Origin of the sequence: Mycobacterium gordonae (assembly GCF_001417955.2) — a bacterium.
Lineage (GTDB): Bacteria > Actinomycetota > Actinomycetes > Mycobacteriales > Mycobacteriaceae > Mycobacterium > Mycobacterium gordonae_B.
In genome coordinates, this window is sequence record NZ_LKTM01000315.1 from 1 (window position 1) to 49,329 (window position 49,329).

A 49,329-nucleotide genomic window follows, 5' to 3' on the forward strand; every position below is an offset into this window, starting at 1 on the left:
CCGGGGTGGGTGGGTAGTCCGCCGGTGGCGGGTAGTCCACGACCGGGGAACCCGCCGGCGAAGCCCATGGGGCATCGGATATCGGCTGCTCAGCGGCTTGCGTCTGGTCTGCGGAGGGTTGCGGCGCGCGGTCCTTGTCCTCGCCGGGGGAATCGCCGGGAGCTGTCATGTGATGAACGTAGCGCATGGGCCCACGCGGGGTCCTGCGGTGACATCGGCCCACGCGGATCAGGCCCCGGCCAGGCGAAATACGCGGCCGGCAGGGGTGCGGATGGTGCGTCCCGGTTGCCGAGATGGAACGATGGTCTGCGTAAAGGCGGGCAGGAGAAGAATGAGGTACCGATGACTAGCCCATTCCAACCAGGACAACCACCCGCCGGTGGGGCTGCCGGTCGACGTAATGTGCCCGGATTGCCGACGCCGCCCAAAGGCTGGCCGGTCGGCTCCTATCCCACCTACGCCGAGGCGCAACGCGCCGTCGACTACCTGTCCGATCAGGAGTTTCCTGTCCAGCAGGTGACCATCGTCGGCGTCGACCTGATGCAGGTGGAACGCGTCACGGGCCGGCTGACCTGGGGCAAGGTGCTCGGTGGTGGCGTGCTCAGCGGCGCGTGGCTCGGCCTGTTCATCGGCCTGGTGCTCGGTTTCTTCAGCCCGAACCCCTGGGGCGCGCTGATCACCGGCCTGGTCGCAGGTGTCTTTTTCGGGCTGATCACCTCGGCCGTGCCCTACGCCATGGCGCGTGGCACCCGGGATTTCAGCTCCACCATGCAACTGGTCGCCGGGCGCTACGACGTGCTCTGCGACCCGCAGAACGCCGAGAAGGCGCGAGATCTGCTGGCGCGTCTGGCGATCTGACTGGTGAACCGTCGCGTGCGGCGGTGGGGGGCCGCCGCGCTGGCGGCGTTGACCACCGCGTCGGTTCTCTCGGCCTGCGGTTCCGGCGACCGCGGCGTGGTGATCAGCTTCTACACCCCGGCCACCGACGGGGCGACCTTCACCGCGGTCGCGCAACGATGCTCGGAACAAGCCGGTGGCAGGTACCGCGTTGAGCACGTGAGTCTGGCGAGATCGCCGGACCAGCAACGCTTGCAACTTTCCCGGCGGTTGACCGGGCACGACGACACCCTGGACGTGATGGCGCTCGACGTGGTGTGGACTGCCGAGTTCGCCGAGGCGGGATGGGCGTTGGCGCTGTCGGATGATCCGTCGGGACTGACCGAGTCCGACGCCTCCGCCGATACCCTGCCGGGTCCGCTGAAAACCGCGACCTGGAACGGTCGGCTATACGGGGCGCCCGTCACCACGAATACCCAATTGCTCTGGTACCGAGCGGATTTAGTGCGTCAACCGCCACGCGACTGGGGCGCCATGGTGGCCGAGGCGGCCCGCCTGCACGACGCGGGTGCGCCCAGCTGGATCGCCGTGCAGGCCAACGAGGCCGAAGGGCTGGTGGTGTGGTTCAACACGCTGCTGGTCAGCGCGGGCGGGCAGGTGCTCTCCGAGGACGGCAAGCACGTCACCCTGATCGACACCCCCGAACATCGCGCCGCCACGGTGGCGGCGCTGCGGATCCTCAAATCGGTGGCCACCGCGCCCGGGGCCGACCCGTCGATCACCCGCAGTGACGAGGGCGCCGCACGGTTGGCGGTCGAACAGGGCAAGGCGGCGCTGGAGGTCAACTGGCCCTACGTGTTCGCATCCATGCTCGAGAACGCGGCGAAGGGCGGCGTGGCGTTTCTGCCGCTGAACCGCGAGCCGGCGCTGAGCGGCAGCATCAACGGCGTCGGCACCTTCGCCCCGAGTGACGAGCAGTTCGCCATCGCCTACGCGGCCAGCCAGAAGGTGTTCGGATTCGCCCGCTACCCCGCAGTGCTGCCCGGGCAATCGGCCAAGGTGACGATCGGTGGGCTCAATCTGGCGGTGGCCAGCACCAGCAGACACCGAGCCGAAGCGTTCGAAGCCGTCCGCTGCATCCGCAACCTGCGGAACCAGAAGTACGTCGCGATCGAAGGCGGGTTGCCCCCGGTCCGAACCTCGCTCTACTCCGACCCGCAGTTCCAGGCGAAGTACCCGATGTACGGCATCATCCGCCAGCAACTCACCGACGCCGCGGTGCGGCCAGCGACACCGGCGTATCAGGCGGTGTCGATCCGGCTGGCCTCGGTGCTCAGCCCGATCACGGCGATCGACCCGGAACACACGGCCGATGAACTCGCGGTGCAGGTGCAGAAGGCGATCGACGGCAAAGGGTTACTGCCGTGACCGAGCGTCGGCTCGCCTACCTGCTCGTCGCTCCCGCGGTGACGTTGATGCTGGCGGTGACGGCCTACCCGATCGGCTACGCGATGTGGTTGAGCCTGCAGCGCAACAACCTGGCCACCCCCCATGACACCGCGTTCGTCGGACTGGGCAACTACCAGACGATCCTGACCGACCGGTACTGGTGGACTGCGCTGGGTGTGACGCTGGGCATCACCGTCGTCTCGGTGACGGTCGAATTCGTGCTGGGCCTGTCCCTGGCGCTGGTGATGCACCGCACGCTGATCGGGAAGGGACTGGTGCGTACCGCGGTGCTGATCCCGTACGGGATCGTCACGGTGGTCGCGTCCTACAGCTGGTATTACGCCTGGACACCGGGCACCGGCTACCTGGCCAACCTGTTGCCCGACGGGAGTGCCCCACTGACGCAACAGATTCCGTCGCTGGGGGTGGTGGTGATCGCCGAGGTGTGGAAGACGACTCCGTTCATGGCGCTGTTGCTGTTGGCCGGATTGGCGCTGGTGCCCGAGGATCTGCTGAAGGCGGCGCAGGTCGACGGCGCGGATGCCTGGCGGCGGCTGACCAGGATCACGCTGCCGATCATCAAGCCGGCGGTGGTGGTGGCGTTGCTGTTCCGGACCCTGGACGCGTTCCGGATCTTCGACAACATCTACGTGCTGACCGCAGGCGCCAACAACACCGGTTCGGTGTCAATCCTGGGATACGACAACCTGTTCAAGGGCTTCAACATCGGGCTGGGCTCGGCGATCAGCGTGCTGATCTTCCTCTGTGTGGGCATCATCGCACTCATCTTCATCAAACTGTTCGGTGCCGCAGCGCCCGGGAGCGACGCCGATGGCCGTTGATTCGGTGAGGCGCGCGACGTTCTGGGTCGTGATTGACATGCTGGTGGTGGGTTACGCGCTGCTGCCGGTGCTGTGGATACTCAGCCTGTCGCTCAAGCCGACGTCAATGGTCAAGGACGGCAATCTGATTCCGTCGTCGGTGACCCTGGACAACTACCGAGGCATCTTCCGCGGTGACTTCTTCAGTTCGGCGCTGATCAATTCGATCGGGATCGGGCTGACCACCACCGTGATCGCGGTGGTGCTGGGCGCGATGGCGGCCTATGCGGTTGCCCGGCTGAGTTTCCCGGGCAAGCGGCTGCTGATCGGTATGACGCTTTTGATCACCATGTTCCCCGCAATCTCCTTGGTGACGCCGCTGTTCGACATCGAACGCGCCATCGGGTTGTTCGACACCTGGCCGGGTCTGATCCTGCCCTACATCACGTTCGCGCTGCCGCTGGCGATCTATACGCTGTCGGCATTCTTCCGGGAGATCCCGTGGGATTTGGAGAAGGCGGCGAAGATGGACGGCGCCACGCCCGCTCAGGCGTTCGTCAAGGTGATCGTCCCGCTGGCGGCTCCGGGTCTGGTGACGGCGGCGATCCTGGTGTTCATCTTCGCATGGAACGACCTGCTGCTGGCGTTGTCGCTGACCGCCACCAAGGCCGCGATCACCGCGCCGGTGGCGATCGCAAACTTCACCGGTAGTTCGCAATTCGAGGAGCCGACCGGGTCGATCGCCGCCGGCGCGATCGTGATCACGATTCCGATCATTGTCTTCGTTCTGATTTTCCAACGACGCATCGTCGCCGGGTTGACCTCCGGTGCTGTGAAGGGATAGCGCGATGGCCGAGATTGTGCTGGAACACGTCAAGAAGAGCTACCCCGACGGCCACGTCGCGGTGCAGGATCTGAGCATCACCATCGCCGACGGCGAGTTCCTGATCCTGGTCGGCCCGTCCGGCTGCGGGAAGACCACCACGCTGAATATGATTGCCGGACTTGAGAACATCTCGTCGGGAGAGTTGCGGATCGGCGGCGAGCGAGTCAACGAGAAGGCGCCCAAGGATCGCGATATCGCCATGGTGTTCCAGTCCTACGCGCTGTATCCGCACATGACGGTGCGGCAGAACATCGCGTTTCCGCTGACGCTGGCGAAGATGAAGAAGGCCGACGTCGCCCAGAAGGTCGAGGAGACCGCGAGAATCCTGGACCTGACCGAACTGCTGGATCGGCGTCCTTCGCAGTTGTCGGGTGGTCAGCGCCAGCGGGTCGCGATGGGCAGGGCAATCGTGCGTCAGCCCAAGGCTTTTCTGATGGACGAGCCGCTGTCCAACCTGGACGCCAAGCTGCGGGTGCAGATGCGCGGCGAGATCGCACGCCTGCAGAAGAGGCTGGGCACCACCACCGTCTACGTCACCCACGACCAGACCGAGGCCATGACGCTGGGGGACCGGGTGGTGGTGATGCACGGTGGCGTCGCGCAGCAGATCGGCACGCCCACCGAGCTTTACGAGCGACCCGCGAATCTGTTCGTGGCCGGCTTCATCGGCTCGCCGGCGATGAACTTCTTCCCGGCCACGCTGACGTCGGTCGGGTTGGCGCTGTCGTTCGGTGAGGTGACCCTGACGCCGGAGGTGCAGAAGGTGATCGCCGGACACCCGAAACCGGAGAACGTCATCGTGGGGTTGCGGCCCGAGCACATCCAAGACGCGGCGCTGATCGACGGCTATCAGCGGATCAGTTCGCTGATATTCGAGGTGACCGTCGATCTCGTCGAATCGCTGGGCTCCGACAAGTACGTGTACTTCACCACCGCGGGTCCGCAGGCGCACTCGGCCCGGCTGGACGAAGTGGCGGCCGAATCAGAGGTTCATGAAAACCGCTTTGTGGCAAGGGTTCCCACTGAGTCCAAAGCAGCTACCGGACAGCCGATCGAGTTGGCGTTCGACCCCACCAAGCTCGCGGTGTTCGACGCGGACTCCGGCGCAAACCTGACTGTGCCGGTCGCACAATGATTCTCGATGCTGTCCGCACACATCTTCGCAGCCATTTCGGCACCGAGCCCGATTCGGCGAGTGTGACGTTCCTGGGCGCCGAGCCCATCGAGGTGCTGCGGTTCCGGCATCAGCCTGTGGTGCACTTTGTCTCGCTGGGCTGCTCGCGTTACCCGATGACCGACCCGACCGAGATGGTCACCGATCACCTGCGCGGCCCGCGGGCCGAAGTGGTTCTGGCGCTGCGTGATCCCGGTCCGATCAAAGGGCTGGTGCGCACCATGGCGGTGCTGGCGGCCACGCCGGCGGTCGACGGCCTGGTGCTGGTCCCCGATGCGCTGATCGACCTCGGCGCGCCGTTGTGGTCGGGGACGGCTTTCACGGCGGTGTTGTTGGGCCGCAGCGACATTGCCGAGCTACCTTTGGACCCGCCGCGCGAGCCGGTGCGGTTCCTGTCCGCGACTCCCATCACCGCGAACGAGGCGGCCTGGGTGCGGCTCAAGGGCGCTGAGTCGATGCGGGAGGCGTGGCTCAACGACGGTGTGGACGTGCTGGACCCGAATCGGCCGGCGGCGCAACCGAGTTAGAGGTGGCTCAGCGCCGAGTGTGAATTCGGCGACGCGACACGCCGGTGGAGCGTCGGGGACTTCGCACTCGCGGTGTGCGGGGCGGGCCTAGAGCCAGTCGCGGCGACGGAAACTGAAGTAGAGGAACACACAGACCACCACCATCGCGGCGATCACCGACGGGTATCCCCACCTGGAGTCCAACTCCGGCATGAAGTGGAAGTTCATCCCGTAGATCCCCGCCACCATGGTGGGCACCGCGACGATACCGGCCCAGGCCGAGATCTTGCGCATGTCCATGTTCTGCTGCATGCCCACCCGGGCCAGCGCGGCCTGCACCAGTGAGTTGAGCATGTCGTCGTAGCTGGCGATCTGCTCGGCGGCCTGAGTCTGGTGGTCGGCGACGTCCCGCAGATAGCGGCGCACTTCCTTGTTGATCAGGTCCTTGTTCTCGACCTGCATGCGCTGGAAGGCACCCGAGAGCGGCGCCACGCACCGGCGCAACTCCACGACCTCGCGCTTGAGCAGGTAGATCGGTTCGACGTCGATCTTCTTGCCGGGAGCGAACGCGACAACCTCGATGGCGTCCACGTCGTCTTCCATCAGGCTGGTGACGCCGAGGTAGTGGTCCACCACATAGTCGGCGATCGCGTGCATCACCGCGTACGGGCCCAGTCGCAGGTGCTCGGGGTTGCAATCCATCCGCTTGCGGACCTCGTGCAGCCCGCCGTGCTCGCCGTGGCGGACGGTGACGACGAAGTCGGCGCCGACGAAGATCATGATCTCCCCGGTTTCGACGATCTCGCGGGCCAGCACCACCGACTCGTGCGGCACGTAGTTGACGGTCTTCAGCACCAGGAACAGCGAATCGTCATAGCGTTCCAGCTTGGGGCGCTGGTGGGCGACGACGGCGTCCTCGACGGCCAGCGGGTGCAGGCCGTAGGCGTCGGCCACCTCCTGCATCTGCGCTTCGCCGGGTTCGTGCAGACCGATCCAGGCGAATGCCTCCTGGCCGTCCTGCTCGATCTCGCGGACCTTGGCCAGCGCCTCGGCGGGACTGAACTTGCCTGGCAGTCGGTGTCCGTCGACATAGACGCCGCAATCGACCAGGGTCTGTGCCGGCGGATTGGCGACCGGGTGGACGTGCTCGCGGCGCGTTCGTGCGACCGGTCGGAGAGCTTCGGGCAAGGCGTCGAACCCAGGGAACACGTCGCACCTCCAATCGCAGCGCCGGTCTGTGGGCGGTGGTCATCGTACGCGCCCGGACCTAACAGACGGTGCGTCATCAGCCGATTCCCAGCTGCACGATGGACCGGCGATCTCATGACGGCGGCCGTGCGCTAGTTTCGACGCGAACCCGTCTTACCCGAAGGAGCAGAACCGACGTGAGCGCAAGTCCTCTCAAGGTTGCCGTCACCGGTGCCGCCGGCCAGATCGGCTACAGCCTGTTGTTCCGCTTGGCCAGCGGCTCGCTGCTCGGCCCGGACCGTCCGATCGAACTGCGTCTGCTGGAGATCGAGCCGGCCCTCAAGGCGCTCGAGGGCGTGGTGATGGAACTGGACGACTGCGCGTTTCCGCTGCTGGCCGGTGTGGAGATCGGCGCCGACGCCAACAAGATCTTCGACGGCGTGAACCTGGCTTTGCTGGTCGGTGCGCGCCCGCGTGGCCCGGGCATGGAGCGCGGCGACCTGCTGGAGGCCAACGGCGCGATCTTCACCGCCCAGGGCAAGGCGCTGAACTCGGTAGCCGCCGACGACGTCCGCATCGGTGTGACCGGCAACCCGGCCAACACCAACGCGCTGATCGCGCTGAGCAACGCCCCCGACATCCCGAAGGAGCGGTTCTCCGCGCTGACCCGCCTGGACCACAACCGGGCCATCTCGCAGCTGGCCCGCAAGACCGGCGCCAAGGTCACCGACATCAAGAAGATGACGATCTGGGGCAACCACTCGGCCACTCAGTACCCGGACATCTTCCACGCCGAGGTGGGCGGCAAGAACGCCGCGGAGGTGGTCAACGACCAGGACTGGATCGAGAACGACTTCATCCCGACCGTCGCCAAGCGCGGCGCGGCCATCATCGACGCCCGCGGCGCCTCTTCGGCGGCGTCGGCGGCGTCGGCCACCGTCGATGCGGCCCGTTCCTGGTTGCTGGGCAGCCCGGACGGTGACTGGGTGTCGATGGCCGTCTATTCCGACGGTTCCTACGGCGTGCCGGAAGGGATCGTGTCGTCGTTCCCGGTGACCACCAAGGACGGCGACTGGTCGATCGTGCAGGGTCTGGAGATCGACGAGTTCTCCCGCGGCAAGATCGACAAGTCCACCGCGGAACTCGTCGACGAGCGCAACGCAGTCACCGAGCTCAAGCTGATCTGAGCTGGCGCGGACTACCGCGAGCAGACGCAAAATCCCCCTTGAAGCTATTGCTCCGGGGGGATTTTGCGTCTGCTCGCGCAGCTGGCCGCTGGCCGACGAAACGGGCGGGCGGGACGCGAGCGCACTCGTAGTGGCCACCAGAACCAGCGTCCCAGCAGTGCCGCGAGCGCGGGCGTCATGAACGCGCGCACCACCAACGTGTCGAACAGCAGTCCGAGACCGATCGTCGTCCCGACCTGACCGATGGTGCGCAACTCGCTGAACACCATCGAGGCCATGGTGAACGCGAACACCAAGCCGGCATTCGTCACCACCTTGCCGGTTCCGCCCATAGCTCGAATAATGCCCGTGTTGATGCCGGCGGATATTTCCTCTTTGATGCGGGAAACCAGCAACAAATTGTAGTCGGAACCCACTGCTAAAAGGACGATGACGGACATGGCCAATACGGCCCAGTGTATTTGTGTGCCGACGATGTATTGCCAGACGAGAATGGACATGCCGAAAGACGCGCCCAGCGAGAAAACAACGGTACCGATGATGACGAGGGCGGCGACGAGACTTCGCGTGGTGAGCAGCATGACGATGAAAATCAGGCAGAGTGCGGCAACGCCGGCGATGATGAGGTCGTAGGTGGAGCCCTCCACCACGTCCTTCACAGCGGCGGCGGCGCCGGTCAAAGAGATTTTGGCACTTTCCAGCGGGGTGCCTTTGAGTGCCTCTTCGGCCGCTGTCCTGATCGGGTCGATCCGCGAGATCCCCTCGTCGGAGGCGGGGTCACCGCGCTGCGTAATGAGCATACGGACCGCCTTCCCGTCCGCCGACAGGAACACTTTCATGATCCTTTTGAAGTCCGCATTCTCGAAGACCTCGGGCGGCAGGTAGAAGGAATCGTCATTCTTGGCTGCGTCGAAAGCCTTACCCATTGCGGTCGCGTCGTTGCCCTGCTCGTTCAACTGATCAAAGATCCCAGCCGTGGTGCTATGCATGCTCAACAATTCAAGCCGCATGTTCTGCATTGTCTCGATCATCGGCGGGAACTGATTGAGCAACTCGGGCATGATCACATCGATCCGGCCCAGATCTGCTACCAGTTCGTGGAATCTGCCGCTGATTTCATCAACGCCGTCGATCGAATCGTAAACTGATCGAAGTGACCAGCAGAATGGAATATTGTAGCAGTGTTCCTCCCAATAGAAGTAGCTTCGTATCGGCCGCCAGAAGTCGTCGAAATTCGCGATTCTATCTCGCACTTCGTCGATAGTGACCGCTATTTCGGTCGCGTTGGTGATCATTCGATGATTCGTTTCGACGAACCGCTGCATCAGCTCATACATTCGCTGCACCGTATTGATGGTTTTGGCCATTTCATCGGCCTGCACGAGCATGTCGTCGATACGAGCCCGCTGAAACTTCGCTATTTGCAGCGCTATGACTGTTTGCATGCCGAGCTGATACGGGAGCGACGTATGCTCGATCGGGGCTCCTTCTGGCCGAGTCACGGTCTGCACCCGGGAAATTCCCGGAACGGCGAGCACCCCTTTGGCCAGGCGGTTCAATATCAGGAAATCCGCCGGATTGCGTAAATCATGATCTGCCTCGACCAGTAGTACCTCGGGCATCATCACCCGTGACGCCGGGAAATGTCGCGCTACGGCTTCGTAGCCTTGATTGCCGGGGGAATCTCTGGAAATGAACTTCTGGTCGTTATAGCTGGGTTGGTATCCCAGCAGCGTGCACAGTCCGACGAGCGCGACCGCCACTGTGACCAGGAGAACGGGCGCCGGCCATCGAACGGTCACCGTACCGACCCGTCGCCATCGACGAGCCGAGATCTCCCGTTTGGGGTCGAATAACCCAAAGCGGCCGGCAACGGCGATTACGGCCGGAACCATCGTCAGTGCCGTCAGAACCGCGACGAAGATTCCGATCGAGCAAGGAACGCCCAATGGCTGGAAATAAGGCAGCCTGGCGAAGCTCAGACAGAATATTGCCCCGGCGATCGTCAAACCGGAGGCCAAGACCACCCTGGCGACCCCCCGGTAGGCGGTGAAGTATGCCGTCTCTCGATCTGCACCGGCCTGGCGTGCCTCGTGATAACGCCCGATAAAAAATATCCCGTAATCCGTGCCGGCCGCGATTCCGACAGCCATTACCAGATTGACGACGAACGTCGTAAGACCGACGATCCGCTGGTCACCGAGAAATGCGACGACTCCTCGAGCCACTTGCAGTTCGATTCCGACCATGAACAGCAGCAGGAGCACCGTAGTGGCCGAACGGTAGACAAGCAGCAATATCAGGAAGATGACGGCAAGGCTTATCGCCGTCATGACGATGACCGATCTGTCACCGCTGTTCTGCGCATCCGCGGCGAGCGCGGCGGTGCCTGTGACATAAACCGTGATGCCCGGCGGTGGCGTCGTCTGAGCCACGATTCGCCGGACCGCCTCGGTCGACTCGTTCCCCAAAGTCTCGCCTGGGTTGCCGGCAAGGAGCAGTTGAACATATGCGGCCTTACCGTCGGCACTTTGCACAGCCCCGGCCATCAACGGGTCGGCCCAGAAATCCTGGATATGTTGCACATGCTTCCGGTCGTCCGACAGACGACGAACCAGTTCGTCGTAGTACTTGTGTGCGTCTTTACCCAGGGGTTGCTGCCCCTCCACAACGATCATCACGAAGCTGAAGGAGTCGGATTCCTTGAAGTCCACCTTCATGCGCTCTAACGCCTTGAACGACGGCGCGTCCTTGGGAACCAGCGATACCGAATGCTCTTTCTCGACCAACTCCAGCGGGGGGACGCAGAGAGTGACTATGACGGCTATTGCCAACCAAGCCAGAATGATTGGCGCAGAAAAGCGACGGATCGTGCGGGCGACGAGAGGTCTCCCGGTGTCCCCGTTGCTCACGTGCTCGCCGCTCAAGCCTTGCGTGGAATGCACTGGCGTCTCACTTCAGACCGCGTTCCGGCGACCGCGCACACACGGGGTTCACCCATCGCACTCAACCTTCCGCCGTCAACGGATGTCGCCGAGTAAACCACGGGAATGGCAGTTCTACCGGCCATATCGGCCCATGCCGAGCGCTAAGGGGGCAGCGTCGTCACGCTGAATCATGCACCCCCGCCGATGGCGTCCAGTACGGTTTGGACTACTCACTTTGGGTGATGATGGTTCGCAGTGAAGCGGGGCGAGTCGGATGGAACACGATGACCGGGCGCTTCCGCTAACGCCTGGGCAGCTCGACATCTGGCTGGCTCACGAAACGGGTCACCTGGATGTGGAATGGCAGCTCGGGCTGTTCGCCAGGATCGACGGAGCGATCGACCGCGTTGCTGTTGAGCAGGCGATGCGCCGAGTGCTGCATGAGGCTGAACCGCCCAGGGTCACCATCTTCGAGATGGAAGGCCAGGTTTTCCAGAAGGCGATCGATCGGCCGGATGCCGCCGTCATCTTCCATGACCTCAGTGGTCTGCGCCATCCCGTGCAGGAGGCCCGCGCATTGGCGGCATCGATACAGGGCACGCCGATGCCGTTGACCGGCCCACTCTTCAAATTTGCGCTCTTTCAGACCTGGGACGACGAGTACTACTTGTTCGCTTGCGGCCACCACATCGCGATAGACGGCACCGGCATCGCGCTGGTTTTCAATCGGCTGGCGACTGTCTACTCCGCAATTGTTTCCCAAAAGCCCATCCCCCCTGCCTTCTTCGGTTCATTGCAGGATCTGGTCGAGTGCGAGTCGGAGTATGAGACATCCGGCGAGTTTCTGGAAGATCGGGCGTACTGGTCCAGGAACCTGCCGGCGGAAAGCGGACCGCGATACCGGATGCCAAGGTCTTCTGGCGCCGGCGATCCGCGCTCATTTTCAGTGCCGGTTCGATTGGACTCCATGGCTTTGCGCCGCGTGCAACAGTTGGCCCAGGCGTGGGCGATGCCCCAGTCGTCGGTCATTGCGGCGGCATGCGCACTGCTGGTGCATGGCTGGTGCGCCGACGGCTCAGAAGTGGTTCTCGACTTCCCGGTCAGCAGGCGAGTGCGCCCGGAATCGAAGCGAATTCCCGGGATGATGGCCGGGGTGGTGCCGTTGGTGTTGAGTGCCTTCCCGCATTCTTCGGTTGCCGACTTTTGCGCGCACGTCGACGAGCGCATCCGAGAAGCTGTGCGGCATCAGCGGTTTCCGGTATATGCGCTGGGCCGGGAATCCCGCGGCGGGCTGGCGCCGCCGGCAGAGCGAGTGAGCGTCAATTTCGTGCCTGGCAAGACTGCCCTCGACTTCGCTGGTCTCGAAGCATCGGTGCTGCAAGGCAATATCGGACTCTCGAGCAGTTTTGGCCTGTTCTTCGGGGGCGCCGGCGACCAGATCTCGTTCGGCACGGCCGGCGCTGCCGAACCATTTTCGATGTTCGAGGTTTCCGATTTGGCGAGACGACTGGAGCAAGTGCTGCTGGCGATGACCGACGACCCACGCAGACCGCTCTCGTCGCTGACGCTGCTTGAAAGGGGTGACTACCCCCGCCTGGACGAGTGGGGTAACCGGGCGACGCTGACCCAGCCCGCACAGCCGTCGGGGCCGGCGGCCACGATACCCGGTTTGTTCGCCGAGCAGGTGGCCCGCACACCCGAGGCGGCGGCCGTGACCTTCGAGGGTCTGTCGATGACATACCGGGAGCTCGATGCGGCAGCCAACCAGCTTGCGCATCTCCTGGCCCGTCGTGGTGTGGGTCCGGGCGCGGTTGTGGGACTGCTGCTTTCACGATCCGCCCCAGCCGTCGCGGCGATCTTGGCGGTACTCAAGACGGGCGCGGCGTATCTGCCGATCGACCCGTCGCTGCCGGCCGCCCGGATCGGGTTCATTATCGACGACGCCGGGCCGGTTGCCGTGATCACCACCACCGGGTTGCGTCAACGGCTGGACGCGCACCAGCTGCCGGTCATCGATATCGATGAGCTTGGCGATGCGGTCGCGGAAGCCCAAATCGGCACTCAACTTCCGTCCATCGGTGCTGACGATATCGCTTACGTCATCTACACCTCAGGCACCACCGGAGCCCCCAAAGGTGTTGCCATCGCGCACAGCAACGTCGTTCACCTGGTGCATTCGCTGCGGGCGCGCCTTCCGGCGGAGGGCGTGTGGTCGCAGTGGCATTCGCTGGCATTCGACGCCTCCGTGCAGGAGATCTTCGGCGCCCTGCTCTGCGGCGGGCGACTGGTGGTGGTGCCCGAGCAGGTGGCCGCCGCGCCGGACGATCTTCACGCGCTGCTCGTCGCCGAAAGGGTCAGCGTGCTGAGTCAAACTGCCTCGGCAGCAAGCGTTTTGCGCTCCGACGGGCTGGGCTCGGTGTCCCTGCTGGTAGGAGCCGAGCCATGCACCGCCGAGCTGGTGGATCGGTGGGCGCCCGACCGGACGATGATCAATGTCTACGGCCCGACCGAGACCACGGTGGACGTGGCCATCAGCGCCCCGCTGAGTCCCGGGTCGGGTGTTCCGCCCATCGGTTCGCCGGTGACCGGCGCGGCGTTCTTTGTGCTCGACGGGTGGCTGCGGCCGGTGCCGGCCGGGGTGGTGGGGGAACTCTATGTGGCCGGTGCCGCAGTAGGCGTCGGATACGTGCGCCGGGCCGGACTGACCGCGGCGCAGTTCGTCGCGTGCCCATTCGGTGGACCCGGAGGGCGCATGTATCGCACCGGAGACCTGGTGCGGTGGCGTCCGGACGGGCAGCTGGAGTATCACGGGCGTGCCGATCAACAGGTCAAGATCCGTGGGTATCGCATCGAACTCGGTGAGATCGAAGCGGCACTGCGGACCCACCCGCGGGTGGCGCAGGCGGCGGTGATCGTGCGCACCGCGGCTGCCGGTGCCGCGGCCGGAATCGACGACAAACAGCTGGTGGGTTACGTCGTGCTCGATGCGCCGGTTGACGGTCCGCCCGCGAACGCACGGGCTGTCGAGTTGCGCGAGTATGCAGCCGGAAGGCTGCCGCAGTACATGGTGCCGGCGGCGATCATGGTGCTGGAGTCGCTGCCCCTGACTGTCAACGGCAAACTCGATCGGCGGGCTCTGCCGGCTCCGGAGTTCGTCAGTGGTGCGGCGTACCGGGCGCCGCGCGACCCGTGCGAACATGTCCTGGCCGGGCTGTTGGGCGAGGTTCTCGGAGTGAAGACGGTCGGCATCGATGACGGGTTCTTCGATATGGGCGGCCATTCGCTGTCGGCGATGCGGCTCACGGCGCGGATCCGGGCGGAGCTAGGTGTCGAGGTCGGAATCCGGGCATTGTTCGAGGCGCCCACGGTGGCCGGGTTGGCCGAACTGGTGCGGGCGAAAGTCGGTCACGCGGGTGGGACGGCATTGTCCGTGCAACAGCGGCCCCCGGTAGTCCCACTATCGTTCGCGCAGAGTCGTTTGTGGTTTATCGATCAAATCCAAGGTCCTGTTGCGGTTTACAACATGGCGGTAGCGTTGCAGCTGCGTGGTCGACTCGATGCCGGGGCGCTGGGTGCCGCGTTGTCCGACGTGGTGGCGCGGCACGAGAGCCTGCGCACCGTGTTCCCGGCGCCCGGCGGTACGCCCCATCAGCTGGTAATTCCGGCGGCGCAAGCAGATTTCGGCTGGCAGCTCATCGACGCAACCGGGTGGCCGGCGAGTCGACTGAAGGCTGCCATCGACGCCGCGGCGCTTCACCCGTTCCGGTTGTCTGACGAAATACCCTTGCGAGCAACACTTTTCCGTGTTCTCGACAACGAGCATGCGCTAGTGCTCGTGCTGCACCACATCGCCGCCGACGGCTGGTCGCTCACCCCGCTGGCGCACGACATCGGCGTGGCGTATGCCAGCCGGTGCGCCGGGCGGGCCCCCGACTGGCCGCCGCTGCCGGTGCAGTACGCCGACTACACCTTGTGGCAGCGTGCACAACTCGGTGACCTCGGCGATCACGACAGCCGTATCGCCACGCAGTTGCAGTTCTGGGAGAAGACCCTGGCCGGGCTGCCCGAGCCCGTGGCGCTTCCTACCGTTCGGCCATACCCACCGGTCGCCGATTATCGCGGCGCCCGGGTAACGGTGGACTGGCCGTCAGAACTACAGCAGCAGGTTGCCCGGGTGGCCGGCGAGCACAACGCGACCAGCTTCATGGTGATGCAGGCCGCCCTGGTTGTGTTGTTGTCCACACTCAGCGCTGAAAGCGATGTGGTGGTTGGCTTTCCGATCGCAGGGCGGCGCGATCCCGCACTGGATGGCCTGGTCGGGTTCTTCGTCAATACCTTGGTGCTTCGGGTCGACACAGCCGGTGACCCCAGCTTCGCCGAACTGTTGTCCCAAGTGCGACGGCGCAGCCTGGAAGCCTACGAGCATCAAGATGTGCCCTTCGAGGTGTTGGTGGATCGGCTCAACCCGCCCCGCAGCCTGACCAGACACCCGTTGATCCAGGTGGTGTTGGCCTGGCAGAACCTCCCCGGCCAAGAGCATGACCCAGCCGCCGGCCTGAACTTGGGAGATCTGCACGTCACGCCGGAGCTACTGGACACCCACAGCGCCCGCATGGACCTGACATTCTCCCTCGGCGAATCTTGGACCAAGGGTGGCGAACCGGCCGGAATCAGGGGAGGCGTGGAATTTCGCACCGATGTGTTCGACGCGGACGGCATCGAAACACTGGTCGAGTGGTTTCAGCGGGTAGTAGTGGCGATGACCGCAGATCCGGCCCGGCGGTTGTCGTCCGTGGATCTGCTCGACGAGGTTTCCCGTGCCCGGCTGGACAGGTGGGGCAACCGCGCGGTGTTGACCCGGCCCACGAGCCCCGGGGCGTCGATCCCTGCCGTGTGGGCGGCCCAAGTTGCCCGTAGTCCGGCCGCGGTTGCGTTGACCCACGAGGGAGTCTCGTGGACGTATCACGAGGTCGATGAGGCCGCGAATCGTCTGGCGCACTTGATTTCCGGCCATGCTGTCGGCACGGGCGCGCGGGTGGCACTGCTTTTCGAGCGGTCGGCAGAGGCCGTCGTTGCCATACTTGCGGTCCTGAAGGCCGGGGCGGCCTATCTGCCCTTGGATCCCGGGCTGCCGGCGGCGCGACTGAAGTACATTCTCGCCGATGCCACGCCGACGGCCGCCATCACGACCGCTGGTCTGCGCGCCGGGTTCGACGGACACGACCTGTTGGTGATCGACGTCAACGACCCGAACCTTGCTGCCGGACCAAGCCACGCGCCGCCGCCCCCGGCCGGTGATGACATCGCGTACGTCATCTACACATCGGGTACCACCGGCGCTCCCAAGGGTGTGGCGATCACCCACCGCAACGTGACCCAGCAGATCATGTCCCTCGATGGGGGCCTGCCCGCGGCGTCGGAACAGGTTTGGCCGCAATGTCATTCCCTGGCGTTCGATTTCTCGGTGTGGGAGATCTGGGGTGCGTTGCTGCGCGGCGGTCGACTGGTGATTGTGCCCGAGTCAACCGCCGCCTCAGCCACCGACTTTCACGCGTTGCTGGTCTCGGAGGATGTCAACGTGCTGACTCAAACACCCTCTGCGGTCGGGATGCTGCCCGCCGAGGGACTGGATTCGGTTGCGTTGGTGCTGGGCGGCGAGCCCTGCCCGGCCGAGGTGGTGCATCGGTGGGCGCCGGGACGCCTGATGATCAACGCATACGGCCCGACCGAGACGACGATTTACGCGTCTATGAGTGCGCCTCTGACGGCGGAGCAGGCAGGGACCGGGGTGGCGCCGATCGGCTCGCCCGTGCCGGGGGCGGCGTTGTTCGTACTCGATGGCCGGTTGCGGGTGGTACCGGCGGGTGTGGTGGGGGAGTTGTACATCGCGGGTAACGTTGTGGGGGTTGGGTATTGGTGCCGATCGAAGTTGACCGCATCGTGGTTCGTGGCGTGCCCGTTCGGGGCGCCAGGGGGGCGTATGTACCGTACCGGGGATTTGGTGCGCTGGCGGCCCGACGGGCAGCTGGACTATGTGGGCCGCGCCGACGAACAGGTCAAGGTGCGCGGGTATCGCATCGAACCGGGTGAGGTGCGCGCGGCGCTGGCCGAGTTCGACGGCGTGAATCAGGCGGTGGTGATGGTCCGCGAAGACCGTCCCGGCGATAAGCGCCTGGTAGGTTACGTGACCGGTGCGGTAGACCCCGCCGCGGTGCGAGCCGCGGTGGCCGAACGACTTCCGGGCTACCTGGTGCCGGCCGCCGTACTGGTGATTGACGAGCTGCCGATGACGGTCAACGGCAAACTGGACACCCGCGCCCTGCCCCGGCCGCAGTACACGGCTGCCGATCGATACCGCACCCCCGCCACGCCCGTCGAAGAGATCCTGGCCGGCATCTACGCCGAGGTGCTGGGACTCGAGCGGGTGGGTTGCGATGACTCGTTTTTCGATCTGGGCGGGGACTCGTTGTCGGCCATGCGGCTGATCGCCGCGATCAACACCAGCCTGGGGACAGACCTCGCGGTGCGTACGGTCTTCGAAGCGCCGTCGGTGAGCGGTCTGAACCGACGGCTCAGCCGTCATACCGGCTCGCCCAGCTTTGCCTCGGTGCACGGGCGCGACGCGGTACACGCCGACGACCTCACGCTCGATAAGTTCATCGATGCCGCGACGCTGTCCGGCGCACCGACGTTGCCGCGCCCGAGCGCCGTGGCGAGGACGGTGCTGCTGACCGGGGCGACCGGATTTCTCGGGCGTTTTCTGGTTCTGGAACTGCTGGAACGCATGGAGCCGATCGACGGAAGGCTGATTTGCCTGGTGCGGGCCGACTCCGATGAGGACGCGCGGCGCCGGTTGGACCAGACTTTCGCCAGCAGCGACCCGAAAATGTTGCGGCACTTCCACAAACTGGCCGCCGATCGTCTCGAGGTCATCGCCGGGGATAAGGCCGAACCCAATCTCGGTCTGGATGACCAGGTTTGGCGGCGGCTGGCCGACACCGTCGATCTGATCATCGATTCGGCAGCCCTGGTCAACGGCATCCTGCCCTACCGTGAGCTGTTCGGGCCCAACGTGGTAGGCACCGCCGAACTGATCCGCCTTGCGCTCACTACCAAGCTGAAGACCTACGCCTACACCTCGACCGCCAACGTCGGAGACCAGATCGAGGCATCGGCCTTCAGAGAGGACGCCGACATCCGGGTCATCAGCCCTACCCGGGCCAACCACCACGGCTATACCGTTGGCTACGGCAACAGCAAGTGGGCCGGCGAGGTGTTGCTGCGTGAGGTCAACGATCTGTGCGGGGTGCCGGTGGCGGTGTTCCGCTGCGGAATGATTCTGGCGGACACCAGTTATGCGGGCCAGCTCAATGTGTCGGACACCTTCACCAGGGGGTTGCTGAGCATTTTGGCCACCGGCACCGCTCCGCGCTCGTTCTACCAACTGGACGCCGACGGCAACCGGCAACGCTCGCACTTCGACGGCTTGCCGGTCAGCTTCGTCGCCGAGGCTATCGCCACGCTGGGTCTCCAACTGGCCGAGGGGTTCACGACGTTTCATGTGATGAACACCCACGACGACGGCATCGGCCTCGACGAGTATGTCGACTGGCTGATCGAGGCCGGCCACCCGATCCAGCGCATGGACGATTTCGGGGAGTGGTTGCGGCGATGCGAGGCCGGCTTGCGTGCCCTGCCGGATCGTCAGCGGCGACATTCGGCGCTGCCGGCGTTGTCGTTGTACAGGATTACGGATTTGGCGCCCCCGGAGCCGACCCGCGGGTCCGTCGCTGCGACCGAGCGGTTCCGCGCCGCGGTGCGAGCAGCGAATATCGGCCCGGACAAGGACAATCCGGATATCCCGCACGTCTCGGCGCCGATCATCGTCAAATACGCCAACGACTTGCGACTGATCGGGTTGCTCTAGGGAGGTGGCGGCCCTACTCCGCACCCAGCGGCCGCCGCCGGGATCTCATTATCTTGTACTCCAAGATGCCCGCTCGCAGTTGCTCGTAGACCACAGATCCGGGCAGGGCGAGAAAGTTGGCCACCCGGGGACCCGCATCCCCGTAGATCCGTTCCCAGTCACCGACGGCTTGGTTGCGCGAGGCGATCACGTTGGCGGTGATATCCCGCTCGTTCTCGATAGTGAAGTCCAGCGCCTGCAAACGCGTTCTCACCTGGTCCCACTCGTACGAGCCCAGTAGGTCGGTGTGCAGGAACCAGGCTCCGGGACGGCTGATCCGGCGTACTTCACCCAGGAACTTCGCGAGATTACTGTAGGAATGCGATGATTCCACATTCATGACGACATCGCAGGATCCGTTGTCCAGCGGGATATTCAAGGCGTCGCCCACTTCGAAGCGCAGCGAGGGATGGAGATGCGTCGACCGGCAGAAGGCGATCGCCTCGGAGGACCTGTCAATGCCAGTCACGTGCGCGGAGAAGGTCTCCGCGACAAGTGCTGCCGTACCGCCGCGACCGCATCCGATGTCGACGATGGTGCAGTCGTTCAGGTCGAGCGATCCGATCAGCTCGAACACCAGGCGGACCGAATTGGCGTTGAAGGTACCTTCGCGGATGACGGCGGTGGAGTCATTGCGAGAATCCGTCGCCGCGTATCCGTAGTTCAAGAAGTGCGATACCTTGGCCAACCCGACTGCCGCGAAGCGCCGGCTGAGTTGATCGTAGAACTTATGCCATCCGCTGGGGCTCGTCGACATGAGGTCGTCGGCCAGGTGTGCCGAAATGGGTTCGGAGACGGCTTCATTGGAATCGTCCACCTACGTCGTCGCTATCTGCTCGGCCAAGTGCTCGGCGAACGAAGTGATCGTCGGGTAGTCGAACACCGCGGTGGCGGTGATCGTGAATGCGCCACCGAACTGGCCGAGCAACCGGTTGCGGAGTTCCACAGCCATCAGTGAATCCATCCCGAGTTCCAGGAATCGGCTGGACGCGGCCGGCGGTTGGGCGAGTCCGAGGAAGTGTTGCAATTCGGTCTGCAGATGCTCGGTGAGGAAGCCGGCCAGCTGCGGCGTCGGCACCTCCTGCAGTTGTCTCAGCAGTGCACTGTCGACGGGCGTCGCCGAAACCTCGCTGGGTAACACATATTCGAGAACGGGTGGGCGGTGGGCGCTGAGCAGCTTCGCGACGCGTTGCCAGTTGGCCTTGACCACGACCACCTGCGCGATTCCATGCGCGACTATTTCGCTGACCGCGTTCAACGCGGCGTCGGGCGCAAGGGGAATGAGGCCCCGGGCACCGAGATTGGCGCGTGCGGCATCCGAGCTCGCCATACCGCCGTGCGCCCACGGGCCGAAGTTGATGCTGCTCGCGGGCAGACCTTGCGCCCTGCGATACGCAACAAGTCCGTCAAGCAGTGCGTTGGCGGTCGCATAGTTGGCCTGGCCCGCCGCTCCCAGCACGCTGGCGCCCGACGAGTACATGACGAAGAAGTCGAGATCGTCGTTTCTGGTCAACCGATGTAAAAGCCAAGCACCCAACGCCTTTGGCCGCATCGTACTTCGGAACCGCTCCAGGCTCTGCTGGGGCAGCAGAGCGTCATCGAGCACACCCGCGAGGTGCGCCACACCGGCGAGCGGTGGCAACTCGGCCCGGATCCGCTCCAGTAGCGACGCGAGCTGGGACTCGTCGCCGACGTCGGCCGCAAACGTGTGAATTCGGCATCGGTAACGCTCGGTGATGGTGTCGATTTCCCGTTGCGCGTCCGCGTCGGGCGTCCGCCGGCTGGTCAACACGATGTCACCGGCCCCGAGTTGGGCGAGATGGGCTGCCGTGTGCATACCGAGCGCACCCAGGCCGCCGGTGATCAGATAGCTCCGGTCGCCGCGCCCCTGAAGCGGTTTGGGCATCTGCAGCACAATCTTGCCGATGTGGCGCGCCTGCTGCATACGGCGGAATGCGGTCTTCGCATCGGCCAGCGGGTAGATCTCGAGAGCCGGCGGGGCCAGTTCCCCACTGGCCAACCCGTCAGCCAGCACCGACATCAGGCCTCGGATTCGCTGGGGGTCCGTCATCATGAGCATGTCCAGCGCCACGATCTCGTAGTCGAGGTCCGGGCGGGCCGCCGCCATCTGCTCGGCAGTCCAGATGTCCCGTTTGGCGATCTCGACGAACCGGGCGCCCTGGGCAGTCGCTCGCAGCGTCGCTTCGATGAATCCCTCGTTGGTCAGGCTGTTGAGGACGACATCGACGCCTGCTCCGTCGGTGTCCGCGAGGATCTGGTCTGCGAAATCCGTGCTGCGCGAGTCGTAGACGTGCTCCACGCCGATCTTGCGCAGCGTCGCACGCTTGTGCTCGCTGGCGGTTGCGAAGATGGTTGCACCGCGTTGGCGCGCCACCTGGATCGCCGCCAGGCCGACACCACCGCTGGCGGCGTGAATAAGCACCCGGTCGCCGGGTCCCAGCTTCGCCCAGTCGAATGCCAGGAACGCGGTCAGCATGGCAGTCGGTGTGCTCGCCGCGGCCGTCGCGTCGGTACCGTCCGGGACCGCCGCGAGGAACCGAACAGGCACGTTTGCCCGACTGGCCATCGATCCCGCCGTGGCCCCGAAGACCCGCTGCCCGACCTCGAATTCGGTGACGCCAGGACCTACTGCGGTCACGACGCCGCAGATATCGCCGCCGACCGGCCCGGCATAGCCCGGGTAGAGGCCGAGCACATTGAGCACGTCGCGGAAGTTCAGACCGGCGGCCTCGACCCTCACCTGTACATGACCCGCGAGCGGTGCGGCGACTTCCGTCTCGGCGAGACGCAGGTTGTCGATCGCGCCCCGTTGGGTGGGTTCCAGGGCATAGTCAGTCGCGCGGGGCACCGCCAGGTGGGCACCGCGCGCCCATGGCAGCAGCCGCGGCACCAGTAACTTTCCTTGTCGCAGCGCGATTTCGGATTCATCAGGCTGCGTACCGAGGAGGCCGGCCAGCGCGCGCACAGCGTCATCGGAGCCGTCGTGGTCGACCAGTCGGCAACGCAGTTGCGGCTGCTCGGCGACGATGCTGCGCCCGAGCCCCCACAGCGCCGCCTGCACGGGATCGACCGGCTCGCCGGATTCGGTCGCTACCGCCCGTTGTGTGACGATCCACAGACCGCCGGGAAGTCTCGCCGCTTCAGGTGTCAGCAGGGCGTGCACGATGTTGAGCAGCTGGTCGATCTCGCTCTCGAGTCGCGCGTTGAATTCGGAGCTCGACTCTTCTGCGCCGGGGCGCGCGGTGGCGCCCCAAACGATGCCGGACACCGGCACACCGCGCTCCTGGGCCTGCGCCAAGAACTGCGTCCACGATTCCACATCCGTTGTGCGACTTGACCGGAGACAGCCTGGCACGTCTGCTGCCAGCCTGTCGAAGCCTGCGATCAGCCAGGTCGGGAAAGTGCCACCGGCACCCCCACCAGCACCTGCAGAGGCCGCGACCTCGCGCCAGCTGACGCTGTACAGGTTCCGGGTGGCATCCCCGCCTAGCCCGCGCAACAACGCCGCCCGGGGCGCCCGCTTCACCTTGAAATCGCGGATTCCGCCCAGCCGGCGGCCATCCCGGTCCACGAAGTCGAGATCGAAGGCCTGAGTCTCGGCGTCGGGATCGCCGGGTTGCCACCTTGCGCGGCAATAAAAACGCCGCGGCATCCGCTCTTGCAATTCCACCAGCCCGTATTGCAGCGGCAAGAAGAGATCCGTGCCGGTCTGCCCGAGTTCGGCCGCTGCCCGGATCATTGGAGAAGCTGGGGACGAGACACCTGTGCACAGGTCCAGCAGCACCGGATGGACGGGCTCGCTGGCGAGTTGCTCGGCGAGTTCGGCGCCGACTGCGATGTCGCCCACCGACTCTCCCTCGCCGACCCACAGCGATTTCAGGGAAGTGGACCAGGTGGGCCCCAACGCCAGTTCCATGTCCGCGAGGGCCTCGAACAGTTGCTGTGGGCGGGTGCGGGCCAATCGCTCGCACAGGGCGTCGATGGACTCCTCCCGTTCCGCCGTCGGCGCCGTCTCCTGCTTCTGCGCCTCGGCAGCGTCATCGTGAAGTCCTGCCGCCACCTTGCCATCTGCGTTCAACGACCATTCGGCGTCGCGATCACCGTAGGGGCGGCTATCCACCCGGAAGGTCCAACCGCCCTCATCAACCGGATGCAGAGTCAGCTGCACCTCGCGGGATGTCTTCTCGCCCAGAATGACCGGTTCGTAGAAGAAGACTTCGCGTACCTGCGCCGGCGTACCGGCGGCAGCCAACGCCATCGCCGCATACGTCGCACCCGGAACGACAACGTTGCCGTAGATGACGTGATCCGACAGCCATGGCTGTGATTTGAGCGACAGCAAGCTTGTGTAGACGACATCGCCAGATGCGAGATCTTTTCCGCTGCCCAGAATGCCGGAACTGGCGGCGCCGTCGGCGCGGATACCGGAAGTCTTGGGCCAGAACCGGCGGCGCTGGAACGGATAGGTAGGCAGCTCGACCCGGCTTCGTCGCTGATGATGCAGAGCAGCGAAGTCCGGCCGGCATCCGGCCGCATACGCTGCCGCCAGCGCTTCGGTGATCTGGCGCCGGGCGTCAGTGCCCTTGCGCAGTGAAACGATGGCGCGCGGAGCCACTGACGATTCCGGCCAGATCTGCATGGCAGCCCCGGTCAGAATCGGCTGCGGACCAAGCTCCATCAACACCGAGCAGCCCAGTTCCGATGCTGTGCGCACGCTTTCGGCGAACCGCACCGGCTGACGCGAATGCTTCCGCCAGTACTGGGCATCCAGCGGGTTGTCCGCCGTGAGCACCGCACCCGTGCGATTGCAGATGAGCGGAAGCGTCGGCACCCCGAACTCCATTTGCGCCGAACATGTTTCGAATTCGGCCAACGCCGGTTCCATCAGCTCGGAGTGGAAAGCGTGACTGGTCTCCAGCCAGTTACACCGAATGCCGTCGTTGCTGCGGGTGGCGACTATCTGTTCCAGATCCTCGCCCGGACCCGACAGCACCGTGTTGGAGCCGTTGTAGGCGGCCACCGACACCCGCGGGAATTTGTCGGCGATGTCTTCCACCTGCTTGGGGTCGGCGAACATTGCCACCATCCGGCCGCCGTCGGGCAGGTTGCCGAACACCCGCCCCCGTTGGGCGATCAGCCGTGCCCCGTCCTCGAGGCTGAACACCCCGGCCACGCATGCCGCCGCATACTGTCCCACGCTGTGGCCGAGCACCACGTCGGGCTCGATACCCCACGACTGCCAGAGCCGGGCCAGACCCATCTCGATGGCGAACAGCGCCGGCTGTGCGAAAGAGGTGTGGCGCAGCGCATTTTCGGCATCGTCGTCGGTGTTGAACAGCACCTCCAGCAGCGGACGCGCCGTGATGCCCTCGACCGCCTGTGCACACCGGGTCACGGTGTCGGCGAACACCGGTTCGCTGTCGAATAATTCGCGCGCCATCCCCGGATACTGGCTGCCCTGCCCGGTGAAAAACCACGCCGTCTTGGGTGGGTCACCGCACTCGCCACGCACCGCACCGGGTCCCAGCCGATTCTCGGCCAACCCCGTCAACAGGTCATGAGCTTGCTGGACCGAATCCACCACCAGCGCTGCCCGATGCTCGAAATGCGAGCGTCCCACCCCGGCGGTGAAACACACGTCGGCGATGTCGACCTGCGGATGCGCGTGAAGCCAGGTCCCATAACGCTGCGCCAACCCCGCCAATGCCGGCGCAGAACGTGCCGACAGCGCCAGCACGCTAACCGTTTCGTCACTGGTCGCCGGTTTTGCCGCAGCGAGCTCGGCAGGCGGCGGTGCCTCCTCGATCAGCACGTGGGCGTTGGTGCCGGAGAACCCGAAAGAACTTACCCCGGCACGGCGCGGCCTGGCCCCGTTCTTCGTGAGGCCCTGCCACGGGACTGCCTTGCCAAGCACCCGGACCGGCAATGAGTTCCACGGGATGTGCGGCGATGGTGTCCTGAAGTGGAGGTTCTGCGGCAACATTTCGTGCTGTAACGACAACACGACCTTGATCACGCCGGCGACTCCTGCCGCGGACTCCAGGTGGCCGACGTTGGTCTTCACCGATCCGATCAGTAGCGGGTCATTGGCTTCGCGGCCGGCTCCGTAGACGGCCGCTGCGGCCTGGACCTCGATCGGGTCTCCCAGCGAGGTGCCCGTGCCGTGCGCTTCCAGGTAGTCGACGTCACGACCGGCGAGACCGGCCCGGGCCAGCGTGGTGGCGATAAGACGCTGTTGTGCACCGCCGTTAGGCACCGTGAGACCGCTGGAAGCCCCGTCCTGATTGACCGCGCTACCTCGGATGACTGCGCGGATCCGATCACCGTCTCGCTCCGCGTCGCTCAGCCTCTTGAGAACCAGGACCCCGCATCCCTCACTGCGCACGTAGCCGTCCGCAGCAGCGTCGAAGGTCTTGCAACGCCCGTCGGGGGAAAGCATTTTGGCGCGCGAGGTGGCGATGAGCGATGCCGGACTCAACAACACGTTCACTCCACCGGCCAGTGCTAAATCGCAATCGCCGGCGTGCAATGCGTGACAAGCCTGATGGATGGCGACCAACGACGAGCTGCACGCGGTATCCACCGCCATCGCCGGCCCCTCCAGCCCGAGCGCGAACGCAACCCGGCCCGCGATAACGCTGATCGAGTTGCCGGTGCCGAATTGAGCTTCGATGCTCTCGAAGGTACTGGCGGCCAACACATGCGAATATTCGTTGCTGCACACGCCGACGAACACGCCGCTTCGGCTGCCGCGCAACGCCGCGGGCGAATATCCGGCACTCTCCAGACCCTCCCAGGCAATCTCCAGCATCAACCGCTGCTGCGGATCTATCCAGACTGTCTCGCGCGGGGAGATGCCGAAGAATTCCGGATCGAATCCGTCGACCGAGTCGAGGAATCCGCCATAGCGGGTGTAGATCTTGCCCGGTGTGTCTGGATCCGGGTCGTAGTACTCGTCGATGTCGAAGCGATCATCCGGGATCTCGCGGATCGCATCCACACCGTTTGACAGCACTTCCCAGAACGCGTCGGGATCAGGCGCACCCGGAAAGCGGCAGGCTACCCCGACGATCGCAATCGGCTCGTCGGTGCGCACGATTGGTGCCGGGACAGGCTCGGCTGCGACGGATGCCGGCGTACCGAGACCGAGGACGTCTCGAAGCAGGTACTCGGCGGCGTCATTCAGCCGCGGATAATCCATCGCGAGGGTCACCGGCAGTTCTCTGCCCAACCCCTGCTCGAATCGGCGATGCAGGTTGACGGCCATCAGCGAGTCAATGCCGAGATCGAAAAACCCGACGTCATCCCGAATTTGAGTGCGGTCGATCTTTGTCACCTCGGCGACGGCGTCGCGCATGTAGTCCAGCACCAGCGCCCGGCGCTGCTGGACGGGAGCCGCTTTGATCTGGTCGATCAACGGGGTCGTCGCGACGGAGATCCGCCCCACCGGGTTCTCCGGCACCTCAGGCGCAATGCGCGCGTGGAAGTTCCGCTTGCGCAGCATCAGCTGATACGGCAGGAACCGGGGCCAATCGATCTTGGCCAGGATTCCGTACGGTGCGGGTGAGGCGATGAGTTTCGCCATGCCTTCCAACGTCGGGGCTGGTGAAAGCGGCGCCACTCCGAGCGCCGCCCAGGTGTCTCGGGTCCTGTTGTCGGCCATACCCGCCGGCCAGAGGCCGAGAGCGACGGTGGTGCCGGGGATTCCGTGCTGACGCTGCCACCAGGCCAACCCGTCGAGGAACGCATTCGCGCAGGCGTAGTAGATCCAGCCCCTGCTGGGCCACAGCGCACTGATGGACGAGGTGCTGAGGAAGAAATCCAGCTGCAGGTCGAGGGCAGCTTGGCTCAAATACCAACTACCCCAGACTTTTCCCGTGAACACCTGGTGCAGCATGGCGTCGTCCAAAGTATCTACCGGACCCATGTTGAACTCGCCGGCCGCGTGCACGATACCGGCCAGTGGCGGCAATTCGGTGCGCACGGTGGACAGCAGCGCAGTGACGTCATCCCGTTTGGAAACGTCCGCTGCCAGGGTTCGGATCTGGCAACCGAACCCTTCCCGTATCGCGTCGATGCGTTGCTGCGCGGCCTCGCTTGGGTTGCGTCGGCCGGTCAACACCAGGTATCCGGCACCCCGCGCGGCAAGGTATTCGGCAATGTCGAGTCCGATCGCACCAAGTCCGCCTGTCACGAGATACGTTGCGTCAGTGCGGAGCCCGAGTTCGACAGTCGTCGGCTCCTCGGTGCGGCGGGAGACGCGAGCGACGTATGTGGCGTGATCACGCAGTGCGATCTGGTCTTCGGTGGCCGCGCCGTGCAAGATGTGCGCAATCAACCCGGGCCACTCGTTGCCGACACCGGCAGGCAGATCCGCCAGTCCACCCCAGATTTTCGCTACTTCAGTCGCCGCGGTGCGACCCAGCCCCCAGAGGCACGACTGAGTCGGTGACACGGTGTCGGAGGCCGTAACGTGTTGTGCACCAACGGTGATCATCCAGATTCGTAGGTCCAGCTGAGAAGCGATGGCGGCGCGGATGAACCGTTGTGTGCCGCTGAGGATTCGGTGCTGCAGCCGATCCAGCGACCGTGTCGACGCGGCACCGCCCGGGTCGAGGCCTGCGAGGTGGAGGATGCGCAACGTGGGTTGCTCGGCCGCAGCAGCACGGAGTTCCGCTTGCAGGAGCTCTTCCTCGGAGTCTGATTGGGGCAACGCGAGGATCCGGTGCCGGTGGCCGTGCGCTGCGAGTACGTCGAGAAGTGGCCCGACAGTGTCGGCGTCATCGGTGAGCAGGAGCCAGGTAATCCCGCCGGAGTCCCGACTGGGCGTGGGGGCCGGGCCCGCAACTGAGGAAGCTAACTTCTCCCAACAGATCTCGTAGCGGGCGTCCGCGAGGGACTGCACGCTGCGCTCGCGATTGTGTTGAGCCGCAAGTCGTTGCAGCATGCCTACCGTCTTGCTGGTGTCGTCGGCGTCCTGGGAATCGCCGACCAGCGCGGCCAAATCTTCGAGCCGCTCCTCCTCGAGTAGCCGGACCGTCTCGGTGCGTACCGCATCGGTCGGACGGGCTTTGCGTCCTTCGAACCAATACGTCTGACGTTCGAAGGGATAGGTGGGTAGGTCGACCTTGCGGCCCCTGCCGTGCTGGAACGCGGCGAAGTCGGGGTGGTGGCCGGCGATGTAGATGTCTGCGAGTGCATCGGTGATCTGGTTGTGGTCGTTCGCATTTCGGCGCATGGATGCGATCGCCCGGGGTGCGTTTGCCGGGTCGGGCCAGGCCCGCAGGGCTGCGGCGGAGAGCACCGGTTGGGGGCCCACCTCCAGTAACAGCCGGCATCCGAGGTCGGCGAGCGTTCGCACACTCTTGGCGAATTCGACTGGCTGTCGCGCGTGGCGGCGCCAGTACGAACCGTCCAGCGCCGTGTTTCTGGCTACTGCCGCGCCGGTGCGGTTACACACCAATGTCTTCTGCGGCGAACCGAATTCGAAGCGGGCGAGGTATTGCTCGAACTCGTCCAGCACGGGATCGAGCAACGCGGAATGAAAGGCATGGCTGGTGTCGAGCCAGTCGCACCTGACTTCCTCGTCCAGCAGGCCGGCTATTGCGCGCTCCAGAACTTCCGCGGGACCGGAAAGCACGGTATTGGCACCGTTGTAGGCTGCCACTGAAAGGCGCGGGTAGTGGTCGATCAAGCTCTCGACGCGGTCCGCGGCGGCGAACACCGCGACCATCCGGCCACCCGGTGGCAGACTGCCGAACAACCGGCCGCGTTCCGCCATCAACTGTGCCCCGTCCTCGAGAGTGAACACACCGGCGACGCAGGCCGCCGTGTATTGACCCACGCTGTGGCCCACCACCACATCGGGTTCGAGGCCCCATGACTGCCAGAGCCGAGCCAGGCCCATCTCCACGGCGAACAGGGCCGGCTGGGCGTGGGAGGTGTGTCGCAGCGTGTCTTCGGTATCCGGGCCGAAAATTACTTCCAGCAGCGGTCTTTCGAGGATGTCGGCGGCAGCGTCGGCGCACCGGGTCAATGTCTCGGCGAACACGGGCTCGAGGTCGAACAGGTTCCGCGCCATACCGACGTACTGGCTCCCTTGGCCCGGGAACAACCAGGCGGTCTTCGGCGGGTCGGAGCATCCGCCGCGAACCAGTCCCGATGCCGGACGATCGTCGGCGAGCGCATCGAGTAGCTCGGCGGCGGAGGCGGTGGAATTCACCACCAACGCGGCGCGCTGGCCGAAGTGGGAGCGGCCCGCACCCGCGGTCAGGCACACGTCGGCCAGGGCGGCGTCTGGGTGTTCGGCCAACCACTCGCGGTATCGGTGTGCCAGCGCTACCAACGCAGTCGGCGTACGCGCCGAGAGCGGCAGAACGCGGAGGCGTTCGTCGTGCGGCCGCGTGGGCGGGTCGGCTTCCCGATCCACCGCTGATGGGGCTTCCGCGACGACGACGTGGGCGTTGGTGCCGGTGAAGCCGAACGAACTGATCCCCGCGATCCGGGGGCGGCCGTTAGGGGCCCACGGGGTGGTTTCCGCCACGACCCGCACCGGAATGCGGTCCCAGGGAATATGCGGTGATGGATTTTGGAAGTTCAGGTGTTTCGGCAGTTGCTGGTGCTCGAGCGACAGGATGACCTTGATCAGGCCGGCGATCCCGGCGCTGGCTTCCAGATGCCCGATGTTCGTTTTCACCGAACCGACCAACAGCGGCCTGCCGGCGTCGCGTCCGGTGGCGAATGCCGCACCGGCAGCTTGCATTTCGATCGGGTCGCCCAGCGATGTCCCGGTCCCGTGCGCCTCCAGGTAGTCGATGTCGCAGGCCGCCACACCGGCGTTTTGCAGCGCATCCGCGATCACCCGCTGCTGGGCGATGCCATTGGGCACCGTCAGGCCACCCGATGCGCCGTCCTGGTTGACCGCGCTGCCCCGGATCACCGCCCGGATCCGGTCACCGTCGCGGATGGCGTCGTCGAGTCGCTTCACCACGATGACGCCGCAGCCTTCACCCCGGACGTAGCCGTCGGCGGCCGCGTCGAAGGTCTTGCACCGTCCGTCGGGCGCCAGCATGTGCGCCCGGGAGAAATTGATCATGGTCGTCGGGCTCATCAGCAGCCCTACGCCACCGGTCAGTGCGAGATCGCACTCCCGCAGCCGCAACGCCTGGCACGCCTGGTGCACCGCCACCAATGACGAACTGCACGCGGTGTCGACCGAGACGGCGGGTCCCACCAACCCGAGTCGATAACTGATGCGCCCCGCCGCGGCGGCGGATGCATTGCCGATCGCAAGATAGGCGTCGATGTCCTCCACGGTCATCGCGTTGGTCAACAGCGTCAGGTAGTCGGTCGTGGAGATGCCGATGAAGACGCCGGTTTTGGTGCTCGCCAACGACGACGGGGCGGTATTGGAATGCTCGACCGCTTGCCACGCCGTCTCCAGCAACAGGCGGTGCTGCGGATCCATGAACACGGCCTCGCGCGTCGACACTCCGAAGAACGGTGCGTCAAAACTTCCGACATCCTCGATGAGCCCGGCCCTGCGGGTCACCATCTTCCCGGGAGTGTCCGGATCTGGGTCGTAGTAGTCGTCCATATTCCATCGTTCACCGGGAATCTCCGAAATGGCATCGCGTCCCTGCCGCAATACCTCCCAGAAGCCCTCGGCATCGGCTGCGCCGGGAAAACGCGCCGCGTAGCCGACGATCGCGAACCCGGCTCCCCCCTGATCCACGTCCGTTGTCACGAGGGTGTCCTCTCTGTCGAGGTCAGCGTCTGTTGACGTCAGCGAAAATTCGCCGGGTGCCGCGATGCGGTTGACACCGCGAAACGACCGAGCGGTGTCGGCTGGTGCGGCAAAAGAGCGCGCGAAGGGGTTCGTGCCAGCAACGGTTCGCTGTGCAACGCCGCCATCCTGACGCTCCCGCGTGAATCAGCCATCAAACCCCCGGTAAAGCGGTATCGAGTCCGCGCTGCGGGCTCTTCGGGGGACGACGGCATTAGCTCGTGCTGGCAATGTACACGCGTCGGCACTGGGCGGTCACGGAGTTGATGCAAACAGCTGGCGGCTGGCAGTACTTCGTTGGATCTTCCTCCTCAGTGCGCTTGTCCTCATCCCTCCGGGCCGGTTGACACCACCCGTTGAAATGGGGCCCCCGGCCGTCACCTCGGATAGCGATTCTGGATTGATAGCCAGGCTGAGTAGTCTGAGTGCCGTGTCGGAAACCCTCGAGAGCTCCCAAGTTGTTATCACGGACGACGAAATCTTCGCGGCACACGAAGGCGGCAAGCTTTCGGTAAGCCTGACCTCTCCGCTCAACACCCAGCGCGCGTTATCGCTGGCCTACACACCGGGTGTGGCGCAGGTCAGTCGCGCGATCGCCACCGACCGCACCCTGGCCGGCCGCTACACCTGGGCCAGCCGGCTGGTCGCGGTGGTCAGCGACGGCACCGCGGTACTCGGCCTCGGTGACATCGGCCCGGCCGCGTCGCTGCCGGTGATGGAAGGCAAGTGCGCGCTGTTCAAGGAGTACGGCGGCCTGAACGCCATCCCGATCGTGCTGGACACCAAGGATCCCGACGAGATCGTCGAGACCCTGGTGCGGCTGCGTCCGACGTTCGGCGCCGTCAACCTCGAGGACATCTCGGCGCCGCGCTGCTTCGAGATCGAACGGCGCGTGATCGAGGCACTCGACTGCCCGGTGATGCACGACGACCAGCACGGCACTGCGGTGGTTTCCCTGGCGGCGCTGATGGGTGCCGCCAAGGTGCTGGGCCGGGACATGACCGCGCTGCGGGTGGTGGTCTCCGGCGCGGGGGCCGCCGGCGTCGCGTGCACGAATCTGCTGCTGGCCATGGGCGTTTCGGATATCACGGTGCTGGACTCCCGGGGCATCGTGCACAGCGGACGTGACGACATGAACAGCGTCAAGCACGAGCTGGCCCGCCGCACCAACCCGGGCGGTCGTACCGGCGGATCGGTCGAGGCGCTTGACGGCGCCGACGTCTTCCTCGGGGTGTCCGGCGGGCTGGTCCCCGAAGAGTTGATCGCCACCATGGCGCCCGAGGGGATCGTGTTCGCGCTGTCCAATCCGGACCCCGAAATCCATCCCGATATCGCCGCCAAGTACGCGGCGATCGTCGCCACCGGACGCAGCGACTTCCCGAATCAGATCAACAACGTGTTGGCGTTCCCCGGGATCTTCCGTGGCGCCCTTGACGTCGGGGCGCGCCGGATCACCCAGAAGATGATGGTGGCCGCGGCCGAGGCGATCTATTCAGTGGCCAGCGAAGACCTGGCCATCGACCGGATCGTGCCGAGCCCGTTGGACCGCCGCGTCGGGGAAGCAGTGGCCGCCGCCGTGGCGCTGGCCGCAGAAGACTCCGACTGGGTGTGAGCATCAGCAGGCTGGCCGCGCTGCTGCTCGGCCTGGTGCTGATCGTTGCCGGTTGCTCGGGTCACGGGGAACGGCACCCGGATCTGGTCGTCGGATCCACGTCGGACGGCGACTCGAAATTGCTTGCTGCGCTGTATGTTTCGGCGCTGCGATCGTACGGTTTTCCGTCGCACGTCGAGACGGCCTCGGACCCGATGGCCAAGTTGGATGCCGGGGCGTTCACCGTCGTCCCGGGCTATACGGGTCGCGTGCTGCGTCAGTTGCAGCCGGGTGCCTCGGAGTTGTCCGACAAGCAGGTCTATCAGGCCATGAACGCGGCCCTGCCCGAAGGCGTGGCCGCCGGGGATTACGCCACGGCGGCCGAGGACAAACCGACGCTGATCGTCACGCCGGCGACCGCCGCGGCGTGGGGCGGCAACGATCTGAGTCAGTTACCGGGGCACTGTGCGGGGTTGGTGGTTGGTGTGGTGACCGGGCATCCGGTCCCGTCGTCGGTGGGTTCGTGCCGGTTGCCCGAGCCACGCGAATTCCCGGACGACACAACGCTGTTCGCGGCGTTACGGTCCGGCGAGCTGACCGTCGCCTGGGCCGGTAGCGCCGATCCCGGCATTCCGCCGGACCTGATCGCGTTGGCCGACGGCAGCAAGAACTCGCTGATCCAGGCCGAGAACGTGGTGCCGCTGTATCGGCGCAACGCGCTGTCCACCCGACAGTTGTTGGCGGTCAACGAGATTGCCGGCGTCTTGGACACCGCTGCGCTGGCCGACATGCGCCGCCGGGTGGCCGCGGGCGCCGACCCGCAGGTGGTGGCCGACGGGTGGCTGGGGGAGCACCCACTGGGGCGCTGAGCACGAGCCGCGGCTCTGGAACGGCACTATTGCATTACTGAAACATCAGTACTAGCTTTGTGAAATATCACAGGTCGCCGACCGGGAGTTGCCGCCATGACCGGACTGAATGAATCTCGTTATCCCTTCCAGAAGGGACTACTCGATCTCGGCGGCGGGCTCTACACGTTTCAGTCGGGCAGCGACGCCTTCGGTTTGTCCAACGCAGGCCTGGTCACCAGCAAGGACGAGACCCTGGTCATCGACACGCTCTACGACCTCACGCATGCCCAGGAGATGGTCGACTCGATCACCCCGGTCACCGCGTCCGCACCGGTGAGATACGTGTTCAACACGCACAGCGATGGCGACCACATTTTCGGCAACCAGCTGTTTCCCGACGATGCCGAGATCGTGGCGACCGAGGCGGCAAGCGCGTTGATGACCCAAGATCAGGCAGACCTGACCGCCTCGTTGTTCGACGACAGCCAGCACCCTGACTCACCGCTGCATCCGTTGGCGGCGATGGGACTGTCCCAGCCGTTTGACTTCCACCCGATAGTGGTCCGACCGGCAGATGCGACATTCTCCGGCGAACGCTCCCTCCGGGTGGGCGAGCTCGATGTCGAGCTGCACGAATTGGGACCCGCCCACACGGTCGGCGACGCGATCGCGTTCGTCCCCGAGCACGGAGTGCTTTTCGCCGGCGACCTGTTGACGCACAACATCGTCAAGATCGTCTGGTCGGGTTCGATCGCCAACTGGATCACCGCACTCGACAGGATTCGCGCGTTCGATGCAAAGGTCATCGTCGCCGGCCACGGGCCGGTGCTCAGCGGCGATGGCATCAACGCTGCCCTGGACCGAAACAGAGAGTTCTGGTCGTACCTGCACGAAGAGGCCTATGCGCTCTTCGACCGCGGCATACCTGTCGACGAAGCCGCAGCTCATATCGATGTGAACGACTACCCCGACGTCGTCCCCACGCTTCCGACCATCATCGCCGCGATCTACCACGAACGGGACGCGGAGGTCCCCTACCAAACCCTGCCCGAAACGTTCGCGTCGATCGCCACGCAGATCACCGAACTCATGCGGAGGTACTCATGAACAACGACATCGGCACAGTGCTGACCGAGCAGGTCCGGCGCGCTCGATTCGAGCGAGGCGCGGAGGTCCTGGAGAAGATCAGCGGGATCGCGGGAGCGGGCCAGGCCTTCTATGACGGGCTGGCCGACATCGCACCCGCACTGGCGGAGGATGTCGTCGCGCACGGCTGTGGCGACGTGTATTCAACGACATGCTTGGCCCCGCCGCAGCGGCAACTGGTCACGATCGGGATCCTGACCGCGCTGGGTGGATGTGAACCGCAGCTGGAGATGCACCTCAACATCGCCCTCAATGTCGGTTTGACGCCCACCGAGCTCGTCGACGCCATCCGTCATGCAGCGGTCTACTGCGGAATGCCTAAGGCGCTCAACGCGATCAGTGTCGCCAGGAACGTCTTCGCCCACCGCGACCTGATGCCGGTCAGCACAGCGACGTAGACCTCATGCACAGCCCGCCACCGGAGGTCTTATTCGAATCAGGCAATGCGACCTGTCGGCACGTCCCGGTCGCTGCGTCATGACAAACTGGCATGTCCTCACCCTCCGGATCGCTTAAGGACAGAACCACTGTGCCCGAGCCAGCCGACATAGAATTGCCGCTCGGGGAAGCGGCCTATCGGCGACTCCGGGCCGATATCGTGGGCTGCCGACTCGGCCCGGGCGAGCGACTGACCGAGCGGGGCTTGGCGTCCCAACTGGGAATCGGAGTTTCACCGATCCGCGACGCACTGACCCGTCTGGACCACGAGGGATTGGTGCGGACCATCCCGCGCAAGGGCTATCAGGTCATGCCGCTGACCATCCAGTCGGTCAACGAGCTGTTCGAATTCTGGGCCGTGATCGGACCCGAACTCGTCCGGCGCGGTATCGCCGGCGCCAGTGACGACCAGTTCGACCGAGCCCGACTGCTGGCAACGAAGTTTACGCAGGTCAACAGACACGACGACGAGGACACCCGCAAGCTGGCGCTAGGGAATGTGGAGGCCATCAGCCAGTTCTTCGACCTCCTCGCGGAGGCCACCGGCAACAGGTATCTCATGGCCGCCCACCGCCAGCTCATCGGCGAGGTAATGCGGGTCTGGACGCTCGTCATCGAATCCGAATTGCTCGACCTCGGCCGCAGGGTCGACGACCTCGACGACATCGGCGACGCGATGGTCCGCAGGAACGCCGACCGCGCCGCCGAACTCATCCGTCGCCACATCGAGCGATCCCACGCCCGGGTGCTGCAAGTCCTGGCACGTTGGCCGTCGGTGGCCAACGCCGAAGTTGTCTAACTGGGAATGATGCGCCCCGTGACCAGTTCGACGATCCGCTGGTAGTTCGAACCGGTCACCCGCACCATCAGGTCCAGCGCGACCGCGTCCGGCCCGACGAGCACGCGGGCCTTGTTCTTGCGCACCGCGTTCAGGATGATCTTGGCGGCCTTCTTCGGGCTGGTGTTGGCCAGCCGCTTGTCGAACAACTGGGCCAGCTCGTCGCGGTCCAGGCCTTCGGCCACCGTGGCGTTGCGGGCGATCGCGGTCTTGATGCCGCCGGGGTGCACGGTGGTGACGCCGACACGGTGGCCGCTCTGCCGCATTTCCTGGCGCAGCGCCTCGGTGTAGCCGCGGACGGCGAATTTCGCTGCGTTGTAGGCGGAGTAGCCGGGCACCGAGAACAGGCCGAACACGCTGGAGATGTTGATGACATGGCCGTCGCCGGAGGCGATCAGGTGCGGCAGGAACGCCTTGGTGCCGTTGACGACGCCCCAGAAGTCGACGTCCATCACTCGCTCGATGTCCTTGAACTGCTCGACCTCGACGTTGCCGGTGTGGCCGATGCCGGCGTTGTTGTAGATCTGGTTGACCTTGCCGAAGTGCTCTTTGACCTCGTCGGCGTAGAGGAGGAAGCTCTCGCGCTCGGTGACGTTGAGCCGGTCGGCCTTGACCTGGACGCCGATCGCCTTGAGCTGCTCCTCGGTGTCGGCCAGGCCTTCGGTGTCGATGTCGCAGATCGCCAGGCTGGCGCCCGAGCGGCCCAACTCGATCGCCAGCGCTTGGCCGATACCCGAACCCGCGCCGGTCACCACGGCGACCTTGCCGGCGAAACCCTCCATGAGCACCCTCCCTTGTCTGAAGCTCAGCGTCGAGATTAGCCGGTACCGGTGGTCCCTGATATCGGCGGGCCTGCTTCACCAGATTCACCGCACGGGGGTGCGCACACTGCCACTCAACGGTGGTACACCACTATCTGGGTTCGATCACCGACACCGTTCCGTCGCCGTAGTTGGCGACATAGACGGTGTGGGTGCTGCGATCCACCGCCAACCCGAGCGGAAGGTTGCCGACTCGCACGGTCGCGGCGACCCTCCGCTTCGACCCGTCGATCACCGATACCGTGCCGTCGCCGTAGTTGGCGACGTAAACGGTGTGGGTGCCCGGATCCACCGCCACCGCGTCCGGGCCCTTGCCGACTCGCACGGTCGCGGTGACGGTGTGCGTGGACCCGTCGATCACCGACACCGAGTCACCGCCCTCGTGGCCGGCATAGACGGTGTGGGTGCCCGGATCCACCGCCAGCGCGTCCGGGCCGTTGCCGACATGCACCGTGGCGGTGACCGTGCGGGTGGACGCGTCGATCACCGATACCGTGTCCTCGTCCCGGTTAGCGGCGTAGACGGTGTGGGTGATCGGATCCACCGCGACCCCGTACGGGCCCTTACCGACGGGCACGGTCACGCTGACCTTGTGCGTCTTCCCGTCGATGACCCGAATACTGTCGTCGTCGAAGATCGCGACGTAGACGGATTGGCTGTCCGGATCTATCGCCAGCGCGACCGGGATTCCGCCGACGTGCACGGTGGCGATGACCGCACGTGTCGACCCGTCGATCACCGATACCGAGTTCTCGAATTCATTGGCGACGTAGACGGTGTGGGTGTTCGGGTCCACCGCGATCGAGCGCGGATCCTTGCCGGCGGGCACCGTGGCGGTGACCGTGTGTTTCGACCCGTCGATCACCGTCACCGTGTCCTCGTGCCAGTTGGTGCCGTAGACGGTGTGGGTGACCGGATCCACCGCTACATCCTTCACGTTCCTGTCGAGGCGCACGGTCGCGGTGACCAGGTAGGGCGGCGGGACCAGATAAGGGGGGAACTGACGCTGCACCGCGGCAAACACAACGGTCCCGATGACCGCAAGTGCCGCCACAAAGCCCAGGATTCGCGCGAGCGGCGAGCGTTTCCCGGGCCGGCGCGGCTGGTCACGGGCCTGTTGTGCTTGCGGGGCCGGTTCGCGTACGGGCGGACCGGCTAGCTGGGTGGTTGGGTATTCGGTCCGCTGGGTGCCGTAGTGCCACTGCCCTGGCATGTCCCCCGAATTCGGATACACGGCAGGCGTGGGCGGTGGTGGTGTAGTCATTAGCCGGGTACCACCGAACTGGACCCCCGGCGCCAGAAGCCGTTGACGTCAGGCTCGGGCGGGGCGGACAGCGGGCCGCAGTCGTTCGTCCACGTCAGGGCGGCGTGTGCAATGGCGCCAACGCCGGCCGCTGCGGTGGCTACTGCGACGAGCAGTGCGCGAATCATAAAAGTTGATGTTCGCTGCCCCGCCGGAATCCAGACAGGGTCATTCGACCCTCACTACCCGAACCGAAGTCCTAAAGGCGCGGCGTCAGGCGCAAGCTGGCGCCGGCGAGCGCGCGCGTAATGCCGCCCGGCGCGGCGTGTCGCTGTACCGACACGCACGCTCGCGGACGGACGGACGGACGCCTACCCGAACGCGGTGTCGATGATCTCCTGCTGCTCCACCGCGTGCACCTTCGACGACCCCGACGACGGCGCCGACATGGCCCGCCGCGAGATCCGCTTGATGCCGCTGAGCCGCTCCGGCAGCACCTCCGGCAGGGTGAGCCCCAGCGACGGCCAGGCGCCCTGGTTGGCCGGCTCCTCCTGCACCCAGAAGTACTCCTTGGCGTTCTCGTAGCGGCCCAGCGTCTCGTCGAGCCGGCGCCTTGGCAGCGGGGCGAGCTGCTCGACGCGCACGATCGCCACGTCGTCGCGCTTGTCCTTGGCCTTGCGGGCGGCCAGCTCGTAGTAGAGCTTGCCGCTGGTCAGCAGGATCCTGGTGACCTTGCTGCGGTCGCCGTCGCCCTCGTCGTAGGTGGGTTCCTCGATCACCGAGCGGAACTTCATCTCGGTGAACTCCTTGATGTCGCTCACCGCGGCCTTGTTGCGCAGCATCGACTTCGGTGTGAACACGATCAGCGGCCGCTTGACGCCGTCCAGGGCGTGTCGGCGCAGCAGGTGGAAGTAGTTGGCCGGGGTCGACGGCATCGCGATCGTCATCGAACCCTCCGCCCACAACTGCAGGAAGCGCTCGATGCGCCCGGACGTGTGGTCGGGGCCCTGCCCCTCGTGTCCGTGCGGCAGCAAGAGCACCACCGTCGACAGCTGGCCCCACTTGGCCTCACCGGAGCTGATGAACTCGTCGATGATCGACTGGGCGCCGTTGACGAAGTCGCCGAACTGCGCCTCCCACAGCACCACGGCGTCCGGGTTGCCCACGGTGTAGCCGTACTCGAAGCCCACCGCGGCGTACTCCGACAGCGGCGAGTCGTAGACCAGGAACTTGCCGCCGGTGGGGGCGCCGTCCTTGTCCACCGCCAGCAGCTGCAGCGGAGTGAACTCGGCGCCGGTGCTGCGGTCGATGATCACCGAGTGCCGCTGGGAGAAGGTGCCGCGGCGGGTGTCCTGGCCGGAGAAGCGGACCAGCTTGCCCTCGGCCACCAGCGACCCGAGCGCCAGCAGTTCGCCGAATGCCCAGTCGATCTTGCCCTCGTAGGCCATCTCGCGGCGCTTGTCCAGCACCGGCTGCACGCGGGCGTGCGTGGTGAATCCCTCCGGCACCGCCTTGAACGCGTCACCGATGCGCGCCAGCAGCGCCTTGTCCACCGAGGTGTCCAGGCCGGCCGGGATCATCTGCAGCGACTCCACCGACTCGCTCGGCTGGGCGCCGTGCTTCTCCAGCTCCTTGACCTCGTTGAAGACCCGCTCCAACTGACCCTGGTAGTCGCGCAGGGCGTCCTCGGCCTCTTTCAGCGAGATGTCGCCGCGGCCGATCAGGGCTTCGGTGTAGCTCTTGCGCACGCCGCGCTTGTTGTCGACGACGTCGTACATGTACGGGTTGGTCATCGACGGGTCATCGCCCTCGTTGTGACCGCGCCGCCGGTAGCAGAGCATGTCGATGATGACGTCTTTGTGGAACCGCTGCCGAAAGTCGACGGCCAGCTGGGCCACCCACACGCACGCCTCCGGGTCGTCGCCGTTGACGTGGAAGATCGGTGCGCCGATCATCTTGGCGACGTCGGTGCAGTACTCGCTGGACCGGGAGTACTCCGGCGCCGTGGTGAAACCGATCTGGTTGTTGACGATGATGTGGATGGTGCCGCCCACCCGGTAGCCGGGCAGGTGCGCCAGGTTCAGCGTCTCGGCCACCACTCCCTGGCCGGCGAACGCCGCGTCGCCGTGCAGCATCATCGGCACCACCGAGAAGGCCTTCTCGCCCTCGCTGTCGGTGTCGCCGTGGTTGAGCAGGTCCTGCTTGGCGCGCACCAGGCCCTCGAGCACCGGGTCGACGGCTTCCAGGTGCGACGGGTTGGCGGTCAGCGACACCTGAATGTCGTTGTCGCCGAACATCTGTAGGTAGACGCCGGTCGCTCCGAGGTGGTACTTCACGTCGCCGGAGCCGTGTGCCTGCGACGGGTTCAGGTTGCCCTCGAACTCGCTGAAGATCTGCGAGTACGGCTTGCCGACGATGTTGGCCAGCACGTTGAGCCGGCCGCGGTGCGGCATCCCGATGACCACCTCGTCCAGGCCGTGCTCGGCGCACTGGTCGATCGCGGCGTCCATCATCGGGATGACGCTCTCGGCGCCCTCCAGCGAGAACCGCTTCTGCCCGACGTACTTGGTCTGCAGGAACGTTTCGAACGCCTCGGCGGCGTTGAGTCGGCTTAGGATGTACTTTTGTTGTGCCACAGTCGGTTTGACGTGCTTGGTCTCAACCCGCTCTTCCAGCCAGCGCAATTGCTCGGGGTCGAGGATGTGGGTGTACTCCACACCGATGTGGCGGCAGTACGCGTCGCGCAATAGGCCCAGCACGTCGCGCAGTTTCTTGTACTCCGCGCCGGCGAACCCGCTGACCTTGAACACCCGGTCCAGGTCCCACAGGGTCAGGCCGTGGGTCAGCACCTCGAGGTCGGGGTGGCTGCGGAACCGCGTCTTGTCCAGCCGCAGCGGGTCGGTGTCGGCCATCAGGTGGCCGCGGTTGCGGTACGCCGCGATCAGGTTCATCACGCGGGCGTTCTTGTCGACGATCGAGTCCGGGTTGTCGGTGCTCCAGCGCACCGGCAGGTACGGGATGCTCAGCTCGTGGAAGATCTCGTCCCAGAAGTCGTCCGAGAGCAGCATCTGGTGGATGGTCCGCAGGAAGTCGCCGGACTCGGCGCCCTGGATGATGCGGTGGTCGTAGGTCGAGGTCAGGGTGATCAGCTTGCCGATCCCCAGTTCGGCGATGCGTTCCTCGCTGGCGCCCTGGAACTCGGCGGGGTATTCCATGGCGCCGACGCCGATGATGGCGCCCTGACCGGCCATCAGCCGCGGCACCGAGTGCACGGTGCCGATGGTGCCGGGGTTCGTCAGCGAAATCGTCACGCCGCCGAAGTCTTCGGCTGTCAGCTTGCCGTCGCGCGCCCGGCGCACGATGTCTTCGTAGGCCGAGACGAACTCCGCGAAGCGCAGTTCCTCACAGCGCTTGATGCCGGCCACCACCAGCGAGCGCTTGCCGCCTGCGCCCTGGAGGTCGATCGCCAGGCCCAGGTTGGTGTGCGCCGGCGTGACTGCGTTGGGCTTGCCGTCGACCTCGGTGTAGTGGCGGTTCATGTTGGGGAACTGCTTGACGGCCTGCACCAGCGCGTAGCCGAGCAGGTGGGTGAACGAGATCTTGCCGCCGCGGGTCCGCTTCAACTGATTGTTGATGACGATCCGGTTGTCGATCAGCAGCTTGGCCGGAATGGCGCGCACGCTGGTCGCCGTCGGGACGTCCAGCGACGCCGACATGTTCTTGACCACGGCGGCCGCGGCGCCACGCAGCACCTGCACCTCGTCACCTTCGGCGGGCGGGGGAGGAGCGGCTTTCGGCGTCGCCGGTGCGGGCGCGGGTGCGCCGTTGCCGGCAGCGCCGGCGGCGGTGGATTTGGCCGGCTTGACGGGCTCCGGCGCGGGTTTGGCCGGGGCGGCCGGTTGGGCCTCCGCGGGCTTGGGTGCGGCGGACTTGGGTGCAGCGGGTTTTGCCTCGGCGGGCTTGGCCTTGGTGGCTGCAGGGCCGTCCTGGCTCGTCTCGCCCGAGGACTCCGGGTTGTAGTCGACCAGGAACTCGTGCCAGCTCTCGTCGACCGAGGAGGGGTCGTCGCGGAACTTGCGGTACATCTCTTCGACCAGCCACTCGTTTTGCCCGAATGGAGAACTTATGTTGGCCACGGCCGCTGTTCGCCTCAATTCTTGTGTCCTGCAAGCGTTTTGGCGAACGCCTGCGACTCCTGGCGCCCCGGGTGGCGGGGCGCCTCACACCCCTCGGTGGTCGGTGAAGGGTACCGACCGTTTCTGACCCATAAAGGCTAGCGCTTTGCCCGCGATCCGCGAGAGAGACCAACCGCTTTAGCCGTTATGCGCGTCAGCTGGCATCCCGGACCGGCGGCAGCACGTGCAGGGTGACCGGCCACCGCTCCGGCGGCGGGCCGAAGGCCGAGCGGGAGTTGCGGACCAGCTTCTTGCCGACCATCCGGTTACCGATGGCGCCGATGATCGCACCGATGCCGACGGGTAGCAGCTTGCCGAACATCAGGGCGCCGCGCTTGAGGGCGAACCTCTTGACGAAGCGCTTGAGCAGGCTGTTGTTCAGCTTCGACACCGCGGGCAACGGCAACGAGGCCATGCTCTCGGACACCCAGCCGCCGCTGGTCCGGCCGCCGCCGATCACCTGCGCCAGGTCGGCCTTGCTGTTGTCTCCGACCAGCACGGCCAGCACCAGGGCGCGACGCCGTTCCCGGTGGTCGAGGGGGATGCCGTACACCGACGCCAGCGCGAGCACCAGCAGGGCCGTGGCTTCCAGGAACACCGCGGTTTCGCCGGCGGCCGCCGACAGCGCGGCGATCGTTCCGATGCCGGGCAACGTCGCGGCAGCGCCCACCGCGGCGCCGCTGGCCGTCACCGCGCCAACGAAGCGTTTCTCCAGCTTGGTCACGATCTCGGCCGGGCCGGCGCCCGGGTGCGCCCGGCGCAGACGCGCCACGTAGGCCTCGGCGGCCGGGCCCTGGATCCGCGAACTACGTTCGATGATCTGTGCCAATGCCCGGCTGGATGCCTTAGGTTTGCCGGCGGGCTGCTGGTCGGGTACCGACTTGCTTCGTCGAGCGCTCATAGTGCCTCTCTTCGGGACGGCGTCTCTTCAGGCTAACGCGCGTCCAGCAAGATGAGTGCCGGGCAGAAAGGCTTCACACAATCCCGCGGTCGGGTCTGTGTTCCGGCCCGGCCGAAGAGCGCTGCGGGGAACGGAGCAGGAATAATGCGGGCTGGACTTCACGTGACCCCACACGGGAGCCGAAACGAGGTGCGATAGATGAGCACGGCGACGAGCCGGGTGGCCGGGGACAGCGTCTCCGGGAACCCTTGGGCCGCGCTGTGGGCGATGATGCTCGGGTTCTTCATGATCATGCTGGACTCGACGATCGTGGCGGTGGCCAATCCGACGATCATGACCGCGCTGAACATCGGGTACGCCACAGTGGTGTGGGTGACCAGCGCCTACCTGCTGGGTTACGCGGTGGTGCTGCTGGTCGCCGGCCGGCTCGGCGACCGGTTCGGCCCCAAGAACCTCTATGTGATCGGCCTGGTGGTCTTCACCTTCGCGTCGGTGTGGTGCGGGCTTTCCGGCAGCGCCGCCATGTTGATCGCGGCCCGCGTCGTCCAGGGCGTGGGCGCCGGACTGCTCACCCCGCAGACGCTGTCGATGCTCACCCGGATTTTCCCGGCCAACCATCGCGGCTCCGCGATGAGCATGTGGGGCGCCACCGCCGGCGTCGCCAGCCTGGTCGGCCCGCTCGCCGGGGGAACGCTGGTAGACGGCCTGGGCTGGCAATGGATCTTCTTCGTCAATGTGCCGGTCGGCGTCATCGGGTTAGCGCTGGCGATCTGGCTGATTCCCGCTCTGCCGGTCCGCACCCAGGGATTCGACCCGATCGGCGTCGCGCTGTCCGGCGTCGGGATGTTCCTGCTGGTGTTCGGTCTGCAGGAAGGTGAAACGGCGCACTGGAAGCCGTGGATCTGGGCCGTGTTGGTCGCCGGCGCCGGGTTCATGTCTGCGTTCGTCTATTGGCAGTCGATCAACCGGCGCGCTCCGCTGGTTCCGCTGAACATGTTCGCGGACCGCGACTTCAGCCTGTGCAACATCGGAGTGGCGATCATTTCGTTCGCGTCGACGGCGATGATGCTGCCGCTGACCTTTTACGCCCAGTCGGTGTGCGGGCTGTCGCCGACGCGTTCGGCCCTGCTGATCGCGCCGGTGGCCGTCAGTAGCGGCCTGCTCGCCCCGCTCGTCGGGCTGATCATCGACAAGGTCCATCCGGTGCCGCTGCTGGGTTTCGGCTTCTCGGCGCTGGCGATCTCGATGACGTGGCTGGCGATGGAGTTGGAGCCCGGCACTCCGGTCTGGCGGCTGGTGCTGCCGTTCGTGGGCCTGGGAGTGGGGATGGCCTTCGTCTGGTCGCCGCTGGCAGCCACCGCGACCCGCAACCTGCCCACCGAGCAGTCCGGCGCCGGCTCGGGCGTCTACAACGCCACCCGTCAACTCGGGGCGGTGCTGGGGAGCGCAGGCATGGCCGCGTTCATGACGTGGCGTATCGGCGCCGAGGTGCCGGGCGGTGCCGCGGCGCCCACCGGGGAGGACGCGGCCCTGCAGCTACCCGCCTTCATGCGGGCACCCTTCTCGGCGGCGATGTCGCAGTCGATGCTGTTGCCGGCGTTCATCGCGCTCTTCGGGATCGTCGCGTCGCTGTTCCTGGTGGGCGCGGTGGGTTCGGCCCTGAGCCGACGCGAGGTCGACGACTTGGCCGGCTACGCACTGGCGGACGACGACCCGGAAGACGACCCGGAAAACGATGACGACGGTTACGTCGAATACATCCTGCGCCGGGAACCGGACTCTGCCTACGACGTCAACACCCAGCCAGTGGTTTCTCTGACCCGGCGCAACGGTGCTCCCAGGGTCGCCGTGCCGCGGGTCGCGGAGCTCGCGCGCCAGTCAGATCCCGACGACCCGGTCTCCGGTCGACTCTGACGGCCCCTCGGTGAGGGCCAGGAAGGCGCCCAGGTCCACCAGGCCGGCCGGGGTAGCCGGCAGGTACTGCGTCAGCGACTCCGATCGGACGATGACGGCCGCGTACTGAGCTCTGCTGATGGCGACGTTGAGTCGGTTGCGGTTGAGCAGGAACGAGATACCGCGTGGGACTTCGTCAATCGATGACGCCGTCATGGAGATGAAGACGACCGGGGCCTGCCCACCCTGGAACTTGTCGACGGTGCCGACCCGGACCCCGGGCAGGCCGGCATCGGAGAGCCGCTGACGGATCAGGGCCACCTGGGCGTTGTACGGCGCCAGCACCAGCACATCCGCGGCGGCCAGCGGCCGGGTGCCGCGCTCGTCGGTCCACGCCTGGCCGAGCATGCGCCCGATCTCGTCCACGATGGCGGCGGCCTCTTCGGCGCTGTCGATCGAATTGCCTTGATGGCGAACGGGAAGCACGTGCACGCCCGGATCGCGGCCGGCCAGGCGACGGGCGGTGGTCGCCTCGGCATGCGACCGCAGCCGACCCTCATAGGACAGCGCCGAGACGGCCGCACACACCTCCGGATGCATCCGGTAGGACAGGTCCAGGAAGTACCCGCGCTCGTCGGGCAGCGTCTGCTGTCCGTCGACCAGCCATTCCAGCGCCGAGATATCGACTTGTTCCGGATGGGTGCCCTGGCTGACCTGCGGCAGTTGTTGCGGATCCCCGAGCAGCAACAGGTTGGTGGCCGACGGCGCCACCGCGATGGTGTTGGCCAGACAGAATTGTCCCGCCTCATCGATCACCAGCAGGTCCAGGCTGCCCGGGGGCACCCGCTGGGCATTGGCGAAATCCCAAGCAGTACCGCCGATTACGCAGCCCGCGTGGTCGGCGATGAACGCCGGGTATCGGTTCGCGTCGATCTCCTGCCACCGCGCGCCGGCGGTGCCCTTCTTGGCGACGAGAGCCGGGTCCAGGCCGGCGTCGACCACGCAGTCCAAAACATTCTCCACCGCCGCATGCGATTGCGCGACCACGCCGACGCGCCAACAATATTCGGTGACCAGCGCTTTGATCACCCGGGCGGCGGTGTGCGTCTTGCCGGTTCCGGGTGGTCCGTGGACCGCGAGGTAGGACGAATCGAGGCTCAGCGTGGCGGCGGTGATGTCGGCGACGGTGTCGTCGGTGCGCGGCAACGACGTAGCGCCGTGGGTGCGTGGCGGGCGCCGCAGCAGGAGGTCGATGAGTGCGGTGCGGGGCAGGTCCGGCAAACCGGTTGCCACGGCGTGTGCCGTCGCCGCGATGGACTCGCGCAGCGCGGTCGTCTTCACCGGCGGGCCCGGCGTCAGCGCGAACGGCAACTGGTGAAAGATGTTGCCGTCCTTGCCGGTCCGTTCGAGGATGGTCACCACGGCAGGCAGGCTGGGGTCGTCGACCCCGACGACTTCGGCCCGGCCGGCTCCGCGGCGGTCGGGATCCTCGGCCATGCCGGTCGGCGCGGGCGGCTCGTAGAGCGCGAACACTTCCGTGTTGAGGTCGCCGCGGGCCAGTTCCCCGTTGAGTTGCACCCGGCGCTGCGGCTTGCGGGCGCGCGGCGGCGTGTGCCAGTCGGTGACGACGGTTGCGGAGTCGACGACGAAAACGTCTGTGTTATCCGACCATTCGTCGAGCGGATAGTTCAGCCGGTCGAAGTGCGACCACCAGAACGGTTTGTCCTCGCGTTGGTGATATCCGCGGGCGGCGGCCACAAGGGCGACGGCCCGCTGTTCAGGAGTGCGTTCACCGGCGGCGGCGTCGCCGGTGAACGTCGCCAGTGTCGTCGCGAGCTGATCGTGGTCCTTGATGCTGTCGCGCTCGGGTACGGGCTGAACACCGATCGGCGTGACGCCGGATTCCCAGGCCAGAATCAGCAACCAGTCCCGCAGCTTGCGGGTGGACAGGCAGTCGTAGTGGTTGTACTCCTCGATTTCCTTGAGCACCGTCGCCGCTTCGTCCGCGCGGCCCGCGGCCACCAGTTCGCAGTACCGCGCATAGGAGGTGATGGAGTCGGTGGCGGTGGTGACATCGCCCGAACGCAGCTGGGTGCCCATGTACAGCGGCTCCAGCGCCTTGAGGCTCAGACTTTCGGCGCCCACGCGAATGCTCTTGCGCACCAACGGATAAAGGTCCACTAATACGCCGTTGCGCAACAGGTCGTCGACCTCGTCCTCGCCGACGCCGTAGCGACCGGCGAGCCGCAGCAACGCCGTCTTCTCGTAGGCCGCGTAGTGGTAGATGTGCATGTTCGGGTAGCGCTTGCGGCGCTTGGCCACCAGGGTCAGAAATTGCTTGAGCGCCGCCCGCTCGTCGATGCGGTCATGCGCCCACAGCGGACGGAATCTCCCCGCCGGGCCCGCTTCCAGGACGCCGAACAGATATTCCAGTCCCCATTGGCGACCGTCGGCGGTCCACAATGGGTCGCCTTCGAAATCGAAGAACAGGTCGCCCGGGTTCGGTTCGGGCAGCAGCGCCAGCGGCTGCGGATCGGCTACCTCGTACTGCGCGGTGCCGCTATCGCGTTGGCGTAACTGCAGTTTCGCCTGCGCGGTCAGCCGGCCCAATATTTGGGTGCCCAGGCCGGGCACCGCCCGGCTGCGGTCGGCCAGCTCGCCGATGGTGCCGACACCGGCGTCAATCAGCTTCTCGCGCTGGCTGACTCGCATGCCGGCGACCAGCAGCAGGTCGTCGCGGGCGCGCAACTGTTCGATACACAGCGGGCATCGGAAGCACGCCTGCACCCCGGTGTCCTCCCAGCGCACGGCACGGCCTGAGGCGTAATGCTCGTCCAGCAGCTTCTGTAGCTGCGCGCGCTGGGTCCGGTAGACCGGCATCAGGTCGCTGAGGCGGTAGCGCACGACCGTGCCGTCGCCGAGTTCCAGTTCGGCGTCCGGGGTGATGGGAACGCCTGCCGCCGTCAGCGCGTCGGCGTATGCCGCCAGTTGCAACAGCGCGGTGACCTTCGGTGAGCGCGCCAGCTTGGTGTCCGTGACTCGGTACCGGTCGCCGTCGCGGATCAGAAAATCGGCGAAACCGACGAACCGGCCGTCGAACATGGCTGCCTGGTAGACCACCGGGGCGCGGCCGGCGATGGCGCGCCGGGTGGCGTCGGATGCGGCCGTCAGGCCGGCGTGGGTATAGGCGGGACGGCCGATGACGGCGATCTCGTCTCCGAACTGCCGGCGCAGCCGGGCCAGCCTGCGCCGCTCATGGTCGTCACCGAGAGTGGCTGTGCGCGCCAGCAATTCGTCTTCGACGGACACCGCCGGACCGCGCCGTAATTTGGCGTCGAAATCCCGCAGCAGGGCGTACTCACACCGCGCGGCGGACGCGAGATCCGATGCGCTGTAGACGATGTTGCCGTCGGTGACGAACACAGGGGTAACGGTAGGCGAGGGGTGTGACATGACGGCGACCGCAGGGGTGCCCGGTGCCGGGCCGCGGTGATCCGGGGTGGAGTGTCCGGTCCTCCCCGGCGAAACAATGAGAATCTCCGCAAAGTTTAATTCTGATTAATCCATCGAGAATTATCGCATGCACGCAAACGTATTACCGGTTAGAGCGGGGCGGCCGCCCGTTTTATCGCCCTACCTGATTATGTCTGAACCGCATTCTTCTGCTTAGGCGGACCGGCAGTCTGCCCATTTCACTACTCTGCTACCAGAGACTAGGAGATGCCTAGATTCTCATACTTGGCGCAGGTTACTGAACGCTTCGAGATCGAAGGCGGATACCCTGAGATCCATCATGCTGCGAACAATCCCGGACGTAGCCAATGGATGCGGCCGCCGGGCCGAAGCGTGCGCATAGTGCGCTAGATAGGAAGAATCGTGCTGGTATCTCCGTCTTCTGAAGAATTAATCATCTTAATATTTAATTTAAGCTGGATTAAATGTTTGCGTGTGAAATTTTCTCGACGGTCAAATATGGTCGTCAGCCCTGCCGACCGTCGCCTGAGGGCGCAATTACAAGCGATCAAAAATTGATTTAGTCAAGTTTGTAGAAACTTATAGGGAACTCGGTTGATCGGGCGTAATGTTCCCGAACCGAGTGGGGGATCGGGAGTCCTCCCATTGGATATCTGGGGTGAGGGGATTCTGATGTCTTCTTTTGTATTGGCTGTTCCGGCTGAATTGGCCGCTGCGTCTACTAATCTGGCCGGTCTGGGATCGTCGATCCGCGCGGCCAATGCGGCCGCCGCCGGTGCGACGACCCAACTGATGGTCGCTGCCGAGGACGAAATCTCGGCGGCGATTGCCATGTTGTTCGGCGGTCATGGCCAGGAGTACCAGGCGTTGAGTTCCCAGGTCGCGGCCTACCACGACCAGTTCGTGCGCGCGCTGAGCTCGGGCGGGTTGATGTACGGGGCCGCCGATGCAGCTGCCGCTACGCCGCTGCAGACACTGGAGCAGAACATCCTGGGGCTGATCAACGCGCCCACCAACACATTCCTGGGACGCCCCCTGATCGGTGACGGCGCCAACGGCGCGGCGGGGACCGGTCAGGCGGGTGGAGCGGGCGGGATCCTGTGGGGCAACGGCGGTAGCGGCGGGTCCGGGACTACCGGCGGCGGTGCCGGTGGCGCCGGCGGTGATGCCGGCCTGTTCGGCAATGGCGGTGCGGGCGGGGCAGGCGGGAT

Annotated in this window: 25 protein-coding genes; 15 read left to right on the forward strand and 10 right to left on the reverse strand. The window is 65.6% G+C overall.

The window, feature by feature from the left end; translation table 11 throughout:
- Positions 1-342 precede the first annotated feature (342 nt).
- The 6 genes from AO501_RS21615 to AO501_RS21640 are packed head-to-tail and all read left to right on the forward strand — an operon-like array spanning position 343 to position 5,694.
- A complete protein-coding gene (locus AO501_RS21615; RefSeq protein WP_055579665.1) occupies positions 343-858 on the forward strand; it encodes a general stress protein in 516 nt (171 codons plus the stop codon).
- Positions 859-2,265, forward strand: a complete 1,407-nt coding sequence (locus tag AO501_RS21620; protein WP_055579666.1) for an extracellular solute-binding protein — start codon at positions 859-861, stop codon at positions 2,263-2,265.
- Positions 2,262-3,128, forward strand: a complete 867-nt coding sequence (locus AO501_RS21625; protein ID WP_055579667.1) for a carbohydrate ABC transporter permease — start codon at positions 2,262-2,264, stop codon at positions 3,126-3,128. Before AO501_RS21620 ends, AO501_RS21625 begins: the two co-directional genes overlap by 4 nt.
- On the forward strand, positions 3,118-3,951 hold the full coding sequence (locus AO501_RS21630) for a carbohydrate ABC transporter permease (RefSeq protein WP_055579685.1): 834 nt from the start codon (positions 3,118-3,120) through the stop codon (positions 3,949-3,951). The genes AO501_RS21625 and AO501_RS21630 overlap by 11 nt, the downstream gene beginning before the upstream one ends.
- A gap of 4 nt (positions 3,952-3,955) precedes the next feature.
- A complete protein-coding gene (locus AO501_RS21635) occupies positions 3,956-5,128 on the forward strand; it encodes an ABC transporter ATP-binding protein (protein ID WP_055579668.1) in 1,173 nt (390 codons plus the stop codon).
- Positions 5,125-5,694: a suppressor of fused domain protein gene (locus AO501_RS21640; protein ID WP_055579669.1), complete on the forward strand. Its 570-nt coding sequence runs from the start codon at positions 5,125-5,127 to the stop codon at positions 5,692-5,694. The genes AO501_RS21635 and AO501_RS21640 overlap by 4 nt, the downstream gene beginning before the upstream one ends.
- Before the next feature lie 87 nt (positions 5,695-5,781).
- Here AO501_RS21640 and corA read toward each other — a convergent pair whose 3' ends face one another.
- Entirely contained in the window at positions 5,782-6,882 is a 1,101-nt protein-coding gene (gene corA / locus AO501_RS21645) for a magnesium/cobalt transporter CorA (RefSeq protein WP_055579670.1), read from the reverse strand.
- A gap of 176 nt (positions 6,883-7,058) precedes the next feature.
- Here corA and AO501_RS21650 point away from each other — a divergent pair, with 176 nt between their 5' ends.
- Complete coding sequence (locus AO501_RS21650; protein ID WP_055579671.1) at positions 7,059-8,048, forward strand: malate dehydrogenase; 990 nt, start codon at positions 7,059-7,061, stop codon at positions 8,046-8,048.
- A 44-nt stretch (positions 8,049-8,092) separates the two neighbouring features.
- On the opposite strand, the gene AO501_RS21655 is transcribed toward AO501_RS21650, so the two are convergent.
- Positions 8,093-10,975 (reverse strand): RND family transporter, encoded by a 2,883-nt coding sequence (locus AO501_RS21655; protein WP_082658769.1) that lies wholly within the window; start codon positions 10,973-10,975, stop codon positions 8,093-8,095.
- Positions 10,976-11,249: 274 nt separating this feature from the next.
- On the opposite strand from AO501_RS21655, the gene AO501_RS21660 reads away from it, so the two are divergent.
- On the forward strand, positions 11,250-18,902 hold the full coding sequence (locus AO501_RS21660) for an amino acid adenylation domain-containing protein (RefSeq protein WP_055579672.1): 7,653 nt from the start codon (positions 11,250-11,252) through the stop codon (positions 18,900-18,902).
- 13 nt (positions 18,903-18,915) lie between these two features.
- On the opposite strand, the gene AO501_RS21665 is transcribed toward AO501_RS21660, so the two are convergent.
- Together AO501_RS21665 and AO501_RS21670 are read right to left on the reverse strand one after the other, a co-directional pair.
- Positions 18,916-19,758 carry a class I SAM-dependent methyltransferase gene (locus AO501_RS21665; protein WP_055579673.1) on the reverse strand — a complete coding sequence of 281 codons (843 nt, stop codon included), beginning with the start codon at positions 19,756-19,758 and terminating at the stop codon, positions 18,916-18,918.
- Positions 19,759-30,708: a type I polyketide synthase gene (locus tag AO501_RS21670; RefSeq protein WP_055579674.1), complete on the reverse strand. Its 10,950-nt coding sequence runs from the start codon at positions 30,706-30,708 to the stop codon at positions 19,759-19,761.
- A gap of 469 nt (positions 30,709-31,177) precedes the next feature.
- Between AO501_RS21670 and AO501_RS21675 the strand changes: the two genes are divergently transcribed.
- The 5 genes from AO501_RS21675 to AO501_RS21695 all read left to right on the forward strand — a co-directional run bounded on the left by AO501_RS21675 (position 31,178) and on the right by AO501_RS21695 (position 35,572).
- Positions 31,178-32,359: an NAD(P)-dependent malic enzyme gene (locus AO501_RS21675; protein WP_055579675.1), complete on the forward strand. Its 1,182-nt coding sequence runs from the start codon at positions 31,178-31,180 to the stop codon at positions 32,357-32,359.
- On the forward strand, positions 32,356-33,207 hold the full coding sequence (locus tag AO501_RS21680; protein ID WP_055579676.1) for a glycine betaine ABC transporter substrate-binding protein: 852 nt from the start codon (positions 32,356-32,358) through the stop codon (positions 33,205-33,207). The genes AO501_RS21675 and AO501_RS21680 overlap by 4 nt, the downstream gene beginning before the upstream one ends.
- A gap of 96 nt (positions 33,208-33,303) precedes the next feature.
- On the forward strand, positions 33,304-34,296 hold the full coding sequence (locus tag AO501_RS21685) for an MBL fold metallo-hydrolase (RefSeq protein ID WP_055579677.1): 993 nt from the start codon (positions 33,304-33,306) through the stop codon (positions 34,294-34,296).
- Positions 34,293-34,733: a carboxymuconolactone decarboxylase family protein gene (locus tag AO501_RS21690; RefSeq protein WP_055579678.1), complete on the forward strand. Its 441-nt coding sequence runs from the start codon at positions 34,293-34,295 to the stop codon at positions 34,731-34,733. The genes AO501_RS21685 and AO501_RS21690 overlap by 4 nt, the downstream gene beginning before the upstream one ends.
- Before the next feature lie 131 nt (positions 34,734-34,864).
- A complete protein-coding gene (locus tag AO501_RS21695) occupies positions 34,865-35,572 on the forward strand; it encodes a GntR family transcriptional regulator (RefSeq protein WP_197419917.1) in 708 nt (235 codons plus the stop codon).
- On the opposite strand, the gene AO501_RS21700 is transcribed toward AO501_RS21695, so the two are convergent.
- The 5 genes from AO501_RS21700 to AO501_RS21715 form a co-directional block, all read right to left on the reverse strand.
- Positions 35,569-36,393 carry an SDR family NAD(P)-dependent oxidoreductase gene (locus AO501_RS21700; protein ID WP_055579680.1) on the reverse strand — a complete coding sequence of 275 codons (825 nt, stop codon included), beginning with the start codon at positions 36,391-36,393 and terminating at the stop codon, positions 35,569-35,571. The genes AO501_RS21695 and AO501_RS21700 overlap by 4 nt on opposite strands.
- 130 nt (positions 36,394-36,523) lie before the next feature.
- Positions 36,524-37,645: a YncE family protein gene (locus tag AO501_RS21705; RefSeq protein ID WP_055579681.1), complete on the reverse strand. Its 1,122-nt coding sequence runs from the start codon at positions 37,643-37,645 to the stop codon at positions 36,524-36,526.
- A 50-nt stretch (positions 37,646-37,695) separates the two neighbouring features.
- The gene (locus AO501_RS37360; RefSeq protein WP_156452722.1) at positions 37,696-37,863 is read right to left on the reverse strand and encodes a hypothetical protein; all 168 of its coding nucleotides are present in this window, start codon (positions 37,861-37,863) and stop codon (positions 37,696-37,698) included.
- 183 nt (positions 37,864-38,046) lie between these two features.
- Positions 38,047-41,811: a multifunctional oxoglutarate decarboxylase/oxoglutarate dehydrogenase thiamine pyrophosphate-binding subunit/dihydrolipoyllysine-residue succinyltransferase subunit gene (locus AO501_RS21710; protein WP_055579682.1), complete on the reverse strand. Its 3,765-nt coding sequence runs from the start codon at positions 41,809-41,811 to the stop codon at positions 38,047-38,049.
- A 193-nt stretch (positions 41,812-42,004) separates the two neighbouring features.
- Positions 42,005-42,751, reverse strand: coding sequence for a hypothetical protein (locus AO501_RS21715; protein ID WP_055579683.1), 747 nt, complete (start codon positions 42,749-42,751; stop codon positions 42,005-42,007).
- A 198-nt stretch (positions 42,752-42,949) separates the two neighbouring features.
- On the opposite strand from AO501_RS21715, the gene AO501_RS21720 reads away from it, so the two are divergent.
- Positions 42,950-44,665: an MFS transporter gene (locus AO501_RS21720; RefSeq protein WP_082658767.1), complete on the forward strand. Its 1,716-nt coding sequence runs from the start codon at positions 42,950-42,952 to the stop codon at positions 44,663-44,665.
- Here the strand turns inward: AO501_RS21720 and AO501_RS21725 are convergent.
- Positions 44,630-48,067 (reverse strand): TM0106 family RecB-like putative nuclease, encoded by a 3,438-nt coding sequence (locus AO501_RS21725; protein ID WP_055579684.1) that lies wholly within the window; start codon positions 48,065-48,067, stop codon positions 44,630-44,632. The two genes, AO501_RS21720 and AO501_RS21725, sit on opposite strands and share 36 nt — an antisense overlap.
- Before the next feature lie 723 nt (positions 48,068-48,790).
- Between AO501_RS21725 and AO501_RS21730 the strand changes: the two genes are divergently transcribed.
- Positions 48,791-49,329 (forward strand): PE family protein (locus tag AO501_RS21730; protein ID WP_156452723.1); only part of this gene is annotated, 539 nt, incomplete at its 3' end.

Bases quoted from the DNA above. Each gene is read 5' to 3' on its own strand.
- AO501_RS37360 (WP_156452722.1), bottom strand. From the start codon at position 37,863: ATGATTCGCGCACTGCTCGTCGCAGTAGCCACCGCAGCGGCCGGCGTT.
- AO501_RS21615 (WP_055579665.1), top strand. From the start codon at position 343: ATGACTAGCCCATTCCAACCAGGACAACCACCCGCCGGTGGGGCTGCC.
- AO501_RS21705 (WP_055579681.1), bottom strand. From the start codon at position 37,645: ATGCCAGGGCAGTGGCACTACGGCACCCAGCGGACCGAATACCCAACC.
- AO501_RS21630 (WP_055579685.1), top strand. From the start codon at position 3,118: ATGGCCGTTGATTCGGTGAGGCGCGCGACGTTCTGGGTCGTGATTGAC.
- AO501_RS21690 (WP_055579678.1), top strand. From the start codon at position 34,293: ATGAACAACGACATCGGCACAGTGCTGACCGAGCAGGTCCGGCGCGCT.
- AO501_RS21715 (WP_055579683.1), bottom strand. From the start codon at position 42,751: ATGAGCGCTCGACGAAGCAAGTCGGTACCCGACCAGCAGCCCGCCGGC.
- AO501_RS21635 (WP_055579668.1), top strand. From the start codon at position 3,956: ATGGCCGAGATTGTGCTGGAACACGTCAAGAAGAGCTACCCCGACGGC.
- AO501_RS21685 (WP_055579677.1), top strand. From the start codon at position 33,304: ATGACCGGACTGAATGAATCTCGTTATCCCTTCCAGAAGGGACTACTC.
- AO501_RS21720 (WP_082658767.1), top strand. From the start codon at position 42,950: ATGAGCACGGCGACGAGCCGGGTGGCCGGGGACAGCGTCTCCGGGAAC.
- AO501_RS21700 (WP_055579680.1), bottom strand. From the start codon at position 36,393: ATGGAGGGTTTCGCCGGCAAGGTCGCCGTGGTGACCGGCGCGGGTTCG.
- AO501_RS21640 (WP_055579669.1), top strand. From the start codon at position 5,125: ATGATTCTCGATGCTGTCCGCACACATCTTCGCAGCCATTTCGGCACC.
- AO501_RS21660 (WP_055579672.1), top strand. From the start codon at position 11,250: ATGGAACACGATGACCGGGCGCTTCCGCTAACGCCTGGGCAGCTCGAC.